Genomic DNA, 57,671 nt, shown 5'->3' with positions numbered 1-57,671 from the left:
CCAACGCCAGTAATCCTTCTTCGGCAGCCAGATTGGTGACTTGTTTCGCTTGACCTGCATATTCATCTTTAAGCACACAGCCGATCAACAGACCTTCGCCACGCACTTGGCTAAATACAGGATATTTGGCATTAATCGCTTCAATGCCTGCCACAAACTGCTGATGACGCGCTTTCACGCCTTCAAGCACTTCTGGTGTATTAATAAAGCCAAACACTGCATTGGCAACCGCACAAGCCAGTGGATTACCACCGTAAGTTGTGCCATGTGAACCCACAGTCAGCACTTTTGCCAAAGCATCAGTCGTCAGCATGGCACCAATCGGGAAACCACCGCCCAACGCTTTGGCTGTGGTCAACACATCAGGAACAACTTCGGTATTCATATAAGCATACAGCGCACCTGTACGACCCACACCTGTTTGTACTTCATCAAAAATCAACAAGGCATTGTGACGATCACACAATTCACGCAAGCCTTTTAAGAATTCAGCATCGGCAGGTAACACACCGCCTTCACCCTGAATTGGCTCAACAATCACCGCACACGTTTTGTCATTAATCACCGCAGCAGCCGCATCTAAATCGTTATAAGCAACGTGCTGAATACCTTCTGGCAATGGTGCAAAATCTTGTGAATATTTCGGTTGACCGCCTGCAGTCACGGTAAATAAAGTACGACCATGAAAGGCATTGTTAAACGCCACAATCTGGTTTTTGCCTTCAACACCGCTGTCATTGCCATATTTGCGTGCCAGTTTCAGTGCAGCTTCGTTGGCTTCCGCGCCTGAATTGGCAAAAAAGACTTTTTCTGCAAACGTTGAATCGGTCAGTTGTTTGGCTAAACGTAAAACAGGCTCGTTGGTATAACCATTACCAATATGCCAAAGCTTTTGTGCTTGTTCAGTCAATGCATGTACCGCAACAGGATGGGCATGCCCCAATGCATTGACCGCGATTCCCCCAGCAAAATCAATATATTCTTTACCTTGCTGATCCCAGACACGTGAACCTTCGCCACGCACCAAAATAAAATTGGCAGGTGCAAATACAGGCACCATCCACTGGTTAAAGTCATTACGGGTAATCGTCATTGGCTGATTCATATTAACCTCTAATTCATTGAAAAATAGCCAATTTCATTTTATGCACCAAGCAAGCCACGGCAGCACTGTGTCGCGTTTGTTCTATGTGGGACTAAACCACTTAGCACCCTGTTCATAGAGGTCTGACGGCAAGTTCACCTGCCATCAGATGATGCATAGGGGGAAATTTTCACCCCTATTCAAACTGAGTCCATTTCCAGTTTGCGCCACTTGGGCACAATCTGCATTAAATTATTTTCCTGGGTAAATCCCGCGTTCTTTACGTGCCATCAGGATGCGTTCACACGCCAAAATGTAGGCAGACGTCCGCAAATTGCAGCTCTTTTCTTGTGCCTTGTTCCAGACATCGGCAACTGCATCACGCATGATGGTATCGAGACGCTGATTAATTTCCGTTTCACTCCAGAAGAAGCTCGACATGTCCTGTACCCACTCGAAGTAACTCACGGTCACACCGCCTGCATTACAAATCACGTCTGGCACCACAATAATCCCACGGCGATGCAAAATATCATCCGCTTCTGGGTAGGTTGGGCCATTGGCACCTTCTAAAACCAAACGTGCCTGTAATTTTTCTGCACGTTCTGCGGTGATTTGACCTTCGAGTGCCGCAGGAATCAGGATTTCTGCCTGAACATCCCAAAATGCGTCTGCTTCAATTTCAGTCGCATCGGCAAATCCTGCCACGCCACCATGCTGCTGCACATGCTGTTGTAAAGCTTGAGTATTTAAACCTACTTCATTGAAAATGGTGCCCGTGTGGTCTTGTACGCACACTACTTTGGCACCTGTTTCAGCAAACAAAATCGCGGCTTCACTGCCGACATTACCAAAGCCTTGGACAGCAACACGGCTGTCTGCAACAGATAAACCAATTTTCTGTGCAATCTGACAACCCGTGATAAACACACCACGACCTGTGGCTTTGACACGACCCAAAGAACCACCCAAATGCACAGGTTTACCTGTCACCACACCTGTCACGGTATGCCCCTGTTCAATCGAATAGGTGTCCATGACCCATGCCATCACACGCGGATTGGTGCCGACATCGGGTGCTGGAATATCTTTTTGAGGCCCAATAATATGGCTGATCTCACTGGTATAACGGCGAGTCAAACGCTCAAGCTCGGCATCTGACAACTGACGTGGATCAACGCGAATACCGCCTTTTGCGCCACCAAATGGCAAATTCAGTACCGCAGTTTTAATGGTCATCCATGCCGACAACGCCATCACTTCATTGAGATCGACATTGGGATGGAAACGAATCCCGCCCTTACCTGGGCCGCGAGACAAGTTGTGCTGTACCCGATAGCCTTCAAAATGACGAATCGACCCGTCATCCATCACCACAGGTACATCCACAATCAGCGCACGCTTTGGATTTTTTAAGGTATCAATATATTTGGTGAGGTCGCCCAGATATGGTTTCACCCGTTCAATCTGTGCGAGATAGGTCATCCATGCGCTGTTATTTTCTTGTGCATAGGAGAGATGAGTCTCCACTGCAAAATCCTGTTTATTGTGGTTTGCTTCAGCTTTAAGCTGTTCCGAAATCATATTTCCCACGTGTATTTACTCGCTACCGTTGCGTTTCGCTTTATAAGAGCGCATCAAAATGACGCTCTTTACATCCTGTACATGTATAAACTTGTATATACAAGTCGAAATATAAATCAGTTTTTTTTAAAAAAATAGAGAAAGGGCTAAAATTTTTAGAAAAATTTAATAAGATATTATTTTATAAAAATATTTTTTATGATCAATTTCATTATACTGTCATTTTTTAGGCAAAAAACGCTGTTTTTAGATGCACTAAAATGGCTCATTTATCGATTTTTTAAGGTATTTTTTTAGTGCAGACCCAAAATCACTTGTACAACTTTACTCATTTTCTAGACAAGTTAATAACGCGTGGTTGGGGTAAATTTACCTTTCAAATAATAACGGCTGCCTGGGTAAATCAGGCGGGCGCTCGACACGATATGCTCCCCTGTCCAAGTCCGACGCTTCAGCAAAAGACATGGCTCGGTTTTACTGATTTCTAGCCATTTGCATTCTTTGGCATTGGCTAAAATCGCTTCCACAATGTGTTCGCCCTGACTAATCGGCACACGTTTTACCAGATAATCATTCGGGGTGATTTGGGTAAAATCCTGCTGAATATAATTGGGAATCAGCGCAGCATTGACCAAGCGATCTTCGAGTTGCACAGGAATATCATTTTCAAAATGAATCAAAATTGAATGATAGAGTTTCTGCCCAATCGCGACCTGCATTTGCAGACATTGTTCTTTATTCGCCCGAATCTGTTCCAATAAAATAATCTCGGAACGATGGCGATGGTTACGGCTTTCAATCTCTTTAGCGATATTGTCAATTTGGAATAACGCAGCTTCGTTTTGTCGCTCTGCCACAAATGAGCCCACGCCCTGAATACGGGTCAAAAAGCGCTGTTCAGTCAGTTCACGTAAGGCGCGGTTAATGGTCATGCGGCTACAGCCGAGCTGCTTGACCAATTCCATTTCCGAGGGAATTTTATAGTTGGCAGGCCAAATTCCGTCTTGGATTTTTTTAATAATCAGTTGTTTGACTTGTTCATACAACGGCAACGGGCTGTCGTGCAATGGCGATAACTCTGCTTGCTGCTGTGGGTGAGAAACACGGTTAGTCATGATCAACTCGAACAAAATCAATAAATAATAAAATGCGTCGGCACGAGCCAACAAAATGAATTCATTTACCCAAGAGCGGGTAAAAGTTTTACTAAAATAGCATAAATCATCAGCAGCATTGCCAGTTTTGAAAACTGTTTAAGCAATACAAATTACTTTAGAAGTTTAATTATAAATTCCATTATTTCAATAAACTCATAATAGGCTCTTATCATTGAAATCAAATATTTGGAGCTCATCACTACTTTTGTTTCGGCAAAAGTAGCCAAAACCACCTTGCGGAGCAATGCTCCTCACCGCAAAACTCGTCAGTAATTATCAATAATCAAATTTGTCGCAGAAACAATTATTTGTTAATTTCATCATGCCTCAAACAGTTGCGGATGACATTTTCGCACATCATACGTTTCCATAAATTCGAAAATAGATTCTAAGCAATAACTGAATTCGCTAGCTTTCATCAATTCTTGTCTTTATTTAAGCTGCTGCATACCTGAAATGGTCGGCATCACCTCGCGCATCAGACTTAAAAACTGTCTTAACCGTGCAGGATAATAACGTGCCCAAGGGTAGACCAAATACACAGGCAAAGGCGCTGCCTGCCACTCAGGCAAGATATTGACCAGTGTTCCATCTGCCAGCGCATCCGCTGCTAGCCAACTAGAAATCACGGCAATACCCAAGCCTTGCAATGCGGCATTTTTCAGGACAAATAAACTGTCTGTGCTGAGTCGCGATTGGATCGGCACACGTTGCATTTCTTGGGTTATCTGGTTATTTAACTGAATTTCATGCCGATAATAAGTACTAAGCTCTAACCAAGGAAATGACTGTAAATCTTCAATATTTTGAATCTCAGGGAATCGTGCTAACAGTTCAGGGCTTGCCACCATAATGCGTGGCACTTCCGCCAGTAAAATTGCCACCGTATTTGGGTCAGGTTCAAAACCGACATGAATGGCACAGTCGATATGATCGGCTAAAAAATCAGGGGCAGCATCGCTGAGTCGCCATTCGATGTTCAATGCAGGAGAGCGCTTTAAAAAATCCAAAACAGGCAGTAACAATTGTTGTTGTCCAAAAGCATGTGGGGCACGGACTCGTAGCAAACCGACAGCTTCATCCGCCACCTGTTTCAGCTCATCTTCCAGATTTAACCAGTCATCAATCAGGTTTTTGGCATGCTGATAGCAGCGCTCGCCATCATCGGTGAGTTTGGTGGCATGCGTGGTTCGAAGTAGCAATTTTGCCCCAAGCAACTGCTCAAGGGTACTTAAACGCCGACTGACCGTTGCCTGTGACACTTCAAGCTGACGTGCCGCCCCTGACAGTGAACCTACCTCAACAATCCGAATCAGGGTATGTAGCAATTCCAGTCGATCTATACGCTCAAGAGATTTCATCTGCATTCTGGTTATACGTTGGACGTATAACTATTTTACCATGACACCTGCTACCACGATTCTACCATTTGTCCAAAAATAGCCATCTGTTCCTGCCCCGATAAGAGATTGCCGTTATGACGACTGCTGCCCCCACCCGATCCGTTTCGCCCTTATTGGTATTTATGCTGGCAACAGGTGCTGGTATTGCTGTGGCGTGCCTGTATTATTCCCAACCCATTTTGCCTTTATTTGCCAGTGATTTACATGTCGTGGTCGGGGATTTGGGGCTGATTCCAATGCTGACTCAAATCGGCTATGCCTTGGGAATTTTCTTTCTGATTCCACTCGGAGATCGTTACGACCGTCGTGTGCTGATTCTGGTCAAAAGCCTGTTGCTGATTGTGTCTTTACTGGTGCTGAGCCTAAGTCAGGGACTCTATAGCGTGCTGCTGTTTAGTCTGGTGGTCGGCATTACCGCAACCCTAGCACAGGACATCGTTCCGACAGCGGCAATTCTCGCACCTGCGGGGCAACAAGGTAAATTTGTCGGCACTGTGATGACAGGACTGTTATTGGGGATTTTATTGTCGAGAACTGTGAGTGGTGTAATTGCCGAATATTGGGGCTGGCGTGCCATGTACCAACTGGCAGCCATCAGTGTCTTTGTGGTGGCAATCGGTTTATGGTGGGTATTGCCACGCTTTCAGCCGCATGCACAGCTCGGCTACTTTGCCTTACTTGGTTCAATGCGACATTTGTGGCAACAGTATCCTGCTTTACGCCGCGCGGCACTGGCTCAAGGTCTGCTCTCGGTTGCTTTTAGTGCTTTTTGGTCAACCCTTGCAATCATGCTCGCGGAGCATTATCACTTGGGTAGTGCAGCAGCAGGCGGTTTTGGAATTGCAGGTGCGGCAGGCGCTTTGGCTGCACCGATTGCAGGGTCATTGTCTGACCGTTATGGCTCGCATCGGGTAACACAACTGGGTGCAGCTTTGGTGATGCTGTCATTTGCGGCGATGTGGATGTTACCAATGCTGTCCGTACATGCCCAACTGCTGTTGATTGCGATAGCTGCAATTGGCTTTGATTTAGGATTACAAGCCAGTTTGGTGGCGCATCAAACGCTGGTGTATAGCCTAGAACCGACTGCGCGCGGACGTTTAAATGCAGTGCTGTTTACAGGCGTATTCACAGGCATGGCCTCAGGTTCATGGCTCGGCAGCAAAGCATACGCGATGGCAGGTTGGCAAGCGGTGGTGACGCTGGCGGCAATAATGGGGTTGATCAGTTTAGGCATTCGCTGGATCGAAGGTCACCGCTTACAACGAGTCGAACGCCTCTCCACTCAATCCTGATAATGTAAATGCCCTTCAGTCAGATGAAGCTGTGGGGCATTGAGTTGTTCCAGTTCTTCCCAATGATGGGTGATGTACAGCATCGGAATCGCCAGTTCTTGTTGAATGGTATTTAAAAAACTTAGTAACTGCTGGCGAAGTTCCAGATCCAAACCCGTGGTCGGTTCATCCAGTAGCAATAAATCGGGCGATGATAACAGCGCCCGTGCAATCGCCACGCGTTGGGCTTCACCGCCTGAAAGCTGATGGGCTTTGCGCTTTAATAGCGGCACCAAACCCAGTAATTCCACAATATAAGCACTGGAAAATTTCGGTGTTGCGGATTTTTTCCAGCGCTGGGCATAAGCAATATTTTGCAAAACATTGAGATGTGGAAACAGGCAGGCTTGCTGAAAAATAAAGGCAATATTGCGCCGATGCACAGGCACATTTACACCCTGCTGACTGTCCAAAAGTACGTGCTGATTGAGTTGGATTTTACCCTGCTGTGGTTGTAGTAAGCCTGCAAGGCATTTAAAAAAACTGGATTTTCCTGCACCCGATGCCCCAACAATGCCCAATATAGGCGCTTGGGTTAGCAGATCAATCTGCAAACAGAAATCGGCTTGGCGATACTCAAACTGACAGTTTAGCATTTACATCCGCCCCAAACGTTGTTGATATTTTTGCAAAATCAAATGATTGGCAATCAGTGCCGTAAATGCCAAAGCCACCGACAGCATCACCAGACGCAGTGCCATCTGTTCACCATCGGGTTGTTGTAGCAGCGAATAAATCGCAATCGGTACGGTACGAGTTTCATCGGGGATATTTCCGACAAAGGTAATCGTCGCGCCGAACTCACCCAAACTGCGGCTAAAACATAAAATGCTGCCAATGATCATGCCCGGAATCGCCATCGGTAAACTGATGCTATAAAACACCTGCCACGGATTGGCGCCTAGACTGGCCGCCACATGTTCAAGCCGCTGATCAATCAACTGAAACGACAACTTGATCGGCTGTACCATGAGGGGAAACGCCACTACCATCGAGGCCAGTACCGCACCTTTCCAATTAAACGCCAACTGAATGCCAAGCTGCTGCAAGCTGTGCCCAATCCAGCCCTGATTACCAAACAGCACCAACAAGCCATAACCCAACACCACGGGCGGCAACACCATCGGCAACTGTAAACAGGCTTCGAGTAAGAATTTCAGCCGAAACTGGAGATGCACCAGACTCCACGCCACAGCTATCGCAAAGGGTAAACACAGCAAGGTTGCACACAATGCGACTTTGGCGGATAGTGCCAAAGCACTGAGTTCTTCAGGGGAAAGCATGCAGCACCTGATCAGCGATTAATGCTAAAGCCATAATGTTTAAAAATCGCCAAGGCTTGTACACTATGGCTCATAAAACGATAAAACTGTTGTGCTTCAGGGTTTTGCTCACCGACTTTGGTCAGTGCTATAGGGTAAATCACGGCATCGTGTGAGTTATCAGGGAGCACTCCAATAATTTTGACCTTTTGACTCACCAAAGCATCGGTTTTATAGACAATCCCGACATCGCACTCGCCCCGTTCCACAAAGGTCAGCGCAGCACGGACATCATCCGTTCCAACAATTCGACCCTGCAAACTGTTGAGCCAGTTCAGCTTGATCAGACTTTGTTTGGCATATTTCCCGACAGGGACGGACTCCATTTGCCCTGTACACAACTTGCCTGAAAAGGCTTGAGCAAAGGCAAAATGACTGTTGGTCTGAACCTTAATCTTCAGGTTTTTCGGGCTAATCAGTACGATTTGATTTCGCAGCAAAGGCTTGACGTATTGAGGACTGACTTCCTGTTTTTGCAATAGATATTTCATCCAGTCCTGATCGGCTGAAAAGAAGATATCACTCGGCGCACCCGCTACAATTTGCTTGGCGAGCGTGGAGGATGCTGCATACACGGGAACCACTTTGGTCTTCGGATATTGTTTCTGATACAGAGTCGCAATCTCGGTCACCGCATTGGTCAGGCTGGCTGCGGCATAGACTTTGACTTCCCCTGCCTGCACACATAGCGCTGTGAATGTGCCTGCAACGAGCAGACTGAGTTGAGAAATAACGCGCATGTTCATCATCCTAATCCAAATAAAGTCCGTTCAATACAGTGCCCGCCCTCAGCACCGTATCGGCAGGTACACGTAGCAAGAAATTACTATCGAATAAATTGCTGAGCATGTGTGACTGTTGTTTTTTCAGGGCTGTGACTTGGACTTGCCCTTGCTCGACCTGAGCCGACATTCTTAAAAAGCGCTCACGGCGATCAGACTTGAGCTCGTGTTGCAGCACAGCACTGACCCATGCAGGACTGACGCTTTGCCCGAGCAAACTACGTAACAAACTGCTGACATAAACTTGCAGCGCCACATAGACTGCGGCAGGATTCCCCGGTAAGCCGAGCAAGTAACACGTATGTTCAGTTAATTGAGCACAGGCAAAAAACATCGGTTTACCCGGTTTTTGCTTGACCTTCCAGAACACTTGCTCAAAACCCAATTTCAGTGCCACAGGTCGGACAAAATCGTAGTCGCCAACCGATACGCCGCCTGTAGTCATGATCAGATCAAAACGCGATTGCAAATCCTGTAGCAGCTCGGTCAGTGCGGTTTCCTGATCGGCGACCAAAAAAAATTCTGCATCTAAGTGCTGTTGCTGACACCATGCTTTGAGCATCGGGGTATTGGCATCGAAAATTTTGCCCTGCTGTAATTCATCAACATGGCTAGCGACCTCATCCCCCGTTACTACCACCGCAATTTTGGCTTGGCGATAAACCGAAACGTGTTGCACCCCTGCCATACACAGTGCAGCAATCGCCCCGACACCCAAAGACTGCCCTTGCGTGGCAAGCACTTGCCCTGCCTGTACTTCTTCGCCTGCATCGCGAATATCGGCATGTTCAGCCAAATCTTCGGTGAGTTCGATCTGCTGTTCCACGTGGAGTCGCACAATTTCCTGACGCGCCACTGTAGTTGTGCCCTCGGGAATTTTGCCGCCCGTGAAAATCCGTACCGCTTGCCCTGCTTTAAGGATGACGTCACTGACTTGTCCTGCACGAATTTCACCGATGACCTGAAAATTTTGTCCTGCATCTATCGGGTGCTGCACGGCTGCCAACGCATAGCCATCGACTGCGCTTTGCGAAAAAATTGGCAAGTCGACAGGCGCATGCACTTCCTCGGCCAAAACACGCTGTAAAGCTTGCTCGACAGGCACACGCTCATGCGCTAGCGGTTTCACAGTTTGTGCAATCAGTGCCAAAGCCTGATCAATCGAAATCAGTCCATGTTCTGCACCACAGCCACTCATTGGTAGCCCCCTGCATGCGGAATATTTTGTTGGACATCAAACAAATGTACCAAGGCAGGGACTATTGCAGTCAGTGATTCACTCGCGCCGCCACGACTGCCTGGTAGGGTAATCACCAGACTGGTGTCGATATAGCCCGCAACACCACGCGACAAAGCTGCATACGGCGTGCGTTTTTGTCCAAAGCTACGCGCCGCTTCCATTAGCCCCGGAATTTCACGTTGCAATAACGGCTGCAAGGTTTCAACAGTGAGATCTTTCGGGCCTAAACCTGTACCACCCACCGTCACAATCAGCGGATAGTGATTTTTTTGCTGTTCGATCAGTGCCAGTAAAGCCGCAGGATCATCGGAAATCACCTGATAGGCAATCTCACTAAAATTGGCTTCTTCAAGCATCTGCATGACACTTTGCCCCGCAGTATCAGGCTTTTTGCCTGCGGCAACCGTATCCGATAGCACAATCACCGAGGCTTTTAAGCTGCGCTTGAGCTGACGGACAAAATGCGATTTCCCACCTTTTTTCTTGAGCAGTCGGCACTGATCCATCTGCAAATCTTCAGGTTCACAGTGCGGTTTCAGCATGTCATACAGGGTCAATGCCGCAAGACTGGCAGCCGTTAAGGCTTCCATTTCCACTCCAGTTGGCCCGATGGTTTCCACGGTGGCCACAATAGTCACTGCTGCTTCATGCAGTTCAAATTCAACATCGGCACGATAAATCGGCAGTGGATGACACAGCGGAATCAGTTCATCCGTCCGCTTGGCAGCCAAAATCCCTGCAATGCGTGCCGTTTTCAGCGCATCGCCTTTTTCGGTATTGCCCTGTCGCAAGAGTTCAATGCAATGCGGCGGCGCAGACAGCACCGCTTGGGCTTCTGCAATCCGATAACTCTCTGCTTTCATGGCCACGTTTTTCATGCTGATGTTTCTCAAATAATTCAATTAATAATGTGAATGCTGATGTTTGTGCGTATGTTTATGTGTTTGTTGATGATCTGAATGTGCCTGTTCCTCGGCACTATAGTCTTTACGAATACAACAACCTGTCACGAACTGGCTTGTACCATCGCTATAAAATTCTTCTTTCCAAACAGGCACTTCATGTTTAACACGCTCGACGGCTTCCTCACAAGCCGCAAATGCTTCACGGCGATGCTCGGCATAAGCCAGCGCAATAATCGCTTTTCCACCAATGCCCAGTTTGCCGATCCGATGCACCACCCGCACATACTGCACTGCATATTTGGCTTGGACTTCCTGTTCAATTTGCCGAATCATTTTTTCTGCCAAAGGCGCATAAGCGGTATAACACAGCGCATCGACCGAACGTCCTTCATGGTGATTGCGCACCACGCCGACAAAACTGCCAATCCCACCACATTCAGGGAAATCTTCAATCGGGGCAAAACAGTCGAGGCTTAAATCCTGATCCTGAATTCGTGCAAAATCCATGCTTAACCTCCTGCAACAGGTGACAATAGCACCAAGGTACATGCTGTATTTAAGGCATCCTGACGTGACACCAAACTGTCCCCGATGGCGCAGGCACATTGCTGAATTGCAGATTGTGCTTGGGGATGCTGCTGCTCCAGTTGACTGAGCACGGCCGCAATCGCCACAGGCGCATCGAACTCAAGTCGAAGATCACTAGGCAGCCAGCGCGTCACTGCGCCAAAACCTTCAATCTGCACGGAAATTTTTTGCATGTTAGCCTCCAAGCATATGCATACTGATTTTGCGAGGGGAATGTTGGGTGGCCTGTATGGCATGAAAGCCCGCAGCTTTGTGCCAAATATAAGTTCCAATCCGCTGTTGTAACTGTTCACGTGCCACATCGGAATGTGCAGCCAAAGCCTGAATCTCGGACTTGAGCGCGATGCCTTGCGGTGCAAACAGGCAGTTAAATAACTCGCCCTGAGCGGTCAGGCGAATACGGTCACACTGCCCACAAAAGGCGTGGCTAATGGTGGAAATAATGCCCACATCATAGCTTTGGTCTAAGCGGTAAATGCGTGCAGGCGAATGGTCTTGCGGCAAGGCTTCAATCTGATACTGCCCAGCCAGTTGCTGCAAAATTTGTTGCTCGGTGACCACCTGCTGACGTTGCCACTGTGCATCACCATCGAGCGGCATATATTCAATAAAACGTAGCGGTAATTGCTGCTGTTTGGCCCATGCCACAAGCGGCAAAATTTGTGAATCATTGATGCCTTGCATCAGTACCGTATTAATTTTGAGGGATAGCCCTGCCTGCTGTGCCGCAGCAATACCTGATAGAACAGGCGCAAGCTCTCGTTGAGTCAGTTGCTGAAAAAGAACTGGATCAAGACTGTCCAGACTGATATTTAGATCATCCAGACCTGCCTGTTTCAGGGCTTGTGCGTATTTGGGCAAATAATGCCCGTTGCTGGTCATGGCAATGCGCTTGAGACCCAATGCACGAAGTGATTGTAATTGTTCAATAAAATGCACCACGCCCTGACGCATTAGCGGTTCACCGCCTGTTATGCGCAGGCTGTCGATGCCGCGTTCCACCATAAACTGGCAAAAGGCATACAGGGCTTCAAAGCTGAGTAAGCTGTGTTTGTCCATCCATTCAGGATGTTCAGGCATGCAATACAGACACTTGAAATTGCAGCGATCCGTCACTGAAATTCTCAGTTTACGTTTTTGACGACCAAACTGGTCAATCCATGAACTGGCGGACTGCATCATGCACGAACCACTCCAAACCTGAAGAAGAAAAATGCACCTGCCACACGGTTCAGGTGCACATTTTATGAGCTTTATTGAAGCAAGAAATATTCCAACTTTGCACTAAATCAACACATTCAACTGTTTGTATTGTTGTAATTCATCGAAGGAGTTAATGCTGTGAAAAATCAGTGCATGTTTTCGGAACTTCACCGCTTGTGCATGCATCAATTTGAAGCATTTTTTAAGACTTAACTCGCCTTGCTCAATCTGAGCGCTCAAAGTGGGCAAGCTGCTGCGTTTCAATAAGCAAAATGGATAGAGTGCCGCACCATTGATTTCGACATAAGCCACCTCAGCTTCAGGGTGCTGCTGCAAACTTTGATGCAGTTTTTTCAAAACCGATTTCGGCAAATAGGTCACGTCACACGGCACAAATAGCACATAGTCGGCTGAAACATGTCGCCATGCACTTTTCATTCCAATCAGCGGCCCAAGAAAGCCTGTTTCATCGTCCTGAAAACTACGAATGTTCGGCACCATATGCTGATAAATCCGATGATCACGGTTACTGCTAATCCACTGCTGTTGGGTTTTTCCCCGAAAATGTTGTGAGATTTTTAAGAGTTGTATTTGTTTATCGAAACACTGCAAAAGCTTGTTTAAGCCTTGCATGCGGCGGGCCTGACCGCCCGCTAAAATGACCAAATCTGTAACGGGATGGTTTGCATCAGTCATGGGCAAGCTCCTGTTGGCACGATTTAATTAAGCCACGAATTTCAGGGAGACAGGAACCACAATTACCGCCTGCTTTTAAGCACGCTGTCACCTGTTTTTCGTGGGTGATGTTTTGGGTTTTTATTGTTTCAAGAATGCGATTTTTTCCAACTTTAAAACAGCTACACACCAGTGGACCTTCACTGCTGCCTGCATTCATCGGTGCGGCTGCCAGTAAGGCTTTACGATGTGTCGCACTTAAGCGCTCACGCTTAAATAGGCTGGCAATCCATGCCCGATCAGGCAAGAATGCTTTGTCTGCAATGTATAAACATGCTACCAAACGGTTGTCTTTAAGCACCACGATATGACACAACTGCTGGCTTTGATCTTTAAGGTCTAACCATTCCAGACTGTCATCATCAAATGCCAACAACGCCTTAATATTACTGGTGACGGTATTAAAATTTTGCCGTCCTGCCAGTTCATACTGCGCGGCATATGGCGTGGTGATTTTATTCCACCAGCTCACAGACTGAATTGAGTCACGCACCTGTGGCAAATATTCTTCACGAATAAAACACACACCCTGCCAGCGACTATGAAACGGCTGCATCATTACAGGGGTATGTTTAAACTCAGGCTCACCCGAAATAGCATCCACCACAGGATTAACCACTTTGCCAATCCGCGCATCAGAGGCAAATTGCTCTGTCCAGTGAATTGGTGCAAAAATCTGCCCACGGCGCACGCCTTGCGAGAACTGCGCTCGCAGCACACACTTGCCCCACGTTGAAAACACTTCCACCAGACCCTGTTCAGAAATGCCGTATTTCAAGGCATCTTGCGGGTGAATTTCACAATAAGCTTCGGCGCGGTGATTGGCCAAGGCAGGCGCTAAACCTGTACGGGTCATGGTGTGCCACTGATCGCGAATCCGTCCCGTATTCAAAATCAGTGGATAATCCCCATTCACCGCATTCACAGGCGCAACGGGTGCAGTTGCCACAAATTTGGCTTTACCCGATGCAAAACTGAACTGACCCTGTGCAAACAGGCGCTCACAGGCTTGCGTTTGTGGCTGTTGCCATACAGGCCATTGAATCGGTTGCAGTTGTTGATACTCTTCGGCACTAATGTCACTCAGTCCTGCCAAGTTAAAATAACGGAAAGTCTTGCACTGCTCACGCCCTGCTACATCACTGTTTTGGTAGGCAGAAAGTCGGGCATGCTCAAGGAAAATCTCATGCGAAGACTGAAAATCGAAACCTGAAAAGCCCATTTTCTTTGCGACTTGCGCTACTGCCCACCAGTCAGCTTTGGCTTGAGCAGGCGCACCCAAAAATGCACGCTGACGTGAAATACGGCGCTCGGAATTGGTCACTGTGCCGTCTTTTTCACCCCACCCTAACGCAGGCAATAAAATATCGGCATATTGCGTGGTGTCCGTGTCTTGGCAAATATCCGACACCACCACAAATTCACATTTTTCCAAAGCACGTTTGACTTGATCGGCATTCGGCAAACTAACCACAGGATTGGTCGCCATAATCCACAAGGCTTTGATTTTGCCCTGCTCCACCGCTTCAAATAAATCCACGGCTTTTAAACCCGCTTTGCTGGCAATGTTTGGGCTTTGCCAAAATGCTTGTACCAGTTGCTGATGCTCAGCGTTATCGACATCCAAATGTGCAGCCAACATATTCGCCAAGCCACCAACTTCACGCCCACCCATGGCATTCGGCTGCCCTGTCATGGAAAATGGCGCTGCGCCTGTACGCCCGATTTTCCCTGTCAGCAAATGACAATTAATAATAGAATTAGCTTTGTTAACGCCTTGCGAGGACTGGTTCACGCCCATCGAGAACAGGCTCATCACCTGTGAAGTCTGTGCAAATTTCTCAAAAAATAGCTGTAATTTGTCCAGTTGAATGCCTGTCCGCTGTGCCAGATCGACCAAGTCAGTTTCGCCCTGACTGGCGTCTAAAGCCGCATTCAGATCGTCGGTATAGCGCTCAACAAAACTGATGTCGGCATAACCATTTTGATATAAATATTGCAATAAACCATTGAATAGTGTGACATCTTGCCCCGGTAAAATCGGCAAATGTAAATCCGCCTGTTCACAGGTTGCAGTAAAACGCGGGTCGATCACCACCACAAACAGATCACGTTCAGCTTTGGCCTGCATGATGCGTTGATACAGCACAGGGTGACACCATGCGGTATTCGAGCCGACCAGCACCACCATTTTAGTCTGTTCAAAATCGACATAACTGGCAGGCACAAGGTCTTCACCAAAACTGCGTTTGTGCGCTGCCACCGCAGAGGACATGCACAGACGTGAATTGGTGTCGATATTGGCAGTGCCCAAGTAGCCTTTAACGAATTTATTCACCACATAGTAGTCTTCGGTCAGCAATTGTCCTGAGACATAAAACGCAACGCTGTCTGCCCCATACTGATCAATACTGTCCTGAAAACGCTCGGCAATCTGGCTCAAGGCGGCATCCCAACTGCTACGGCGGCGGGCAGCTTTACGCCCCTGCATTGGCTCAAGTACACGGGTTTCCATGCCCAGTGTATCGGCCAAATGACTGCCTTTGATGCACAGACGACCAAAATTGGACGGATGCTGTGCATCGCCACGCACGGCAATCTGTGCCCCATGTGCCGTTTGAGTCACACTGACCTCAACCCCACAGCCCACGCCACAATACGGACATGTGCTTGCAGTAGTGACTGTGCTGTCGGTGTGGCGAGTCTGTTCCACCATTGGAATGCTGTTCATACCTTGTTCCACGCTGCCGAATTCAACTTCTATAGGCTTCTTTCATCAATCCCTTTTTTCTCTCTATGGGAGAAATATAAAGAGGGTGTAAATAGCGATGAAAGAAGCTTTATGTTTTAACGATTAACTTGCTTGTTTTAATGCAAAATCTTTACCAAAAAGCAGTTTATTTCTAAACGGATGAATTGGGGTCTGATCTGCAATCAGTTCGGCATACCACACGCCATCTTCAGTGTCGCCAAACAGCACCGCACCGACGACTTTGTTGTCCTGAATAATGATACGTTTATAAATCTGACGTTTATCGTCATGTAATACGATTTCTTCAAAGGCATCTTCAGGGGCAAAGTTGCCTGCGGAAAACACGTCACAACCACTGACTTTCAGCTGTGTTGGCACAGGCTGTGCGGCAAACGTCAGGCTGCCATGTTCTGCCAAATGCGATGCACAAATAAAGGCTTGTCCCCAAAGTGGTTCAACCAGTCCGAAAGTACTGCCACGATGCTCGATACATTCACCAACTGCATAAATGCTCGGGTCAAAAGTTTGCATGGTGTCATTCACCAACACGCCACGGTTGCAGCGTAAACCTGCTTGTTGAGCCAAGGCAATATTCGGGCGAATCCCCACAGCGAACACCACAAGATCAGCAGGAATAATCGTGCCATCTTGCAATTCGACTTGGGTGACTTGACCGTGTTCATTGCCCGCCAAACGCTGGGTAAATGCCGAAGTGATGACGCGAATGCCTTTTTCTTCAATACTCTGTTTCAGCATGTCACTGGCACAGGCATCTAGTTGACGTTCCATAATGTGCGAGGTCAAATGCAGCACAGTCACGTTCATGCCACGGCGTTTTAAACCATACGCTGCTTCAAGACCGAGCAGACCACCGCCAATCACCACCGCATGATGTTTATTTTGACTGGTTTCGATCATCTGATTGACATCGTAAATATCACGGAAGCTCAACACGCCTTGTAAATCTTTGCCTTCAACAGGGGGAATAAACGGCTTCGAGCCTGTCGCTAAAATCAGGCGATCATAGCTCACCACCTCGCCTTTTTGCGTAGTCACGGTTTTGTGATTACGGTCAATTTCCACCGCAGGATCATCGGCAATAAAACGGATATTTTTTTCGGCATACCATGCAGGCGGATGCAGCATGATGTCTTCGATTTTTTTGTCGCCCGACAACACTGGCGAGAGCATGATGCGGTTATAGTTGCCCCACGGCTCCTCACCAATCACGGTAATTTCGTAGCGTTCAGGCTCCATATCCAGTAAGTCTTCCAAACAACGCATGCCTGCCAAACCATTGCCCACCAACACCAAAGCCTGTTTCTCGACTTGCTGACCATTGCTAGTCAAATAGGTTTTCATCGGCTGGCTACATACCCAGACCCGACCATCTTCAACCTTGCTCGGATACACTGCCAAATGTTGGGTGCTGTCTTCAAGGCAACGCCCTGTCGCCAAGCTAAAATGCTGTTTATACAACGGTGATGCCACCACGCGTTCACCCTGAATATCCCCCAAGATGCCGCGCGCCATGACATTGGCTTGGCTAAACGGGTCACGTGCGCTCAAGGCATACACGCGCGCTTCATCGCCCACACGAAACAGCGCAATTGGCTGACCTGCGATTAAAGCCCCCACGCCTGTATTTGCAGTCACATCGTCAAGGTCGCAGATTTCAATCCAGTCCATTTCTTGCATTTGCTGATTGGTCATCTCTGTTCTCCTTAAACCTGTGCTTCAACCATCGCGATGCGGTCTTGATCGCGTTCTGCTGTTTTCAATGGACGAATCTGCCCACGCTCTTGAGTAAATTGAATATGTGGATCACGTTGTTCATCGGCATTGATGAAGGTTTTGAAGCGTTTACGAACCGTTGGATCTTCCACAGCAGTGCGCCATTCATCCTGATAAGTACCGATCACATGCGCCATACGGCGTTCCAGTTCTTCTGCCAAGCCGAGTGAATCTTCCACGATCACCGCTTTGAGATAATCCAAGCCACCTTCCATGTTGTCACGCCATACACTGGTACGTTGTAAACGGTCAGCTGTTTGAATGTAGAACATGAAGAAACGGTCGATATAACGCACCAAAGTTTCAGTATCTAAATCAGATGCCAACAATTCAGCATGGCGTGGTTTCATGCCGCCGTTACCGCAGACATACAAGTTCCAACCTTTTTCAGTGGCAATCACGCCGACATCTTTGCCTTGTGCTTCGGCACATTCACGGGTACAGCCAGACACTGCCATTTTCAGTTTGTGCGGTGAACGTAAACCCTTGTAGCGGTTTTCCAGTTGAATCGCCAAACCGACTGAATCATCTACACCATAACGGCACCATGTGCTACCAACACAAGATTTTACGGTACGTAATGATTTGCCGTAGGCATGTCCAGACTCAAAACCTGCGGCGATTAGTTCTTCCCAAATTAACGGTAATTCATGTAACTGCGCCCCGAACATATCGACACGCTGACCGCCTGTAATTTTGGTGTAAAGGTTGTATTTTTTAGCGATCTGCCCCACAGCAATCAAACCATCTGGAGTGACTTCACCACCTGCCATACGCGGTACAACTGAGTAAGAGCCATCTTTTTGGATGTTGCCCAAGTAGTAGTCGTTGCTGTCCTGCAAGCCTGCATGGCTTGGTTTCAACACAAAGTCATTCCAGCAAGACGCTAAAATGTTGGCAGTAGTCGGTTTACAAATGTCACAACCCAAACCTTGTCCGAATTGTTGAATCAAGGCATCGAAGGTTTTGATTTCATGCACGCGTACCAAGTGATACAGCTCTTGACGTGAATAAGCAAAGTGCTCGCAAATGTGGTTATTCACGGTTACGCCTTGGCGTTGCAACTCCGCTTTCAAGACTTGAGTCACCAATGGCGCACAGCCACCACACGCGGTTGCTGCTTTGGTGCATTTTTTCAAAGCGCCAAGTGAAGTTGCACCATCACCAATCGCTTGGCAAATGTCGGCTTTGGAAACGTTGTTACATGAACAGATGGTTGCGCTATCTGGCAGCAAGTCCACACCGCTGCCACCTGCCTTGGCTGCACCTTGGCTAAAGCCAGGCATGATCAAGCTTTCTGGTTGTTCAGGCAGGGGCAAAGCGTTGAGCATCATTTGCAGCAATTCGCTGTACTCGGTTGCATCACCGACCAACACTGCACCCAAAACTTTAGTTTTGGCTTGATCCACCACCAATTTTTTATAGATCAAGGCATCTTCGTCAGCATAGAAATAGCTAACGGCATTCGGGGTCATGGCATGCGCATCACCGACTGAAGCAACATCAACCCCCATCAGTTTGAGTTTGGTGCTCATGTCCGCACCTGCAAACAATGCGGTGTCTTGTTGTTGGACATGTTTCGCTGCAATACGCGCCATATCATAGCCCGGTGCAACCAGACCAAAGATTTTGTTCTGCCACAGCGCACATTCACCAATCGCGTAAATGTGGTCATCTGAGGTTTGGCAATAGTCGTTAATCACGATCCCGCCGCGCTCACCCACCGCCAAACCGCTGCTGCGTGCCAGTTCATCACGCGGGCGAATCCCTGCCGAGAACAACACAATGTCAGTTTCAAGATGTGAGCCATCCGCAAATTTCATTACATGTACAGAATGTTCACCATCTTCAATGGCTTGGGTGGCTTTTTGGGTATGCACTTGCACACCCAAGTTTTCGATTTTACGGCGCAGCACTTTACCGCCCAAATCATCAATTTGGACTGCCATCAAACGTGGTGCAAACTCCACTACATGAGTTTGCAGGTTGAGGTCACGCAGTGCTTTTGCTGCTTCAAGACCGAGTAAGCCACCGCCAATTACCACACCCGATTTAGCATTCAAACTCGCTGCACGAATCGCATCAAGGTCTTCAATGGTACGGTACACAAAGCAGTTTTGACGCTCATTGCCCGGAATTGGCGGAACAAAGGCATAAGAACCTGTCGCTAAAATCAGTTTGTCATAGCCGATGATTTGACCTGTTGCCGTGGTCACAGTCTGGTTATGACGGTCGATTGCAATGGCTTTGGTATTGAGATGTAAATCAATGCCATAAGCATCTGCAAAGTCTGCACGTGCAAGCGATAAATCTTTGGCACTGCGTCCAGAGAAGTATTCGGTCAAATGTACGCGGTCATACGCTAAACGTGGTTCTTCAGCAATAATGGTGATTTCGAGGTCGTCATTGTTATGTTCGAGGACACTTTCAATAAATTTGTGCCCAACCATTCCATGACCAATCATAACGAGTTTCATCATCGGCATCCTTAAAGTGATTTCTTGGGAGATTTGGATTAAACAGCTTCGTTGCGTTCAAGTAGCGCTTTTTCGAAGAGCTTTTTCTCACGGGCTTTGTGTTCTGGTGAGAAGCGGATGAACAACACCACACAACCAATCACCACCACCATAATGCCAAGGCTCAGTAAGCAAGTTTGTAGGTCAGGCATGCTCTTGAAGATAAAGCCTGCTGCCACTGCACCCACGTTACCGCCTGCCCCGATAATCCCCGCAACACCACCCAATGCTTTACGGTCAATGAATGGCACCAGCGCATAAGTCGCACCACAAGCCATGTGTGTGAATAAACCGAATAACGTCATGCTCAAGATTGCCATAACAGGCGTATTCATTTGCGAGAACAACATCAAGAACAGACCTTCGCCCAAAATCATCACAAATAAAATTTCAGTACGTGCATCTAGACCGCGTTTTAGTGCCACTTTGTCAGAGATAATCCCACCAAATGCACGAGCAAACAGCGCGAGTAAACCAAAGATCCCCGCAGCCATACCTGCTTCTTTAAGACCGAAGTTAAATTTTTGTACGTAGTACATAGTCACTACGTTGTGCATGAAAATTTCGATCCCGAAGCATGCTGCATAGCTAACAAATAGAATCCAAACACGGTAGTTACGAGACGCTTCTTTAATAATCGCCCAACCGCCTTTTTTACCGCCTTCAACTTCAATGCCTTGTTCACGAAGTTGTTTATAGTTGCCTGCTGGGCAGTCTTGGGTAAATTTCCAGTATAAGCAGCCCACGATGAGCATCATAAAACCGGGAACGATCAATGCTGCACGCCAGCCCATGCTTTGCTCAACGCCATACATCACGATTGCAGACAATAGCAACGGCATGAGGGCTTGAGTTGCACCACCACCCGCATTTCCCCAACCTGCCGCAGCAGCATTGGCAGTTCCCACCACGTTTGGTGCAAACATGACACTGGTGTGGTATTGCGTGATGACGAAGCTTGCGCCAATTGCACCAATCAACAGGCGGAAGAACAGGAATGATTCATAGCTGTTGGCTGCGGCAACCCCAAATACAGGAATGCTGCCTAAAAATAACAATGCGGTATAAGTTTTGCGTGGACCATATTTGTCACACAATGGACCAACGATGAGACGAACCAAAATGGTAATCGCCACTGCGGCAATGTTAATGTTAGCAATTTGGTCTTTAGTGAGATGGAATTCACCTGAAATCACTGGCATGAGTGGTGCGCAGGCAAACCAAGCGAAGAAACAAACAAAGAATGCCAGCCAGCTCATGTGGAAAGCGCGCATTGCAGGTGTAGAAAAACTAAATAGGCTTATTTTTGTAGCTTTTTGATCATCTAAATTGGTAGACATGGCCAATCCTCGCACTGATACGTTAATTACGTTCCTACTACAGCAAACCCCATGCAGCAGCAGAATTCATCAGAACGGACATCGTTGGCCGTTATATTTGGTATATAAGGTGATCGCCTTTGATCTGCTTTGAATAATGCAAAGTACATGCCAACTCTAAAAATAAATTATTTTTTATCAACTTAGTTAAAAAATGACCATTTTCTTAACTTTCTCATACTGCGCTGTTTTTGCACAATCTCTAAAATTGAGCCAAAACTGCACTAAATTTAGGCAATTTAAATCAAATTGCACAACAGTAGCATCGATCACTTTGATGCACTGTTCAATTTACTCTTTTGTTTTTTCGGTTTTTTTCAAAAATATTCGACTAAAGCCGTAGAACAGCCCTGCATATATTGCAACAGATGCTGTGATTTAGATGCTTTACGTGGCACTCATTTTGCTTTGCAATAGAAAGTGAAGCCACCTTAACCTTGAGCCAGCCACTATGTTGACCTCCAAACTCAAAATCGCCTTGATTGACGATGACGAATCGCGTGCTAGCTATTTACAGCAGTGCCTGACTGAACATGATTTTGAGGTCGTGGCTTGTGTGCTCATTCAGGAGATTGCCCCACACGATTTACAAGAACTGCATGCCGATGTGATTTTACTAGATATGGATCATCCACAACGTGACATTATTGAAGCATTTGTGAACCATTTCAATTTGCCCACTGTGCTGTTTACCAAAAATAATAACCGTGACACGATTAAACAAGCGATTCAGGCAGGCGTCACTGCTTATATTGTCGATGGGGTTGATCCTGCTCGTCTAGATAGCGTGCTTGAAATTGCCATTGAGCAATATAAAAAGCATCAGCAGCTTGAAAGTGATCTAAAAGAAACTAAACTACGCTTAGCAGATCGCAAAGACATTGAAAAAGCAAAAACCATGATAATGCAATTACAACAACTTTCAGAAGAAGAAGCATTTCGCCTATTACGTAAAAATGCCATGAATGCTCGGGTTTCCATGGGGGATTTGGCGCGTCAGCTGATTCAAGCTCAGCAACTGCTCAATCAGACTTTCAAGGATTAATGATATGAAGAATGAAAAGACTCAGCTGAATATTGGCTATATTCCACTACTTGATGCAGTTGCCATTTTATGGGCTAAACATAAAGGTTTTTTTGAACGGGTTGGGCTTGATGTCACTTTGGTCAAAGAAGCCTCATGGGCAAGTTTACGAGATCGTTTGGCGTTTGGCATTTTAGATGGGGCGCACTGTCTCTCTGCAATGTTGCCCGCTTCTCAGGCAGGCACAGATCAAGTCGGAATTCCCTTTAAAACCGCACTGGTACTCAGTCAAAACTCAGCATTTATCAGTTTAAGTCAAAAACTGTGTCATGAACTCGAGATTCATAGCACTGATTCAGCCGTGCAGACTGCTGAAAAGCTGGTGTCAGGCTTTAACCATAAGCCGATTCGTCTGGCACAGGTCTTCGGACATTCGCTCCACCATTATTGTTTAAGAGAATGGTTAGCGCTTGCTGACAATACACTTGCCAAAAAAATTAAATTACTGACGCTGCCACCGCCTTATATGGTTGAAGCCATTTCTAATGGTTTAATCGATGGCTTTTGTGTGGGTGAACCTTGGAATACCCAAGGCGAAGTCTTGGGTAAAAGCCAAATTGTTGCTTCAGGTCTCGACGTTGTGCCCAGTGTGGCAGATAAAGTCTTGGCGGTAACCGAAGAATGGGCAAAACGCCACCCTGAAACATTATTGACTTTAGGAACTGCATTGCGTTTGGCACAGCAAGATATCGAGCAACTCAAGGATTTTTCTGAACTGTGGCAAATGCTGATTCACTATGAAATTGTGCAATTTTCTTGTTCACCCGACACGCATGTTGAACGGTACCATGCCATTGTCAACATTATTAAAAATTATGTTACCCACTCGGCTGCACCGAAACTTTCCGATTTTGTTTGGCTGACCAATCAAATGAATCAATGGGATCAGTTAGGACTCACCGAAACTGAAGTACAACAGATTAGTCAGGCCTGTATCATTTAGAGCGCTGTCTTGCTGCAATCTTAGGAGTAGAGGTAGGCAGATGCAGATGATGATTGCGGCTGAGCTTGTGCTCGTCTTAGGCTGGGTTTCAGCAAACCATGCTTGAGCAATCTGGCGCGAATAATATTTCGGCTAACCCCCAATAGCTGTGCGGTGTGCATTTGGTTTTGATGACAGTAAGCATAAGCTGCTTGGGTAATTTCAGCCTCTAGCTGTTCATCCAGATGCTCTAAGCCTTGTTCAAACCAGTGTAACAACACTTGCTGCAACGTCGATGTATTGGGCATTATTTGCAGCAATCCTGCAACTGATTGCCCACATTCATGCAATTGCAAATCCTGCGGCTGAATCACACCGTGCTGACACAGCAGTACAGCCCGATGAATGGCATTTTCCAGTTCACGAATATTGCCCGGCCAAGGATAAGTCAACATCGCGTTCTGTGCCGACTGACTCAGCCTGATTGATGCAGCATTCAACTGCTGGCGATATTCCTGAATAAAGTGCTGTGCCAAAGGCAAAATATCGCCCTGACGCTGACGAAGGGGCTTGAGCTGTACATGGGCAACATTGAGCCGATAATATAAATCTTCACGAAATTTGCCAGTCGCGACCGCCTGTTGCAGATCGACATTGGTTGCGGCAATCACCCGTAAATTGACCCGTCGGGTTTGCCGTGAACCCAAGCGTATCACCTGATTTTCCTGCAAGACCCGCAGTAATTTAACCTGTATTGCCAAAGACAAATCACCAATTTCATCGAGAAAAATCGTGCCACCATGTGCCGCTTCAAACCACCCTGCACGGGCTTCATGCGCTCCTGTAAATGCGCCTTTTTCATGCCCAAACAATTCACTTTCCACCAGTGTTTCCGAAAATGCACCACAGTTCAAGGCAATAAATGGCTGATCACGACGCTCACTCAACTGATGAATTTGCCGTGCAATCAACTCCTTACCTGTACCTGTTTCGCCCGTAATCAGTACACTTGCCTGACTTGGGGCAATCGCTTGTAAATAATCTAGCAATTGCTGCGACTGCGGATCTTCAAACACCATGGCACTTGCCCGTGGCGAATGCTGTAATTCACGAAAATGAGGATGTTTGACAACAGTCATGGTAACTCCAAGCAGATACAGGACAATCAAGCTGTTAATTTAAGGGGGCAGATCAATCCCATCCAATCATAATTTTTTGAATATTTATTCTTTTTACAGATAACGGGGTGTTGCTCTGACAACATTGGCAACATGTAGCCAAACAATTGTCTAAAAAATAAACTTGCCTGCGGATTTAAAGCCCATTATTGTAAAGCGAGCATTAAGGATATTCTACTTGGATCTATGGAATTAAATGATGTCGATCAACCTGCCCGATTTTTCTGCATTAATAAACCCTGAAATACAGCAGCATACACAACAATTGGCAGATGCCTTTGCTGAAACTGCGGTACAGCGTGATCGTGACGCTGGCTCACCACTGGCACAGCGCCAACTGATTCGTGACAGTGGCTTACTGGGACTGTCGATCCCGAAAAACTTAGGCGGTTTAGACGGCAACTGGTTCGATGTTATGAACAGTATACGAATTTTGGCACAAGTAGATAACTCACTGGCACATGTCTTTGGTTTTCATCATTTATTACTGGCAACTGTACGGCTCTTTTCCCGCGCTGAGCAGTGGCAAAACTGGTTTCAGCAAACCACAGCTCAGCAACTGTTTTGGGGCAATACCTTAAACCCACTCGACAAACGCACTGTGGTGCATCAGCAAGACGGGATTTATTTATTTTCAGGGCAAAAAAGCTTTTGCTCAGGGGCAATCGACTCCAATATGTTGGTGGCATCGGGCATTGATCAGGGTACAGGAAAGCTGCTGATCGCAGCGATTCCAACAACACGCGAAGGGATTGAGCTGCATCATGACTGGGACAATATCGGGCAGCGCCAAACCGACAGTGGCAGTGCTACTTTCCGCCATGTAAGGGTTGAGCAAGATGAATTACTGCTTGAACCCGGTCCACTCAGTACACCATTTGCCTGTCTGCGCCCTTTGATCGCTCAACTGACCTTTGTGAATATGTTTTTGGGTGTTGCTGAAGGAGCTTTTGCTGAAGCCAAACACTATACCCAAGAGCAAAGCCGTGCATGGTTTTTGTCAGGGGTGGAACGTGCTGACCAAGACCCATATATTTTGCGGCATTATGGTGAATTCTGGTTAGAACTAGAATCGGTACGCGCCTTAAATCAGCAGGCAATTTTACAGTTACAACAGGCATGGCAGATCGGTGAAGCCTTGACCGCCGAGCAGCGTGGCAAAGTCGCGATTGCAGTTGCCACCGCCAAAGTCGCGGCAAGTCGGGTCAGTCTGGATATCAGCAATCGTATGTTTGAAGTCACAGGCGCACGCGCCACTCAGGCAGCACTGCGTCTGGATCGTTTCTGGCGCAATGTCCGCACGCAAACCTTGCATGACCCTGTGGATTATAAAGTCAAAGAATTGGGTGAATGGGCGCTGAACGCCCAGTTTCCTGAGCCGAGTTTTTATAGTTAATGCCTGATGGATAAAGTTCGCATCATGCAAAACAGGATCAGCCATTGGCTGATCCTTGTCGTTTATGACTGCTTACTGCCACCACCAATTTGCCAGACATAAACTGGCTCTGTGCCATTGACGGTATAATCTCCAACAATTCGCTGTTTATAAATCAGTGGGTTATGTGATGCTGCGGTGCGAGCATTGCGCCAGAAGCGATCCAGACTTTTTTCACGACTGGTGGCAGACGCCCCCAAGGCATTAAACAGGTCACTGGTCAGTTGCAGTACTAACGGCGCAATCGCCACCTGCCCCTGTGCGGACTCCAGTTCCGCCGCAATATTGGTCTGCTGCTCCAAGGCATCACGCTGATCGGCATGGGCAAAATGTGCTTCATAAGCACGCTGTGCAGCTTCTGCGGCACGAATGGCGGTGGCTTCTGCGGCATAAGCTTGTGCCGATGCCTGTCCAATCACTTGCAAGACTTGCGCGTCCTGATCGACCCGATCAGCATTGCCATGACTATAAACACGGGTACGTGCCTTGACCTGACGACTAAACTCAGCCACTGCGGCATGGGCAGTACCTGCCAAGACACTGAGCAAGACCAGTTGATAGAACGCAGTTTGATATTTAAAGCGGCTGTCAAAATCAATAATGTTTTCCGCATCAACCTCCACTTCATGCAAAGTGGCTGTGCCGCTGCCTGTGGTACGTTGCCCAAAACCATCCCAGTCATCTTCGATTTTGACATTAGGATGTGAAGTCCGCACGGCAGCAATCACGTTTTGATTGGTGGCATCAATCTGGGCAAACAGGTCAAACCAGTCGGCAAAAATACTGCCCGTGCTGTAGTATTTTTTGCCGCTGACCGTCCAGCGTCCCGCATCATCCTGATATAAATGGGTAATCACCTCACCGATTTTGACATCGCCCACTTCTGTCCATGCGTTGCCAACCAGTTCACCTGCGACAAAACGTTCAAACCAGTGCGCTTGACTGTGGTCACGGTGTGCATTGAGTCGGTCTTCGACAAAGGCAAAATGCCCACGCAGTGCCTGTGGAAGGTTAGAATCGGCACTCGCCAATTCAATCAGCAACTGAAAAAGCTGCGGTACGGAAGCACCCGCACCACCATACTGTACAGGCACCCGCACTGCACCAAAGCCTGCCTGTTTCAGCCATTGAATCGGTTCATAGGGTAGTTCACGTTGCTGTTCGCGTTGTAAGGCAGTATCGGCAATTTTCTGGAAAATTGGGCGAAAACGCTGTGCCAGTAGCTCATAATCGCTACCTAGCGACAAATCTTGTTGTAATGCAGTTAAACTGGTCATGGTCTTATACTCATTTTATGGGTTTAACTGTAGCATTGCAGATGTTATGCCAACTTTAATTTGTTGATTTTATTTATATTTTAATTTAATCCTTTGCTGATTGGACAACGTCTTGCTGAATCACTGTTGCCAGAGCAACACTTGGATCATGCCAGTCAAACCATTCAAACGGTCATATCGGGGAGAATGATGGTCAAAAACTTGCGTCATCTGGACTTTAACCTGCTTAAAGCCATGGATATTTTACTGGAAGAGCGCAGCGTAACCCGCGCCGCGGAACGCTTGTTTATTACCCAGCCTGCCATGAGCAGTATTTTGGCACGTCTGCGTGAAAGTTTTGATGATCCGCTGTTTGTCCGTTCGCAGCGCGGCATTGTGCCGACCCCGCGTGCATTGGAACTAATTTGCCCGATCAAACAGATTTTGGGGCAAATTGATCTGCTGCTACAACCACTAGAGTTTAACCCTGCCACAGTGGATTTTACCGTGCGCATCGCCGCAACCGACTATGCCCATCAGGTGATTTTGGTGCCCTTTTTGGCAGCGCTCAAACAGCAAGCCCCGCATGTGCAGATTGCACTGTTGCCATCGACCGATAAAGAACCACAACGTCTGGAACAGGGTGAAATTGATCTGGCACTGTCTACACCTGAACATAGTTGCGGCAGTGAGTTGCATCATTTGCATCTGTTCGATGAATACTATGTCAGTGTAATGCGTTTGGGACATCCTGCCTTGCAACAACCGCTGACTTTAGATGCTTTTTGCGAGCTGGATCATGCCTTGGTGTCCTTTCAGGGCAGCTTTTCAGGCATTACCGATCAGAAATTACAACAACTAGGACGGCAGCGCCACGTTACCCTGTCCGTGTCGAGTTTCTTGCTATTGCCTGAGATTTTGCAAAATAGTGATCTGGTGGCGACTGTGCCAAAACGTCTGGTATGTAAACGTCAAGATTTAGCGATTGTGCAACCCCCACTGGAGATTCCAAGTTTTAGTAAAGTTGCCTTGTGGCATGAACGCACTGAACACGACCCGCGTTATCGCTGGTTGCGTCAGTTAATGCTGAAAACCTGTCAGCATGAGGAGCAGTTTGCAAATAACTGTGCGCTGTACAATCCATTGGTTACAACATAAAAAAGCCAGCTCAAGGCTGACTTTTTGAGAGAATTTGTATTTAGATTGCGTTTTATCTCAAACCTAAATCAATTAATAACGCTCTAACCAATGTGCATACGGCGCAGGCAATACCCACGTTGGTTTTTCCAGTTGCAATGCTTTAGCTGCTTGCAGTGGATAATGTGGATTCGCCAAGAAGGCACGGCCAATCATCACCAAATCCATTTGCTGCTGTTCCACCAAACGGTTCGCGACTTCAGGTTTATCCATTCCCCATGAAGAGGCAACAGGCAAATTGGCTTCACGGCGTACACGCTCAGAAATGGGTGCTAAAAATGCAGGCTCAGCCCAAGGCACTTTGGCTTTAGGCGTATTAAAACCAATACTGACATTGAGTAAATCTAGCCCATCCTCACGCCATTGTTTAACCAGTTCAATTGACTCGCTCAGGGTTTCCTCATCATGCCCATCGTACTCAATCACGCCAAAACGTGCGGTTAATGGTAAACGCTCAGGCCAAACTGCACGGACTGCGCTAAAGGTTTCACGTAAGAAGCGGCTACGTCCTGCAAAATCCCCACCATACTGGTCTTGGCGGAAATTGGCGTGTTTCGAGAAGAAACTTTGTGCCAAATAACCATGTGCAAAGTGCAGCTCTAACCATTCAAACCCTGCCTGCTCTGCACGACGAGCTGTCGCAACAAAGTCTGCCTGAACCCGTTGAATATCTTCAAGGCTCATTTCCTGTGGGACACGTGGCAGGTTTTCACCATATGCTACGGCTGAAGCACCAATCGGCTGCCAGCCACGCGGATCACCTTCGGCAATATGATCATCGCCTTCCCACGGGAGGTTGGCACTGGCTTTACGCCCCGCATGGGCAATCTGAATGCCTGGTACTGCCCCAGCCGCTTTAATCGCTTGGGCAATCTGTGCCAGACCTTCAATATGTTCATCGCTCCACAATCCCAAACAAGCGGGGGTAATCCGCCCTTCAGGTGAAACCCCTGTCGCTTCAACAATCACCAGACCCGCGCCACCGCGGGCAATACTGGTGTAGTGCGCCAAATGCCAGTCGGTCACTTTGCCCTCAACCGCACTGTACTGACACATCGGTGGCACAGCTATACGGTTGCGTAAAGTCACATCTTTAAGTTGAAAGGGCGTAAATAATGCTGTCATTCTGACCTCTAAGTTCACTAAAATTCTGCTTATCATCCATCTGGATGACCTGTTTTCCTGAAAAATTACGATGTTTCAGTGCCTGTAACTGCTGTGGCAATTCAGCAAAACGGGCCTGTAATAATGGCACTTCCGCCTGTAATTCACCTGTCGCGATTGCCATGAAAATCTGTTCACCCACTTGAGTTAACGCTTGCCACTGGGCCAATGTTCCATGCTGATGCAATGCACCCAATGCAACTTCATGCAAAGAGATTGCGCGACCAAAAGGGCTACATATCCACGTCGCCACACGTCCCTGAATACAGAGTAAATGTCCATTTGCCAGCACTGCATCAGATAATGCTTCTGCATGTTGAGAACCGACCATATCCAGTACTGCATAAAACTTTTTAGATAAATGCAAACTTTGATCTGCCTGTACAGGATCCGCAATACAACGCGTCGCCCCCAAGCCATGTAGGCGTTGCCAGTGGCGTGGGTGACAGCTTGCGGTGACCTGAAACCCACGCTGCGCGGCAAACTGAACCAAGAAATGTCCAACAGAACCACCTGCTCCTGCAATCAGAATCTCAGCATCGGTTTGAACAGGAATTTTACCAATGGCTTGCCATGCCGTCAGTGCAGGACAGGGTATGGCTGCCGCCTGCGACCAAGACAATTCATCAGGCAGTTTCAATAAAGCATAGGCTTTAACAGGCGTATATTCGGCAAAACTACCCTGTGCCTGTAGATTTTGATGATAAGCAACACGACATCCCAAAAGAGCCACATCGACCTGTGTACCTACTGCCACGACCACACCCGCGCCATCTACACCAACCACTTGCCCTTGCTGCGAGGATAAAACTTTCCAGTCCACAGGGTTTAAACCGATTGCATAATTCTTAATCAGGACTTCATCATCAGCCAGATCAGGCAATGCCTGTTGCTTTAAGACCAAATCTAGCGGCTGCTCTGAACCTGTAGACACCCATGCCCGATACGATGCAGGCAGTTGAGCTTGCTGTGTTTTCATCTTGATATTCTCAAAGGATGAATGACCTGTTCGTATAGTACGGCAGGTCATTTTTATCGGTTAATGTGCTGTCTGATCTGCAACAGCCTGTAAGGTCAACTCAGCCACTTTTTCTGAAGACTGTGGGTTTTGCCCTGTTACTAAACGTCCATCACGCACTGCATGCTCCTGAAAATCTGGGCCTTTTTCATAGATTGCACCGAGTGAGCGCAAGCGGTCTTCCAGTAAAAATGGCACAGTTTTATCTAAACCAGCAGCAACTTCTTCGGTGTTGCTAAAGGCGCTGACATGGCGACCTTTCACCACAGCCTGACCTGTACTGTCTTTGACATTGATTAAACCGACAGGGCCATGACATACGGCTGCCAAAACTTTACCTTGTTGCCATGCACTTGAAAGTAACTTTGCCAAGGGCTGACTGGTTGGTAAATCCCACATTGTGCCATGCCCACCTGGTAGGAAAATCGCATCGTAGCTTTGAGCTGAAAGCTGATCAATTTTTAAAGAAGATTTGACTTTGGCAATCGCCACAGGGTCTTTTAAGAAACGCTCGACACTGGCAGGATTTTTACCCGCTGCCTGCTCTGAATTTGGATCGACAGGAATCTGCCCACCTTGGATTGAGGCAATATCCACCTCAACATTATGATCTTTAAATGCATAATAAGGCGTGGTCAGTTCTTCTAACCACACCCCTGTTGGGTGGTGAGATGTTCCCATAGTGGCTTGTGAAGTCACGATCATTAAGATTTTGATGCTAGTTGCAGCCATGTTGTTGTTCCTGTTTTTTAAATTGTTAAAAAAGAGATTGCCTAGCATGGAGCTAGGCAATTTGACTTAGGCGCTGGTTTTGGCTTGACGGACGGCAGTCACCAAACCGTCTAACCAGTCCTGATGACCATTGATCATCGGGTTGGGTTTGGCTTGGGCCAGTTCTTTGGCAGGCTGACCGTTCTGGGTTTCTTGAGTCAAAATCCGTACTCGACCACCGTCTAGGTCTTCAATGAGCCATGCGTGGTGTACATCCAGACGTTCGGCTGTACCGACATCGCCTGCCCAACCATGCCATGCAATACGTGCAGGCTCACCTGCCTGTGGTGCAACCAGTTCCACGACTTGAGCATCGACTGGGAAACCAAAAGTTTTAAAGAAAAACACCATCTCTGCTTGCAGTTGCTCTGCACCTTCAGACAGTTTCACATCCGAAGAATTGGCATAGTAGCTTGGCCAAACATCAGCATTCACCAGATATGGCCACACTTCTGCGGCGCTTAAACCTTTGACAATCACTTCATTAGAACAAAAGTTATCGGTTTCACCTGGGAGATAGCCCTCAGGCCAAACAATCGAATTCATCATTTCAGTATCTCGTTGCTGCACAGTCGATGCTGTGTGATTGATCTTGCAACCATCATACGAGCGGTTTATTCATAAAAATAATCTTAATTTTTTATCTCATTCATAGATTGAATTAATATCTGAATCAGACATAAAAAAAGCGCATCCGAAAATGCGCTGCCAGTTGCTCCATTGTTTTTAAAGCTTTTGCATCCATGTTGATGCTGCTGACTTTATTTTTATTTTCAAGATCATCAGTCTTCGATCTTTTTCTATTTAAGCAACATCTTTTTCTTTTTCCTGTTGCTGTTTTTGCTCCAGTTCTCGTACCAACGGTAATACACGTTGCCCAAAGTATTCCACTTCCTCAATAAAGTGCAGGAAGCCTGCCAAAATCAGATCCACCCCTGCTGCTTTATATGCCACGATACGTTCTGCGATTTGCTCAGGCGTGCCGATCAGGTTAGTTTTAAAGCCATCGTTGTATTGCACCAAATCTTCAAGACTGGATTTTGCCCAGTTGCCCTCGCCTTCGGGGCTGGCTGCACCTGCCTGACGCGTGGCATCAGCAAAGGCATTTACCGCATCGGGATTGGCTTTGGCAATAATCTCTTGCAGAACGGCTTGCGCTTCTTCTTCGGTATCTCGCGCAATAATAAAGGCGTTTAAACCGACTTTCACCTGATGCTGATTTTGCTTGGCTTTACTACGCAAATCCTCGATCTGTTCACGAATGCCTGCAACGGTATTGCCATTGGCAAAATACCAGTCCGACACACGCGATGCCATATCCCGCGCGGCGCGTGATGTCCCGCCTTGGAAAATTTCAGGGTGCGGCTGCTGCAACGGTTTTGGCTTTAAGGTGTAATCTTTGAACTGATAATACTTGCCATCAAACGAGAAATTATCCGTGGTCCAAATGCCTTTGAGACTGCGAATAAACTCTTCCGAACGTGCATAACGCTGGTCATGCTCTGGCCATTCTTCACCAATCGCATCAAACTCACCTTTGAACCAACCGCTCACCACATTAATCGCAATTCGCCCTTGAGTCAGTTGATCAATGGTCGCCAACTGTTTGGCTGCCAGAGCAGGTTTCCACGGTCCTGGTAAAATGGCGGCAATCACTTTGAGCTTTTCAGTCGCAGCCAAAATCGCATGGCTAAATGCCACCGACTCATGCTGATACTCCGCCCCATAACCCGCAGTAAAGCGGATTTGCGACAGCGCATAGCTAAAGCCATTTTGCTCAGCAGTTTGTGCCAGTTTCTTGTTGTAATCGATGTTCCATTCGGTACGCTGTTCGATATTACTGACCACCAAGCCACCACTGACATTGGGAACCCAGTAAGCAAATTCGAGCTGTTGTTGTGATTGCGCCATATTTTTATTCTCCTTGGACCATAGATGTGGTTTAAGCCACATCTGCCTTGACTGAGGTTTTCGCCGTTTTATGCTGTAAGCGAGATTCTGCGGCTTGTAAATCAGGTACGGCTGCCGAAGGTAGAACTTCTTCTTGTTCAATTTGGCGGTTGATACCAAGGTTTTGATTGGCCTGTGCAGTTTTGGCTTTGACCACTTCCGCACGCTGACCTTTGGCAGGCGCCCACTCTAAAATTGGCAAGGCACGCGCAACTGCTAAGGTAATACGGTCACGCAAGGCTGCACTTTGAATGGTATATTCAGGCGTGAAATCGCGATCTGTGGCATACACGCCGATTGGTAAGGTTTGCGCTTGGAAGAAACTGAACAATGGACGTAACTGGTGTTCAAGTACCAAGGCATGACGGTCGCTACCGCCTGAAGCCGCCAACAAGACAGGCACATCCACCAAAGCGGTTTGTTCTACAAAATCAAAGAAATGCTTAAATAGCCCTGTAAATGATGCACGGTAAACAGGAGTCCCGACAATCAGTGCATCGGCTGCTTCTACCGCTGCCAAGTCGTCTTGCACACGCTGCGGCAATTGATGGCGGTAAATCGCCCCACCCAAAAGCTGCCCGATTTCACTGAATTTAATAAAATGCACATTGATCGGGGTTGCCTGACCTAGTTCACGAATGATTTCTTCAACCAGTGCTTCGGTTTTGGACGGATGATTTAATCCACCAGAAACAGCAACGATATTCAGTGGTTTTACCGCATTTAGAATTGTGGACATGAGAATATAAACCTAAATTAAAATATAAATCTGATGAGGTTTATTTATCCATATTTTCTTATGCAGGGTAAAATAATAAAAACAGGCAAATTTATCGTTTTTTGAGATATATTCAGCATCGATAAGCTTTGCATGAAAATCGAAATGAGCGATTTAAAAATAAAAAAGAGGGATTAATTTCCCTCTGATTGATTCACCGCAGTTTAATATTTAACTCCACGCATGACGTGGCAATTCCACTCCATTTAAATAATAATTTCCAACCAGATGCAGCTTCCAGCGCACAGGATCATGCAAGGTATGCGTGCGTGCATTGCGCCAGTGGCGATCAAGATTCAACTCGGACAAGGTCGAGCGTGTGCCTGACAATTCAAACAGTTTATTGGTCGCCAGTAACGCAATTTCGGTGGTCAGAACTTTAGCTTCCGCGACCAATAAAGTCGCTTCGGCAACATGCGCTTCGGTGGTGTCGGCAATCGCTGCATCAATCGCATCACCAGCCAAGTCCAACACCGCTTCGGCAGCCCGCAGTCTGATTTTCAGATCACCAATATTGGCAATGGTGTAAGGATCGTCTGTGGCTTTTCCTAAGCCCGAATCAATCCACGGACGACTGTGCTGACGCACATACTGAATGGTTTCTTGAATCGCCCCACGGGCAATGCCTGCATCGACTGCTGCCTGTATAAACTGGGAAATTGCTCCCGCAGGTGTAGGACGCTCAAAGGCTTGATAAACAGGAATCACGTATTCTTCACGGGCAAAGACATTTTGCAAACGAACTGTGCCACTGGCTGTCGTCCGTTGCCCAAACCCCGACCAGTCATTGATAATTTCAACCCCTGTGGTATCGCGTGGCACAATCGCAGCAAAACTGCGCCCTTGTGCATCGACAGCGACAATCGGAATCCAGTGCGCCAGTAAAGCCCCTGTCGCAAAGAATTTTTCACCATTAATTTCATAACCTTGCTCGGTTTTATGAATTTTGGTGGTCAGATCAGCCACGGTTTTACTGCCTTTTTCCGAAAAAGCATTGCCCAGACGGATGCCTTTTAAAATCAGCTCGAAAAAGAATTTTTGCTGTTCAGGCGTTGCATCCAAACGCAAATGCTCGACAAATGCCCAGTGATTCTGTGCAATTTGCCCCAAAGAAGAATCGACACTGGAAATAATTTTCACCACTTCGGCCAAGGTGCGGTATTTGACCTGTGCGCCGCCAAAGGCTTTGGGAATGTTGATTGCCCATAAACCACTTTGCGAATATTTCTGGATTTCCTGCAAAGGCAAACGGCGTTCCTGATCACGCAGGGAAGCTTCTTTGGCAAATTCCTGCGCCAGTTCACGGGCGATGGCGATCGCTTCCGCATCGGAACGAATCACATGCGCATCTTGCTGATGTTCAAAAAATTTGAGCGGAATTGCGGTCTGCGATGCAAAGCTGATTTGGTTCAATGTGGTCATGCTGTTGTACTCTTTTTATGCTGAGATGACCTTAACTTAGCACTGTTTTTTCTGTGGTTTTATAGATAAAAATGCTTTGCTTATTCGAAATAAACACATGATTTTTCAGCAATAAAAAAGGCTGTATCACACAGCCGATTTTATCTTTTCAAACGCTCATCATGACTCAATCTGCGACTTGCGTCCCCAAATAACCTTGTGGAGTTTTATTTTCAACAATCGCATCGACATCGTGTTTGGTCGGTTCAAATTTGATCAGGAAGCCAATCACAATAATCGGTACAATCGCAAAAATCGACACCAGTAAAAATACATCAGTTTTATAGTTTGCCATCCAGATCGGCAACACAAACAGCGCAATTGCCTGTGCCACGCCTGTTACAGCACGGTTAAAGCCCACACCGACACCGCGGATTGATGCAGGATAAGCCATGGTCGGATAGACCATCATTTGAGCACCTGGACCAAACCCTTCAGCAAATAACCACAGCCCGAGCATGAAAATTGCGCCATATAAGAAGAAGCTATTACTTGGATCCCCAATCGCGGACAGTGCCACCAAGGCAATGAACTGTAAGGCAAAGCCTGCCAACAATACATGGCGAGAACTAAAGCGACTCGCCACAAACACCCCGAGCAAACCACCCGTAAAGGCAAACACCAGATTTAAACCCAAGGTGGTGGTAATGGTGGTTAAGGTATCGGTATGGAAAAAACGGGTTAAAATGGACGGCAAGAAAAAGGCAATCGTGGTGTACTGAAAAGCCACCGCAATATGAATCACAATCGCCACAATAGTACGCGGCAAATAGGTTTTATTAAACAGCACCGCAAAGCCTTCTTGGGTATGTTTTTGCTCGAATTTTTCAACACGATCGACCACCGCCACCGCATTAATCTGATAAGACTCACGCAAAATTTTCACTGCGCCTTTTAAATCGCCCTGATTCGCCAACCAAATCGGTGATTCGGTCAGGTATTTGCCCCGAATAAAAATGATCAATAATGCAGGTACCGCACCGAAAATCAGCGAGCCACGCCATAACCAGTTGGCATGTTCAGGCGGCAATAAGAAATACAGCGCTAGTACCAAAGCAAAACACACTGTCGATGCGGCATACCACATCGGGCACCATGCGGCTAAACGTGCAGCTTTGTTGCTTGAACCATTAAATTTTGAAAATTCAGACAGATAAGACATCGCTACAGGCAAATCAATCCCGACACTAATCCCCATGACAAAACGCGCAGCAATCAGCACCCAAACATTTGGGGCAAAACCCGCCACAATCGCGGCAATCACAAACAGCACCATGTCTGCCATAAATACCCGATAACGCCCGATTTTATCGGTCAGCCAACCGCCAATCAGGTTACCAACGATCGTGCCACAGACGATTGCCGAAGCCACCACGCCTGTCATCACAGGGGTTAGTGAAAACTCGGCAATCACCTGTTCTATCCCGAAAGATAAGGTGGTCAGGTCATATGCATCAATAAATACCCCAATCAAAGCCAGCCAAATCACTTTATTGGTCTTGCCTTGCCCTGCCAGTTTTGAAATGAGTTTCGACACATCATCAGGTGCTTGAATTTTATATTGCTGATCGTGCGTTAAATCTTGAGCTGTCATGGAGCTCGTCCTTTCGCCAACTAGAATCTGACCACGGTATATAAAAACAAAGTGCCTGAAAAATAATCTGTTGTGATTTATAAATCCATTATTGCTAATTATCATTTTCTGCTATGTATCGCGATTTTTATGCAGATAGTTTTTAAATAAAAAAGGGAATAAATAATTATTCCCTTGGTATTTTTAAAATATCAATGCTAATTTTAAAATCAGCAATTATGGATTAACTGGCTTGAGCAATCGGATTTTTTTCACCGACCCGATAACTTGCGCCACGATGGTTTTCAGGCAAATGTGCCCCTTGCCCAAACAGTTTTTCCCGCAATGTCCCTTGTGCATATTCGGTCTGATACACACCACGTTTTTGCAGCTCAGGCACAATAAATTCCACCACATCACTAAAAGTCTGATGCGCCAAAATATAAGCCAAGTTAAAGCCATCTACATCGGTTTCTGTGACCCATTCCTGCAAGGCATCTGCCACGGTTTCAGCCGAACCCACCAACACAGGGCCATTGCCCCCGACACTGTTCCAGTTGGCGATTTCCTCAATGGTCCAGACACGGTTCGGGTCGGCATTCACATAAGCATCTAGCATCGACTGAATCGCATTGGTCTGAATATATTCCACCTGATCGGTGGGCTGATATTGGGAAAAATCCACACCCGACCAGCCCGAAACCAAAGTCAATGCGCCATCATAACTGCCATAAGATTGATATTCTTTAAACTTCTGTTGGGCTTTGGCATCGCTACTATCGGTAACGATTGAAAGCAAGGTATAGATTTTCACCGAATACGGATCACGCCCTTGTTCCACCAGTTTGGCACGAATACCCTGCACCACTTTTTTAGCAGCGATTTTGGACGGCGCAGCAATAAACACACATTCAGCATTTTGACTGGCAAACTGTTGCCCACGGCTTGAAGCCCCTGCCTGATACAACACAGGGGTACGCTGCGGTGATGGCTCACAAATATGAATCCCGGGCACAGTAAAATATTTGCCCTGATGCTGAATCGGATGTACTTTGCGATGATCGGCAAAAATACCACGCTGCTTGTCGCGCAGTACCGCATCCTGTTCCCATGAACCTTCCCAAAGTTTATACAGCACTTCCAGATATTCATCGGCAATATCATAACGATCATCATGATTTTGCTGGGTTTTTAATCCCAAATTTTTCGAACCACTTTCCAGATAAGAGGTCACGATATTCCAGCCAACGCGTCCTTTGGTGAGGTGATCAAGCGTACTTAAACGACGCGCAAAGGGATAAGGATGTTCAAATGAAATCGAGGTCGTCACCCCAAAACCCAAATGCTGCGTGACCGCAGCCATCGCAGGTACAATCTGGAGCGGATCATTGACAGGCACTTGCACCGCACCCGTGAGTGCATGCTCAGCACTATGATGATAAACATCATAAATGCCTAAAACATCTGCAATAAAAATCCCGTCAAAATAACCACGCTCTAGGATTTTGGCCAAATCCATCCAGTATTCCAAGTCTTTATATTCTGTCGAACGATCTTGTGGATGTCGCCATAAACCAGGCGATTGATGGGCAATACAGTTCATTTCAAAGGCATTAAAACTGATTCTTTTCGACATGTTGGCAACTCAAATTTTTATCTTTAGAGCCATCTTAAAATAAAAAAAATCACCAATTTATAACAATAACTTGGCTGCTTAGCAGATTTGCTGTTAATGAAATAATCTGCTGTGGTTATCTGTTTTTGGTGATAGATCAAACAATTGTCCAGAACACTTCATTTTAATTGAGGCATAAAAAAACCTCGACATCCTGTCGAGGTTTTTTCGTATTTGCGCCCTAGGGTTAACTCCTGTCATCCCTCACGATCCTGATGCGAGAACTTATTATTGTTGTTTGATGTTCTGGAACTTCCTGTTCCTGATGAGTTCATCATAGCAAATTCAGCATTGCTGCCTATTGGCAAATGTCCTGAATCCTTGTCAGCAAATGCTTACATCAAAAAATAAAAAGAGCAGCGATTCGGCTGCTCTTTAAAATACAACTACTCTTAACTGGCTTTGGACAATGCCTGATCCTGACTGACATCCCCAATACGCCATTGATACGGTGGCAGAGTGCCATTGACACTAAAATCACCGACAATTCGATCTTTAAACACCCGTGGATTATGTGAAGACAGCGTTCGGACATTACGCCAGAAACGATCCAGTGCATGACGCTGATCTGATGCCGATGCACCCAAGGCATCAAACAGTACCGTTGAGGCATTTAAAATCAGTTGGGTAATCACTGTTTGCGACTGTGCAGTTTCTAACTCAGCCAGTGCATTTTGCTGTTCCTCATATTCAGCATTGTCTTGTAAGGCTGCCAAATAAGTGCGCTGCAAACTTTGCGCGACTTTTTCAACGATTGCCCCTGCACTATAGGCGGCGCCACGCACCTGCCCAACCACCTGTAAAATTTGTGGATCATTGCGTACAAACTGGCTGTTGGCATGGGTATAGTTACGGTTGCGCTGCGCTACCGCATAGGACAATTCATAGCTGGCAGCATGTCCAAGCCCTGTAATAATCGCCAATTGCACCAGTTGGTAATACGCTGCTGAATATTTAAAGCGGCTAGACTCAACCAAAATTTCCTCAGCATCAATGAGCACATCATTAAAAATCGTTGTGCCACTAGCCGTGAGTTTTTGCCCAAAACCATTCCAGTCATCTTGTATGGCAACCCCTTCTTGATGACGTTGCACTAATACCGCTGCCGATTCTCCTGACAAATCCTGAATACCAACATCAATCCAGTCTGCATATAAACTACCTGTGGTGTAATACTTTTGGCCTTTTAAACGAATCTGGCCTTGTGGATCACGATAAATATGGGTTTGAAACTGATCACGGCCTTCTTTTCCACCTTCAGACCATGCGCTACCAACGGTTTCACCCGCAGCAATCCGTTTAAGCCAGCGAGCTTTAAATGCAGGATCTTTGGAAATTAAGACATCTTCGGTAAAGCCAAAGTGAACACGAAGCGCTTGTGGCAAGTTTGAATCGGCTTGAGCAAGCTCAACCAGCAGAGCGAATAATTCAGGAATGCTAGCATCAAAACCACCAAAGGCTTTCGGCAAACGCAATCGGGTAAAACCGCTGTCTTTAAGCCACTGCAATTGTTCATAAGGCAAAATTCGCTGCTGCTCGCGCTGTAACGTACCTGCCTGAATTTTGGCAAACACAGGGCGAAAATGTTGTGCCAGTTCGTCATAACGTGCGGATGGGCCTTGCCCCCATGCTGCATAGATTTGTGATTCAGAAAAAGCTTGGGCATGCTGAATTGTTGGATTAGTCATGGCATTACTCAAAAATCAATATGCCTTTACCTTAAAATAAATCGTCTGCTGTCATCAGATGTTGTTTTGCTATGGTTAGCACAATTTTAGATAATCTCCACACACTCAACAGCAGGGTTTTACTCTTTTTAAATATTTAATTTTAATGAAATTTTATCCATTACAGCCACTCAAACTCAAACAATGACGCAAAAAAACACCCTGCATGTGCAGGGTATTTTTCTTCATCTTACAACTTAGAATGGAACACGTTTATATTGACGGTATTCTGGTTTCCAGAAATTTTTCTCAATATTTTCCATGAGCAATTCATCACTAATCACAGGAGCTACGCCTGCATCCATTGCTGCTTTTGCGACTTTAAAGGCAATCACACGTGACACTTTTTGAATGTCATCAATTTCAGGCAACAAGTCTGCATTTGGATCTTGCAACATTGGTGAACAGTCTGCCAAAGCATTGCTCGATGCCATCAGCATGCTGTCGGTGACACGAGTTGCACCTGCTGCAATCACCCCCAAACCAATACCCGGGAAAATGTATGAGTTGTTGCACTGACAAATGTTATACAACTTGCCTTGATAATTTACAGGTGCAAACGGGCTACCTGTGGCAATCAAAGCTTTCCCGTCTGTCCAGTTCAAGACATCGGCAGGTACAGCTTCGACACGCGAGGTTGGATTCGACAATGGCAACACAATCGGACGTTCACAGTTTGCAGCCAAAGTCCGAATAATTTCTTCGGTAAATAAACCTGGTTGACCCGATACCCCAATCAACACGGTTGGTTTGGCGTGTTTTACCACATCAAGCAATGAAATCATTTCATCGGCTTGTGCCCAGCTTGCAACGGCTTCAGGTTGTTGTGCTAATTTACGTTGGAAGTCTAGCAAGTTCGGCTGATTTTCAGTGATTAAACCGAAACGATCGACCATAAACACTTGCTTGCGCGCTTCAGCATCACTCAAGCCTTCTGCCACCATTTGCGCTACAATCTGCTCAGCAATACCACAACCTGCTGAACCTGCACCCAAGAAAGCAATACGCTGATCTTTTAACTGCTTGCCTGCCGCACGACTCGCTGCAATCAAACTACCCACCGATACCGCAGCCGTTCCCTGAATATCATCATTGAAACAGCAGATTGCATCACGGTATTTGTTCAGCAAAGGCATCGCATTTTTCTGTGCAAAATCTTCAAACTGAATCAAGGCTTTTGGCCAGCGACGGCGAATACCGTGAATCACCTCATCCACAAAGTTATAGTATTCATCACCGCTAATACGCGGTTGACGCCAGCCCATATAAATCGGGTCATTCAGCAACTGTTGGTTGTTGGTACCGACATCAATGGTAATTGGCAACGTATAGGCAGGACTGATCCCACCACACGCGGTGTACAGTGATAATTTTCCGATTGGAATACCCATACCGCCAATACCTTGGTCACCAAGACCCAAAATACGTTCGCCATCGGTGATCACAATCACTTTGACATTTTTACGATTCACGTTTTGCAAAATGTCGTCAATGTGTTCACGGTCAGGATAAGAAATAAATACCCCACGATGACGGCGGTAAATATCAGAGAACTGTTGGCAAGCTTCACCAACCGTTGGTGTATAAATAATCGGCATCATTTCCGCCAAATGATCTTCAATTAGGCGGAAAAACAGGGTTTCGTTGGTGTCTTGGATATTCCGTAAATAAATGTGCTTATTGATCGCATCGTGGAATGCAGAGTACTGTTGATATGAGCGTTGGCTTTGTTCTTCAATAGTTTCAATCACATGGGGAATTAAACCATGCAGGTTAAAACGAGTCCGTTCGTCTTCGCTAAATGCAGAACCTTTGTTCAATAAAGGCAATTCTAATAAGGTATTTCCAGCATAAGGGATGTAAAGTGGGTGCTTTTTTTGCGTAGCAGAGGTCATGTTTAGTCTCATCTTTGACTAAAACCGCACGATTGTGAAGTTTAGCTTTTCAAAATACCTGAATAGCTTAAGCCTTTTTTGACAAAAAAGGGTATTTAGCAAATTTATAATGGTATGAGACTTATTTCGAGATTTAATTATTCTGACTAATCTGGTTGGTCTTGTGTAATTTTTAAGGATTCTTGCAGAATATTCTCGACATTCTGCAAGAAAAAAGGAGGGGTTTCCAACTGCTACTTTACGCTTTCTTTTTAGAAAAACGTGCAAATTTACGATTAAAGTTGGCCACACGCCCTTCATTGCTGGCTTGGCGGACTTCGCCTGTATAAAACGGATGTGAAGCACTAGAAATATCCAAAGTCACATATGGGTAAACTTGTCCTTGATACTCTCGAGTTTGACTTGGTTTTAAGGTTGAACCAATTAAAAAATAGCTGTCTGCATTGGTATCGTGAAATAAAACTTGTTGATAATCAGGATGAATTTGTTTTCTCATAACATGCTCCAATATAATTACGTTATAACATAACAATATTCTATCCGATTTTTTTCATCTTCGTCAAAAAATCCGTGTGCTCATGCACAAAATCGACAGAAATAGTCTTTCCCTAGAACGTACAAAATTTGCTATATTTAGCGTTTTTCCGCGACATTTTTCTAACCATTATGAATACGGCAATCCAAGCAGCTCTTGATCATGCAGTTCAGTCCCTCAAGCAACAGGGTGTTCTTCCATCTGAATGGAACAACAACAGTACCTTAACGCGAACCAAAGATCGAAGCCACGGCGATTTTGCCTCAAATGTTGCCATGACTGCTGCGAAAGCTGCAGGTTTAAAACCGCGTGATCTTGCGGAACAAATCTTGGCAAATTTGCCTGAAGTTGCCGATATCAGTAAAGCTGAAATCGCAGGTCCAGGATTCATTAACTTCTTCTTAAATGCAGATCAGCGTTTTGCTGTTCTTGATCAGATTCAACAACAAAACCAAGCGTTTGGTCGCACGCAAAGCAATGCTGGACAACGTATCCAAGTCGAATTTGTCTCTGCGAATCCAACCTCTAGCCTACATGTTGGTCATGGTCGTGGTGCAGCTTATGGTATGACCGTTGCGAATTTACTTGAAGCGACTGGCGCTGTGGTTGACCGTGAATACTACGTCAACGACGCAGGTCGTCAAATGGATATTTTGGCGACTTCAACCTATTTACGTTATTTAGAATTAAAAGGGCAAACTTTAGTTTTCCCAAAAAATGCTTACCAAGGCGACTATGTTAAAGAAATCGCGCAAAGCATTATTGATCAAGATGGCGATGCACATGTCCGCCCTGTGGCAGATGTCTATAAAGATGTGCCTGAAGATGTGCAATATGCCGATGCGCTTGATGCTGATGGCAATAAAGTCGTTGTTTCAGGTGATAAAGAAAAACATATCGATGGTTTGATTGCCAATTCACAACAACTCCTTGGTGAGGGCTATCGCGTTTTCCATCAAGCTGCACTGAAAGCCATCTTAGAAGACATTAAAGATGACCTTGGCGAGTTCGGTGTGACCTTCAACCAATGGTTCAGCGAAGCGAGTCTGATTGAAAAAATTGATGAAGCGTTGGCCACCCTTGAACAACGTGGTTTCTTGTACGAACAAGACGGTAACATCTGGTTCAAATCGACTGAATTTGGCGACGAAAAAGACCGTGTAGTGAAACGTCGTAATGGTCAAACCACTTACTTTGCTTCAGACATCGCTTACCATCTCAACAAATTACAACGTGGTTATACCCATATTGTCGATATTTGGGGTTCAGACCACCACGGTTATATTGCCCGCGTAAAAGCAGCGATTGATGCGATGGGTTATGACTCAAGCAAACTGACTGTGCTTTTGGTTCAGTTCGTCAGCTTGTGGCGTGGCGGTGAGATGGTACAAATGTCATCTCGTTCAGGTCAGTTCGTAACTTTACGTGAACTGCGTGAAGAAGTGGGCAACGATGCAGCACGTTTCTATTACGTGATGCGTAAGAGCGAACAACACATTGACTTTGACCTTGACCTTGCGGTTTCACAAAGTAAAGACAACGCGGTGTATTACATCCAATACGCACATGCCCGTATCTGCCGTATGCTTGAAAAAGCCAAAGATACAGGTCTTGCATTTGATGCAGTAGCGGCACGCCAGTTTGCTGAACAATTAAGCCTTGATGCTGAAACTGAAATCTTGGCAAAACTGGCAGCTTACCCAGACATTATTAACCGTGCAGCCAATGCCTATGAACCACACCAAGTCGGTAACTACTTGAAAGAACTTGCAGCACTGTTCCATGGTTGGTACAACGAACACAAAGTACTGAGCGATGACGCTGCCTTAACTCAAGCACGCTTATTACTTTCAGTAAACGTACAACAAGTTTTGCGTAATGGTTTAGAATTACTTGGTGTATCTGCACCAACAGCGATGTAAGTTAAGAGGGTTCCTACGTGTGGGGTAAAACACAACGTGGCGTTTCTGAACGCCCTAAACAGCCAAAACAGGCATTCATTCCAAAATGGTTCGGTACTCTAATCTTGATTTTAGTGGTACTGAGTGCTGCACTGGCATTAATGTTGTGGAAGCCGTGGGCACCCGTACAACCACGTAGTGATGTGACGGCAGGACAATCTCAGGATGAAACCAATAAAGACTACCGTTTTTATGACCAGTTACCCAAACAACAGGTAACGCCTATTCCTGAACAGGCAGTCCCTGCCACAGCATCCAAAGAAGTCGGTGTGATTGTCGAAGCACCTGCTCAGCCAAGTGCAGAAATCAGTAGCGCTTCTGATAGCAGTTCCACTGCACAAACCAGCTATATCTTACAGATTAAAAGTTTTAATGATCCCGATAGTGCCGATGCCAAACGTTCAGAAATTTTAATGAACAAACTTCCTGCCGATGTTGTGATTAGCACAGAGAAAGGTAAAACATGGTATCGCGTGATTTCAGGGCCATTTAGCACAGAAAGTGAAGCCATTGCTGCGCAGCAAAATCTGCAAAATAGTGGCATCGATTCGATTATCGTCAAACACTAAAACATCAAACAAAAAAGCGATCAACTGATCGCTTTTTTTAGCGCAAAAAACTTCAATTTTGGGGCAAGGAAAAAAATCAGATTGCCCAACAAAATACAGATAACCCCCAAAACTGCACTAATACTCCAGTGATAGTTTTCCCAAAAAGTCGAAATGCTTAATGCCACCAAAGGAAAAAGCAAGGTACTATAAGCCGCCTGCCCTGCACCAATTCGCCCAACTAAAATAAAATAAGCGCTAAAGCCAATCACTGAGCCAAAAATCGCCAAATAACCTACAGCCAAACTAAATTGCCAATTCCATACAGCAGGTAAAAACTGCATGCCTGTTAGCGCTGCAAATAATCCCATCCAGATCGCACCATAGCTCATGGCATAAGCATTGGTACTCAAGACATCTAGTCCTCGTTTCTGATGACGTGTGCTAATCATATTTCCCAAAGAAAAACCATAGGTTCCAAGCATACACAAACCAATGCCAAGCAAAGTAGTTCCCTGCAAATGCGTACTGCTTAAGTCTTGCCAAAACAATAAAAACATACCAAGAAAACCTAAAATTACCGCAGGAAAAAACTGAGGTACAATTTTCTGAGCAAAGAACACACGACTATTCAATGTATTAAACAGAACTGCTATTGAAAAAATAACCGACTCTAAACCACTGTTAATATAGACAATTGCATGATAAAAACATAAAAAATTCAGTCCAAAAACACAGAGTCCCTGTGCAGCACAAAACCCATGATCACGTAAAGACAGAGGACGTAAACGGCGAGTAATCAATAAACCGAACATTAAGCAACTTGCTGCAATCAAAAAACGCCAAAACACCGCAACGACAGGATCAACCACATTTGATTGAGCTGTAATGGCAATCCATGTTGTTCCCCAAATCAAGACCACTATCGCATATAAAACCAAATTCACCTGTATGCTCCTTTTTTTATCGATAAAAAGTATGCGATACAGCACAATTTAAAACTTGTATAAACTGATGATCAACTTGCACAAACTTGTGGTTTTTTTAGAAAATCTGCAAGACTGTTTAAAAAACAGCTAGACTATATTGTCCATGATGTCACGACATGATCACGCAGATGACCTATCAGACCCTTGAACAGCTCCAGCAGCATAAAGCACAGTTGCTTGACCATGCACAACTCGGCTCAGGCATGCAATTGGCATCTTGGTACAACCAACATGATCGGGTCAGTGTAAAAAGCAATCATCACACCTTAAGCCTTTATATTCGAGAAGGCTATGAATGTTATCAACGGCAGGGTATTAAATGGCGCAATGGCGGCGGCCCAGATCATTTTTGTTTAATGCCACAGCAGCAGGAATCGGAATGGGATATTCGTGGTGAACTGAGTTTTGTGCATTTGTATTATACTGATCAACACCTACGAGATCTGGCGGCAAAGGTCTGGGATAAAGAGCCAAATACCATTCAGTTAGATGAAAAGACCTTTGCAGTTGACCCACACATTACTTTGTTATATCGGCATTTTTTATTGAACTGTGACTGGAAAGAATCTGAAAATTTGCTGCAACTATCCACAACCGCAACCTTGCTACTGAATCATGTACTTCGCAATTACAGCAATATTGTTTGGAATATGCCGCAAATTAAAGGTGGGCTAGCACCTGCTCAATTGCGCTCACTGTTGGCATGGATTGAAGCCCATTTGCATTTGCCACTGACGATTTCAGATCTGGCTGCACAAACCCATTTGAGTGACTACCATTTTGCCCACATGTTTCGGCATTCAATGCAACAAGCACCACATCAGTATATTTTACAACAACGCCTGATGCGTGCTCATCGATTGGTGCAGTCCTCAACACTGAGTCTGACTGAAATTGCTTTACAATGTGGCTTTAGCTCAGCCAGTCACTTTAGTAACCGCTTTAAGCAGCATTTTGGCTGTACACCTTCCCAGTTAAGACATTATTGATGTTGCAATTTATAACATTCATCCAATGCCAAAGCGTAATACTCCAAGCCTTCTTGTGCAGCTTGAAAGGCTTTTGCCTGTAAATCTGGTTTACCTTCACATAACAGTTTAATCAATTCCATCGCTTCATAAGGATGAATATCATCATAATGAGCATGCGCACGTAGCCATGCCAATGAACGTTTGTCAATTTGTATATCAGACTGACTTTGATAGTTCTGAATGCCTTTATAAACGCTTAATGACCAGTCACCTGTCGCCCACTCAATCGCCAAATTGGTTGCAGCAAGACTTTCAGGCAAACTACCACGATAATTAATGCTCCACAAAAAGTGGTTGACTGCATTCATTGCAGGAGGTGGCGTAATCTGATCCAGTTCTTCAAGGGTCACCCCAAAACCACGTGCCCAGTCGCGATACCAAACCAAATGGCGCTCTTCAACTTTCAAATTTTGAATTAACCAATCCCGACTCTCAACCACGCCAGCTTCATTAAACTGTGTTGCCTTTGCCAAAGCCAAAGCCATATAAGAGGGAAACTGTGCCACTAAGGGATAGAAATTTAATAATGCGCCACGAAAACAACGAATGTTCAGCTTACCTGTGGCCATACCAATAAACAGGGGATGCTGACTAACGCGCTCTTTTGCAGGAATAAGATCATCCCAAAATTTCTGCGCCCACTCACTATGTGGTGTAATTTCAAGGACTGAGCCTTTCTTCAGGACTGTCATAACATACTTCCTTCAATTTTTTGACTCATGCGAATGACGAAGATTTCTTTATTTTTAATACAATATCAAGTCTGAATAATCAATCAGATTTTCAGCGAAACTGTTTTTTTTGATTTGGCGTTTTACTGCCAATAAAAGATAGGCTTTCAATGAGTTATGAAATTGGTATTCAGATGATTTTATTGAGTCCTCATGCCAACTGTTTCTGTTCTGTTTCAAGCACGAGTAAAATTTCATTCACATCCTGAAAATTTTTTACATTTTAAATTTATGTAAAAATGATGTATAAAACAACGTGACGGGCTTAAAATACAAAGGCTTATCTTTTAAAAATTTCCACACAAAAATAAATGTATCTATATGTTGAAGGCTATAGGGTTGTCTATTTATACAACATATAAATATCTGAAAATTATATATTTTCAATAGTGAGATTGGGTTATGCGGTTACAAGGCTCAAATATACTTAGCCGAAAACAAGTCGATTTATTAAAAAAAACCCGATTAAATTTTGTGTGGTTTCCTAAAGATTTCGAGCGCGTCTACCAAGAACAATACCGACAAGAAGCTGCCTACGAATTTCGCTATCGTGGCATGATTATTTTTATTTTATATCTCTATTTATCCTTTGGTATTTATCAAGTCTTACCTAAAGATCATGTGTGGGCGTGGCTATCCTATTATAGTTGGGTTGGCGTGATTGTCCTTGCTGCATGGGTGATTTCTTTTGTCAAAAAACTCACCCCTTGGTTTGATCACTATGTATGTCTAGGTTCAGCACTCTCTGTTGCGATTAGTTTTATCTTGGTCAACAGTTTAGAAGGCGTCAAAAATACTGCTTTACTGCATACCGCGATGATGTATGCCGTGATTATTATTTATGGATTTGTTGGATTACGTTTCTATACCGCCTTAATCGCAGGTTGGGGAGGTGGTTTACTCGGTCTACTGGTCAGTAAACACTTAAATGCAGATATTGACTGGACACTCCTGAACCGTACCTATACGTTTAGCAGTTTTTTAGGTATGTCCTTGGCCTATTTTACTGATCGGCAGCACCGTGAAAATTTTCTACAAAATTGCATTATTGAACATAGCCATTTAGAGCTGGTACAGCAAGCTCAACAACTTTCCAAACTGTCACAACTTGATGCATTAACAGGTTTGGCCAATCGCCGCTATTTAGATGAAGTCTTGGAAAATGAATGGCATCGGGCAATTCGCTATAGCAGCCCGCTAACCATTATGATGATCGATATTGATTATTTTAAACTGTATAACGATGCACTTGGACATGTACAAGGCGATGAATGTTTAAAGCGCATTGCACTTCTTTTAAGCACCGTTACAGCTGAAAATAGTGACACTTTAGTCGTGCGTTATGGTGGAGAAGAATTCTTGCTACTGTTTCCCCGAACCAATGCGGAAGAAGCTCAGCAGCAAGCTGAACGTCTCATTAAAGAAACACATCAACTGGCAATTCCGCATCCATCGAGTTTTATCGCCCCTTATGTCACTTTAAGTATTGGTGTTGCCACCATGATTCCTCAAGCCGATGAGCGGATTTCCGAGTTTATTATTTCGGCTGACCATGCCCTGTATCTGGCAAAACGTAAAGGGCGCGATCAATATCAAATCACAGACAATCAACCTATGATTGCTAGAGCCATAGGTGAATAGCATTTTGCTCTAGATGGATTCATTCAGTTGCAAAAATTGCTTTTCAGACAACACCAAAATGCCATGTTGTCGTAAGAGTGCGGTGGTCACACCTACTCCTTCAAGCCGTATCCCTGAAAATGAGCCATCATAAATAAATTGACTGCCACAAGATGGACTGTTTTCTTTTAAAATAGCATGTGTTGCCCCATATTGCTGAGCGATTGCCAATGTAGCGTAAGCCCCTTGAAGATATTGCTCAGTCACATCCCGCCCTGATTGCTCAATCACTTTTGCCGTGCCTGCTAAAACACAATCACCATCTCCCCCAACAATTTCTGCGGCTAAGCGTGGTATGGGTAAGCCCGCTAATATCTCAGGACACACCGCAATTGCTTTATTTTGTTGAATGAGTTGCTGAGCCTTACGATGTAGGCAATCTGTTCCATCATATCTTACAGGTCGCCCCGCCAAACATGCGCTGACTAAAATCATCATTCAAGACATCTAAAGGGAAAAATTAAGCATCGCATCTGTGCATGCAAAAGCTCCAACGCTATTGATAATGCCCATCCGTTTCCTGCGCACGCTGAAATGCGTCACGCTGCTGGATACGGGCGAGAAATGCACGGATATGTGGAATATCCAGTTGAGTCCGTTTTGAAATAGCCTGTAAAGGAAAACTCATTTGAATATCCGCAAATGAAAATGCGCCTGCAAAATACTCATGTTCAGTCAAATACGATTCAATATAAGCCACATGATCTTTGAGTCTTGGCTGTAAAAAGCCTGCTTTTACCCCTTCACATACTTTTTTGGCAATTGGACGAATCAAAAATGGGACTCTTGAGGGTACATTGCTCATTACCAGTTGAAATACCAACAAGGGCATCAATGAACCTTCAGCATAATGCATCCAGTATAAATACTGATAAGCATCATCTTGAATTTCAGGATTCGGCTTAAATAAACCTGCTTGGTCATAACGCTGTTGCAATACATCTAAGATGACGGCAGATTCGGCAAGTACTTGCTGTTCATCTTGCAAGACAGGTGATTTACCCAAAGGATGAATGGCTTTGAGTTCCTCTGGCGCTGAAAGATTGGGCTGTCGTTTATAAAAACGAATCTGATAATGCAGTTGTAATTCTTCTAATGCCCATAAAATACGAAAGGCGCGTGAATACTGCAAATAGTGCAATACGATCATCCAGTAGATCTCCCGATTTGATGGTGTAATTACTTCATCCTAGCAGATCGACTTGAAATAATAAGTACTTTTTTATGACGCGGTATGTCTTGCAATACAACTACAACTTAAATGCCGATCTCAGTCCTGTTACAATAGCAATTATCATATTTCGATAAATTCCTGAATTTTTATAAGGCTTTTGCTGCATGGAATCTCAAAATCCCACCACGTACCAAGCATTACAACCCCAATATCGCTTACTGGTGCTTTTGGTCTCGATTGGTTTTTTCATGCAAGCCCTTGACACGACCATTGTCAACACTGCCCTGCCTGCGATGGCACAGCACTTAAAAGAAAATCCTCTGCATATGCATGGGGTTGTCGTGGCTTATGTGCTGTCCGTTGCCAGTTGTATTCCCATGAGTGGCTGGTTAGCCGATCGTTTTGGATTACGCTCAGTTTATTTGAGTGCAATTATCATTTTTACCTTAGCATCCTTAGGTTGTGGTCTATCGAACTCATTTGAACAACTGGTGGTTTTTCGGGTTCTGCAAGGAATTGGCGGAGCATTGCTGCTTCCTGTAGGACGACTATCTTTACTCAAAATTGTTCCTCGCGAACAATTTGTATCGGCGATGAGTCTAATGAGTCTTGCAGGGCTGATCGGCCCTTTAATTGGACCAACACTCGGCGGTTGGCTGGTTGAGGTCGCGAGTTGGCACTGGATTTTCTTAATTAATATTCCAATGGGTATCCTTGGTATTCTTGTAACCTTGAAGGCATTACCCAATATTGTAGAAAGCAAAGTCAAACGCTTTGACCGTTCAGGCGTAATCCTGCTGATTGTTGCAATGGTGGGTCTGACATTAGGTATTGATTCTTTTTCAATTGAAGGTTCATCACATCAGAGTGCCTATCTACTATTGATTGCGGGGCTCGCGGCAAGTATTTTATACGCTCATCATGCACATACCCATCAAAATGCATTATTTCGTAGTGACTTGTTTAGACATCAATTTTATGCCATTGGGGTATTAGGTAATTTCTTTGCCCGTTTTGCAGGCAATGCCATTCCCTTTTTACTCCCTTTACTGTTGCAAGTCGTATTTAAATTCGAACCCTTTGAAACAGGGCTAATGATGATTCCTCTCGTACTCGGCTCACTATTCTCTAAGCCAATTGTGCGCCCTTTACTACAACGTCTGGGTTACCGCAATGTGTTAATTCTCAATACTATTGCAGTCGGACTTTGTGTCATGAGCTTTACCTTAACCTCAGCAACCACACCTGAATGGCTGCGTGCATTGCATTTCTTTATTTTTGGGACACTCAACTCGATTCAGTTTGTTTCAATGAATACATACACGCTAAAAGACTTACCTTCACAACATGCCAGTAGCGGCAACAGCTTCTTATCGATGATCATGATGCTCTCTATGAGTATCGGGATTGCATTGACAGGAACACTGATCAATTTTTATCAAGATACAAGTTTTCATTTACAGCTTGCTCAAGCCTTCGATGCCACCCTACTCACACTCGGTGCAATGAATGTGATCACCATGCTGATTTTCTGGCGAATTCCCAAACAAAATCTCTCATAAGTTTAAATAGGTTTTCTGCTGCAGTTTTCTTAAAATAGAGCTTCAATCTTACCGATCTGTTGGATCATGAAAGCTGCTCGCAAAAGTTACTTGCACCTTGTCCGAACCTTAACTGCAACCGTTATCGTTTTATTGCTATGCTTCATTAGCCTCATTCTCTTTCAAAATCAGCCTGCAGAAGCACAAGATCATCCTGTACAAGGCTTTGATGTTTCTCATCATCAAGGCAATATTGACTGGAAAAAAATTTCACCGCACAAGTATCAATTTGTGTATTTAAAAGCCACCGAAGGCGGTGATTATCAAGATCCGAGTTTTCAACAAAACTGGTTAAAAGCACGTGAGCAAGGCTTACATGTGGGTGCGTATCATTATTATCGTTTATGCCGTGAGGCAAAGATTCAGGCTGCCAATTTTATTGCCACAGTACCCAATAAAGCTGATGCCCTAGCGCCTGTGATTGATTTGGAATACGATGCCAATTGCATTCAAAATTCAAATCAAGAACAGCTCCTGAAACAGATTCAGACCATGCAGAAAATCTTGCATCAGCATTATGGTAAAGCACCCATTATTTATACCTCAAAGACCTTTTATCATATTGTGCTGATGGGACACATCCCACATACCGCGCTTTGGATTCGCGATTATGATGAGGCTTATCCAAAACTTAAAGATCAGCGCGGCTGGATGTTTTGGCAATACACTCAAAAAGGACATATCAATGGAATTAGCCAACCTGTCGATCTGAATGCCTATGCAGGTTCAGCCGAACAATGGCAAAGCTATTTACGTTATTTAGGAATTATTCATCATTAAACAGCGCAAAATCATTCACATCGACATGGATGCCTTTTATGCTTCAGTTGAATTACGTGAACGCCCTGACTTAGTCGATGTCCCTGTGGTTGTCGCATCACATCATCCACGTGCGGTCATCACAACTGCGTCCTACCCTGCACGACGTTTTGGTTTACGCTCTGCCATGTCGATGGCACAAGCCCGTAAACTTTGCCCACATGTGGTAGTACTTGAGCCACGCTTTGAACTCTATCGAGAGGTATCTGCTCAAATTCAGAATATTTTTCAGCAATATACCGACCTCATCGAACCTTTATCTTTAGATGAAGCCTATTTAGATGTCACTGAAAATAAGCAAGGTCTGGCATCAGCAACTGCTGTGGCTCAAGCCATTCAACAGCAAATCTGGCAACACACTCAGCTTACTGCATCGGCAGGGGTAGCACCCAATAAATTTCTTGCCAAAATCGCATCGGACTGGCATAAACCCAATGGACTCTGTGTGATTAAACCGCAACAAGTTCAAGATTTTATTGATGATCTACCCTTAAAAAAAATCCCTGGGGTGGGTAAAGTCACTCAAGCCAAGCTCGAACAATTACAGCTTTACACACTCGGTGATTTACAAAAAATTGAATTGCACGTTTTACAGCAGCACTTTGGAAAATATGGACAACAATTACATCTATATGCTCAAGGAATTGATGAACGTCCAGTGGAAGCCAGTCGAGTCCGTCAGCAAATTTCTAAAGAAATTACCTTTGACCAAGATCTTTATCTCAGCGAATGCCAAACCACATGGGTAACATTGGCTGTAAAAGTCTGGGCTAGCTTAGAGAAACGTCAGCTCAGTGCCTTTGGTGTAACCATCAAACTTAAACAAGCTGATTTTCATGTGCTGCAACACAGTAAACGATTTCAAAGCCCATTAGAGAATTTGGTGCAGCTACAGCAAGCGATTACTTTATTAATGACTGAGCTGAATATTTCCCCTCAATTGCGCTTCCGTTTGGTTGGAGTCGGCGTTTATCAACTCATCGATACCGAACAGAAAAATCAATTGTCACTGTGGTAATTAATTAAAATAATTCTCATTTACAAAAAATATATGCCTTAGACTCTCGCAAGCTAAGCATTTTTCGATTAAGCTATGTCCGCTTACATTTATCCATGAAGCTATTGCACGGTTAAAACTAATCCATGGTTTTAACCAGCCGTCCCTGTAATACATCGGATTAATCATCATGCGCATTGCAGGGCGCTCCGACTGTTAGGCATGGACTCCTTCTGAATGACCTCAAGTTCTTCTTCTCTACATATCACACAAGAAAAACGAGCTCGCAAAGCTGCTTTGAGTAGCTTTATTGGCGCAGTTGTGGATTGGTATGACTTTTTACTCTATGGCATTGTTGCTGCGTTAGTATTTAAACAACAATTTTTTCCAAATATTGACCCGACTATGGGAACGTTAGCAGCGTTTGCCACTTTTGGTGTTGGTTTCTTATTTCGCCCATTAGGCGGTATTGTTTTCGGGCATTTTGGCGACAAACTCGGTCGTAAAAAAATGCTGTTCCTCACTGTCTTTCTCATGGGTGGAGCAACCGTATTCATCGGATTATTACCCACTTTCGCACAAATTGGTTGGTGGGCACCTGTTTTACTCGTCACATTGCGTGCCATTCAAGGCTTTGCTGTCGGTGGAGAATGGGGTGGTGCAGCACTCATGGCTGTAGAAAATGCCCCTAAAAACAAGAAAGCCTTTTATAGTAGTGGTGTTCAAATCGGATATGGTGTGGGCTTAATGCTCGCATCGGGCTGCGTATCTCTGATTACTTTATGTATTGGTGAAGATGGCTTCCGTGACTGGGGATGGCGTATTCCATTTCTTGCCAGTGTTATCTTAGTTGCTTTTGCAGTATGGGTTCGTTCAGATCAAGAAGAGTCTACCGAATTTAAACAGCAGCAACACAAACCTAAGCTTCAGGAAAAGAAATCACGTTTTCCGATTATTGAAGCGGTTAAGCATAACCCAAAAGGTTTTTTCTACATCATTGCATTACGTCTAGCTGAATTGCTTTCAATGTATTTAGTCACAACCTTCGCCCTGAACTATTCAACCGAAAAATTGCATATGTCTTCGCAATTATTTTTGAATATTTCTTTAATGGTCGGTGCAATTAGCTGTGTCAGTATTCCATTTTTTGCCATGATTGCAGACCGTTTTGGCCGCCGCCGCATGTGTATTATGGGTGGTTTAATTGGTGCAGGCGCTGCATTTCCATTCTTCTTGGCATTGCAAAGTGGATCCGTTTTTTGGTTAGTGATTTTATCTATTTTACTTGCCAATCTAGCCCATGACATGGTGGTCAGCGTCCATCAGCCGATCTTTACCGAATTATTCGGTGCAGAATACCGCTATAGTGGTGCAGGTGTCGGCTATCAACTTGCCAGTATTATTGGCGGTGGTTTTACGCCATTTATTGCAACAGGACTCATCTTCCTTGCACATGGACACTGGATTTTCGTTGCGATCTATTTAACTGTGGGCTGCTTACTCACTTCAATTGTTGCAGCACGCATGAAAGGTCAAGTATCATCAAAAACTGTCAATTCTCCCCTTGTAGATTAAACTTATGGCTGTTGAACGTTTACATGTAAGCTCACGTTTTTGTGAAGTCGCAATTTCAGGTAACTTGGTCCATCTTGCGGGGCAACTTGCAGATGATACGAGCCAAGATATTCGCTCACAAACCCAGCAAACCCTTGCCAATATTGATCGCTTTTTAGCTGATGCAGGAACAGATAAGACTCAAATTTTATCTGTGATTATTTTCTTAAAAGATATTGAACAAGACTATGCTGCAATGAATGAAGTTTGGGATGCATGGGTTATACAAGGTCATGCACCTGCACGCACCTGTGTCGAATCTAAACTGTATGCTCCAGAAGTTTTGGTTGAAATGACAGTAACAGCTGTTAAACCATAAGCCTTCAAACTGGCATTTGCCTACGCAAATGCCATTGTTTTTTCTTGAATATTCAAATCACGCGATAATTTCTTCAAATCGGGTACGCCTGCATAACGCAGCACTCGATAACCAGCCATTTCCAACAAAGCATCTTCATAACGATCATCACGATGCTGTGTAAACATTGAGCCACCAAGAGAAATAATTGCCACAACTTGAAACTGTGAATTTAAAATGACAAAGTCAGCTGTCATATTATTAAACTTTGCTCGTGTATGTGAATACTTACTTGTTAACAGTGCACTATAAGCAACATTTGATAAAATAATATGTTGTGGTAAGAGCTGATTCAGTCGTTGATAAATGATTTGTTCGTTATAGTTGAGCAGAGCTCGTTGTTTTAAAGCACTATCATAATGCTGATCTGTACGTTTTTGATAACGAACGACAAATATAACTAAAATCAATACGCTTAAGATACTCAGAGAAATAAGTTCTATCATTTCACACATTCCTTATAATTATCTGATTTATTGATCAGGTGCAAATCCTTTGCAAATCCTTTATTCATCCTAAAATTATCGCTGCACTTTACAAGACAATGCCATTGACAATTTATACATTTTATAATGGAGAATTATAGGCTATATCGTCAACCTTACGAATACCTACCTAATCTATAGCATGAACTTAGATTTTTTGGTTATTTGTAGCTAAAGAATCATATTTAATTGTAAATTTTAGACTTATTTTTTAAAAACACATACAAAAACTTAATTTTCCTCGAATAAAAAACACCCCCTGATTTGTGAATCAGAGGGTGTTTTA

The 57,671-nt window shown here is 45.2% G+C and carries 50 protein-coding genes (1 of these 50 running past the window's edge); 14 read left to right on the top strand and 36 right to left on the bottom strand.

Annotated features, from left to right (window positions below; all coding sequences use genetic code 11):
• The 4 genes from LVY74_RS14005 to LVY74_RS13990 all read right to left on the bottom strand — a co-directional run.
• A protein-coding gene (locus LVY74_RS14005; protein ID WP_237815562.1) for an aspartate aminotransferase family protein crosses the window boundary here: on the bottom strand, positions 1-1,105 show its 5' portion. The gene continues 110 nt to the left of window position 1, outside the view; only the first 1,105 of its 1,215 coding nucleotides appear in the window; the start codon lies at positions 1,103-1,105; its stop codon lies beyond the left edge, outside the window.
• 231 nt (positions 1,106-1,336) lie between these two features.
• The gene (locus tag LVY74_RS14000; protein WP_442862803.1) at positions 1,337-2,569 is read right to left on the bottom strand and encodes a Glu/Leu/Phe/Val family dehydrogenase; all 1,233 of its coding nucleotides are present in this window, start codon (positions 2,567-2,569) and stop codon (positions 1,337-1,339) included.
• A 443-nt stretch (positions 2,570-3,012) separates the two neighbouring features.
• Positions 3,013-3,783, bottom strand: coding sequence for a histidine utilization repressor (gene hutC, locus LVY74_RS13995; protein WP_237815561.1), 771 nt, complete (start codon positions 3,781-3,783; stop codon positions 3,013-3,015).
• Between the two features lie 473 nt (positions 3,784-4,256).
• The gene (locus LVY74_RS13990) at positions 4,257-5,192 is read right to left on the bottom strand and encodes a LysR family transcriptional regulator (RefSeq protein ID WP_237815560.1); all 936 of its coding nucleotides are present in this window, start codon (positions 5,190-5,192) and stop codon (positions 4,257-4,259) included.
• Positions 5,193-5,302: 110 nt separating this feature from the next.
• On the opposite strand from LVY74_RS13990, the gene LVY74_RS13985 reads away from it, so the two are divergent.
• Positions 5,303-6,523, top strand: a complete 1,221-nt coding sequence (locus tag LVY74_RS13985; RefSeq protein ID WP_237815559.1) for an MFS transporter — start codon at positions 5,303-5,305, stop codon at positions 6,521-6,523.
• On the opposite strand, the gene LVY74_RS13980 is transcribed toward LVY74_RS13985, so the two are convergent.
• The 13 genes from LVY74_RS13980 to LVY74_RS13920 all read right to left on the bottom strand — a co-directional run bounded on the left by LVY74_RS13980 (position 6,514) and on the right by LVY74_RS13920 (position 21,739).
• Positions 6,514-7,158: an ATP-binding cassette domain-containing protein gene (locus LVY74_RS13980; RefSeq protein WP_237815558.1), complete on the bottom strand. Its 645-nt coding sequence runs from the start codon at positions 7,156-7,158 to the stop codon at positions 6,514-6,516. The two genes, LVY74_RS13985 and LVY74_RS13980, sit on opposite strands and share 10 nt — an antisense overlap.
• Positions 7,159-7,845 carry a molybdate ABC transporter permease subunit gene (modB, locus tag LVY74_RS13975; RefSeq protein WP_237815557.1) on the bottom strand — a complete coding sequence of 229 codons (687 nt, stop codon included), beginning with the start codon at positions 7,843-7,845 and terminating at the stop codon, positions 7,159-7,161.
• Positions 7,846-7,856: 11 nt separating this feature from the next.
• Positions 7,857-8,624 carry a molybdate ABC transporter substrate-binding protein gene (gene modA, locus LVY74_RS13970; protein WP_237815556.1) on the bottom strand — a complete coding sequence of 256 codons (768 nt, stop codon included), beginning with the start codon at positions 8,622-8,624 and terminating at the stop codon, positions 7,857-7,859.
• A gap of 10 nt (positions 8,625-8,634) precedes the next feature.
• The gene (locus LVY74_RS13965) at positions 8,635-9,864 is read right to left on the bottom strand and encodes a molybdopterin molybdotransferase MoeA (RefSeq protein WP_237815555.1); all 1,230 of its coding nucleotides are present in this window, start codon (positions 9,862-9,864) and stop codon (positions 8,635-8,637) included.
• Entirely contained in the window at positions 9,861-10,784 is a 924-nt protein-coding gene (moaCB, locus tag LVY74_RS13960) for a bifunctional molybdenum cofactor biosynthesis protein MoaC/MoaB (protein WP_237815554.1), read from the bottom strand. Before moaCB ends, LVY74_RS13965 begins: the two co-directional genes overlap by 4 nt.
• Before the next feature lie 24 nt (positions 10,785-10,808).
• On the bottom strand, positions 10,809-11,318 hold the full coding sequence (locus tag LVY74_RS13955) for a molybdenum cofactor biosynthesis protein MoaE (protein WP_237815553.1): 510 nt from the start codon (positions 11,316-11,318) through the stop codon (positions 10,809-10,811).
• A 2-nt stretch (positions 11,319-11,320) separates the two neighbouring features.
• Positions 11,321-11,572, bottom strand: coding sequence for a MoaD/ThiS family protein (locus tag LVY74_RS13950; RefSeq protein ID WP_111894013.1), 252 nt, complete (start codon positions 11,570-11,572; stop codon positions 11,321-11,323).
• Position 11,573: 1 nt separating this feature from the next.
• Complete coding sequence (gene moaA / locus LVY74_RS13945; protein ID WP_237815552.1) at positions 11,574-12,581, bottom strand: GTP 3',8-cyclase MoaA; 1,008 nt, start codon at positions 12,579-12,581, stop codon at positions 11,574-11,576.
• 102 nt (positions 12,582-12,683) lie between these two features.
• Positions 12,684-13,298: an NTP transferase domain-containing protein gene (locus LVY74_RS13940; protein ID WP_111894017.1), complete on the bottom strand. Its 615-nt coding sequence runs from the start codon at positions 13,296-13,298 to the stop codon at positions 12,684-12,686.
• The gene (locus LVY74_RS13935; RefSeq protein WP_237815551.1) at positions 13,291-16,068 is read right to left on the bottom strand and encodes a nitrate reductase; all 2,778 of its coding nucleotides are present in this window, start codon (positions 16,066-16,068) and stop codon (positions 13,291-13,293) included. Before LVY74_RS13935 ends, LVY74_RS13940 begins: the two co-directional genes overlap by 8 nt.
• Positions 16,069-16,191: 123 nt before the next feature.
• On the bottom strand, positions 16,192-17,802 hold the full coding sequence (nirD, locus tag LVY74_RS13930; protein WP_237815550.1) for a nitrite reductase small subunit NirD: 1,611 nt from the start codon (positions 17,800-17,802) through the stop codon (positions 16,192-16,194).
• Between the two features lie 11 nt (positions 17,803-17,813).
• A complete protein-coding gene (gene nirB / locus LVY74_RS13925) occupies positions 17,814-20,360 on the bottom strand; it encodes a nitrite reductase large subunit NirB (RefSeq protein ID WP_237815607.1) in 2,547 nt (848 codons plus the stop codon).
• Between the two features lie 38 nt (positions 20,361-20,398).
• Positions 20,399-21,739: an MFS transporter gene (locus tag LVY74_RS13920; RefSeq protein WP_442862801.1), complete on the bottom strand. Its 1,341-nt coding sequence runs from the start codon at positions 21,737-21,739 to the stop codon at positions 20,399-20,401.
• 490 nt (positions 21,740-22,229) lie between these two features.
• Here LVY74_RS13920 and LVY74_RS13915 point away from each other — a divergent pair, with 490 nt between their 5' ends.
• A complete protein-coding gene (locus LVY74_RS13915; RefSeq protein WP_237815548.1) occupies positions 22,230-22,823 on the top strand; it encodes an ANTAR domain-containing response regulator in 594 nt (197 codons plus the stop codon).
• A gap of 4 nt (positions 22,824-22,827) precedes the next feature.
• Complete coding sequence (locus LVY74_RS13910) at positions 22,828-23,805, top strand: ABC transporter substrate-binding protein (RefSeq protein WP_237815547.1); 978 nt, start codon at positions 22,828-22,830, stop codon at positions 23,803-23,805.
• 20 nt (positions 23,806-23,825) lie between these two features.
• On the opposite strand, the gene LVY74_RS13905 is transcribed toward LVY74_RS13910, so the two are convergent.
• A complete protein-coding gene (locus LVY74_RS13905) occupies positions 23,826-24,923 on the bottom strand; it encodes a sigma-54 interaction domain-containing protein (protein WP_237815546.1) in 1,098 nt (365 codons plus the stop codon).
• A gap of 238 nt (positions 24,924-25,161) precedes the next feature.
• Here LVY74_RS13905 and LVY74_RS13900 point away from each other — a divergent pair, with 238 nt between their 5' ends.
• Complete coding sequence (locus LVY74_RS13900; protein WP_237815606.1) at positions 25,162-26,358, top strand: acyl-CoA dehydrogenase family protein; 1,197 nt, start codon at positions 25,162-25,164, stop codon at positions 26,356-26,358.
• A gap of 62 nt (positions 26,359-26,420) precedes the next feature.
• Here the strand turns inward: LVY74_RS13900 and LVY74_RS13895 are convergent, their stop codons facing one another.
• Positions 26,421-27,674, bottom strand: a complete 1,254-nt coding sequence (locus tag LVY74_RS13895; RefSeq protein WP_237815545.1) for an acyl-CoA dehydrogenase family protein — start codon at positions 27,672-27,674, stop codon at positions 26,421-26,423.
• Between the two features lie 93 nt (positions 27,675-27,767).
• Here LVY74_RS13895 and LVY74_RS13890 point away from each other — a divergent pair, with 93 nt between their 5' ends.
• Complete coding sequence (locus tag LVY74_RS13890) at positions 27,768-28,811, top strand: LysR family transcriptional regulator (RefSeq protein WP_237815544.1); 1,044 nt, start codon at positions 27,768-27,770, stop codon at positions 28,809-28,811.
• 72 nt (positions 28,812-28,883) lie between these two features.
• On the opposite strand, the gene LVY74_RS13885 is transcribed toward LVY74_RS13890, so the two are convergent.
• The 12 genes from LVY74_RS13885 to LVY74_RS13830 form a co-directional block, all read right to left on the bottom strand.
• Positions 28,884-29,975, bottom strand: a complete 1,092-nt coding sequence (locus tag LVY74_RS13885) for an NADH:flavin oxidoreductase/NADH oxidase (protein WP_237815543.1) — start codon at positions 29,973-29,975, stop codon at positions 28,884-28,886.
• Positions 29,944-30,993, bottom strand: a complete 1,050-nt coding sequence (locus LVY74_RS13880; RefSeq protein WP_237815542.1) for an alcohol dehydrogenase catalytic domain-containing protein — start codon at positions 30,991-30,993, stop codon at positions 29,944-29,946. Before LVY74_RS13880 ends, LVY74_RS13885 begins: the two co-directional genes overlap by 32 nt.
• Positions 30,994-31,053: 60 nt before the next feature.
• Positions 31,054-31,764: a type 1 glutamine amidotransferase domain-containing protein gene (locus tag LVY74_RS13875; protein ID WP_237815541.1), complete on the bottom strand. Its 711-nt coding sequence runs from the start codon at positions 31,762-31,764 to the stop codon at positions 31,054-31,056.
• A 66-nt stretch (positions 31,765-31,830) separates the two neighbouring features.
• Positions 31,831-32,352: an SRPBCC domain-containing protein gene (locus LVY74_RS13870; protein WP_237815540.1), complete on the bottom strand. Its 522-nt coding sequence runs from the start codon at positions 32,350-32,352 to the stop codon at positions 31,831-31,833.
• Between the two features lie 255 nt (positions 32,353-32,607).
• Positions 32,608-33,714 (bottom strand): dimethylsulfone monooxygenase SfnG, encoded by a 1,107-nt coding sequence (gene sfnG, locus LVY74_RS13865; RefSeq protein ID WP_237815539.1) that lies wholly within the window; start codon positions 33,712-33,714, stop codon positions 32,608-32,610.
• A 31-nt stretch (positions 33,715-33,745) separates the two neighbouring features.
• Positions 33,746-34,492, bottom strand: a complete 747-nt coding sequence (msuE, locus tag LVY74_RS13860; RefSeq protein WP_237815538.1) for an FMN reductase — start codon at positions 34,490-34,492, stop codon at positions 33,746-33,748.
• A gap of 210 nt (positions 34,493-34,702) precedes the next feature.
• On the bottom strand, positions 34,703-35,953 hold the full coding sequence (locus tag LVY74_RS13855) for an SfnB family sulfur acquisition oxidoreductase (RefSeq protein ID WP_237815537.1): 1,251 nt from the start codon (positions 35,951-35,953) through the stop codon (positions 34,703-34,705).
• 166 nt (positions 35,954-36,119) lie between these two features.
• Positions 36,120-37,586 (bottom strand): MFS transporter, encoded by a 1,467-nt coding sequence (locus tag LVY74_RS13850; protein ID WP_237815536.1) that lies wholly within the window; start codon positions 37,584-37,586, stop codon positions 36,120-36,122.
• A 223-nt stretch (positions 37,587-37,809) separates the two neighbouring features.
• Complete coding sequence (locus LVY74_RS13845; RefSeq protein WP_237815535.1) at positions 37,810-39,201, bottom strand: LLM class flavin-dependent oxidoreductase; 1,392 nt, start codon at positions 39,199-39,201, stop codon at positions 37,810-37,812.
• A 431-nt stretch (positions 39,202-39,632) separates the two neighbouring features.
• Positions 39,633-40,928, bottom strand: coding sequence for an acyl-CoA dehydrogenase family protein (locus tag LVY74_RS13840; protein WP_237815534.1), 1,296 nt, complete (start codon positions 40,926-40,928; stop codon positions 39,633-39,635).
• 236 nt (positions 40,929-41,164) lie between these two features.
• Positions 41,165-42,862, bottom strand: coding sequence for an NAD-dependent malic enzyme (locus tag LVY74_RS13835; protein WP_237815533.1), 1,698 nt, complete (start codon positions 42,860-42,862; stop codon positions 41,165-41,167).
• A gap of 238 nt (positions 42,863-43,100) precedes the next feature.
• Positions 43,101-43,358 carry a type B 50S ribosomal protein L31 gene (locus LVY74_RS13830; RefSeq protein WP_151710636.1) on the bottom strand — a complete coding sequence of 86 codons (258 nt, stop codon included), beginning with the start codon at positions 43,356-43,358 and terminating at the stop codon, positions 43,101-43,103.
• Positions 43,359-43,528: 170 nt separating this feature from the next.
• Between LVY74_RS13830 and argS the strand changes: the two genes are divergently transcribed.
• Together argS and LVY74_RS13820 are read left to right on the top strand one after the other, a co-directional pair.
• A complete protein-coding gene (gene argS / locus LVY74_RS13825; protein ID WP_237815532.1) occupies positions 43,529-45,319 on the top strand; it encodes an arginine--tRNA ligase in 1,791 nt (596 codons plus the stop codon).
• Between the two features lie 17 nt (positions 45,320-45,336).
• Positions 45,337-45,927, top strand: a complete 591-nt coding sequence (locus LVY74_RS13820) for an SPOR domain-containing protein (protein WP_151710634.1) — start codon at positions 45,337-45,339, stop codon at positions 45,925-45,927.
• Between the two features lie 20 nt (positions 45,928-45,947).
• On the opposite strand, the gene LVY74_RS13815 is transcribed toward LVY74_RS13820, so the two are convergent.
• Positions 45,948-46,853, bottom strand: coding sequence for a DMT family transporter (locus LVY74_RS13815; protein WP_237815531.1), 906 nt, complete (start codon positions 46,851-46,853; stop codon positions 45,948-45,950).
• A 170-nt stretch (positions 46,854-47,023) separates the two neighbouring features.
• Here LVY74_RS13815 and LVY74_RS13810 point away from each other — a divergent pair, with 170 nt between their 5' ends.
• Complete coding sequence (locus tag LVY74_RS13810) at positions 47,024-47,884, top strand: AraC family transcriptional regulator (RefSeq protein WP_237815605.1); 861 nt, start codon at positions 47,024-47,026, stop codon at positions 47,882-47,884.
• Here LVY74_RS13810 and LVY74_RS13805 read toward each other — a convergent pair.
• Positions 47,878-48,618, bottom strand: a complete 741-nt coding sequence (locus LVY74_RS13805; protein ID WP_237815530.1) for a TenA family transcriptional regulator — start codon at positions 48,616-48,618, stop codon at positions 47,878-47,880. The two genes, LVY74_RS13810 and LVY74_RS13805, sit on opposite strands and share 7 nt — an antisense overlap.
• A 441-nt stretch (positions 48,619-49,059) precedes the next feature.
• On the opposite strand from LVY74_RS13805, the gene LVY74_RS13800 reads away from it, so the two are divergent.
• Positions 49,060-50,298 carry a GGDEF domain-containing protein gene (locus LVY74_RS13800; protein WP_237815529.1) on the top strand — a complete coding sequence of 413 codons (1,239 nt, stop codon included), beginning with the start codon at positions 49,060-49,062 and terminating at the stop codon, positions 50,296-50,298.
• Positions 50,299-50,307: 9 nt separating this feature from the next.
• Here the strand turns inward: LVY74_RS13800 and LVY74_RS13795 are convergent, their stop codons facing one another.
• Entirely contained in the window at positions 50,308-50,772 is a 465-nt protein-coding gene (locus LVY74_RS13795; RefSeq protein WP_237815604.1) for a DUF523 domain-containing protein, read from the bottom strand.
• 61 nt (positions 50,773-50,833) lie between these two features.
• Positions 50,834-51,487, bottom strand: coding sequence for a glutathione S-transferase (locus tag LVY74_RS13790; RefSeq protein ID WP_151710629.1), 654 nt, complete (start codon positions 51,485-51,487; stop codon positions 50,834-50,836).
• A 188-nt stretch (positions 51,488-51,675) separates the two neighbouring features.
• Here LVY74_RS13790 and mdtD point away from each other — a divergent pair, with 188 nt between their 5' ends.
• The 5 genes from mdtD to LVY74_RS13765 all read left to right on the top strand — a co-directional run bounded on the left by mdtD (position 51,676) and on the right by LVY74_RS13765 (position 56,861).
• Positions 51,676-53,073 carry a multidrug transporter subunit MdtD gene (gene mdtD / locus LVY74_RS13785; RefSeq protein ID WP_151710628.1) on the top strand — a complete coding sequence of 466 codons (1,398 nt, stop codon included), beginning with the start codon at positions 51,676-51,678 and terminating at the stop codon, positions 53,071-53,073.
• Between the two features lie 66 nt (positions 53,074-53,139).
• Entirely contained in the window at positions 53,140-53,892 is a 753-nt protein-coding gene (locus LVY74_RS13780) for a glycoside hydrolase family 25 protein (protein WP_151710627.1), read from the top strand.
• Positions 53,893-53,917: 25 nt separating this feature from the next.
• Complete coding sequence (dinB, locus tag LVY74_RS13775) at positions 53,918-54,949, top strand: DNA polymerase IV (protein ID WP_237815528.1); 1,032 nt, start codon at positions 53,918-53,920, stop codon at positions 54,947-54,949.
• A gap of 216 nt (positions 54,950-55,165) precedes the next feature.
• Entirely contained in the window at positions 55,166-56,503 is a 1,338-nt protein-coding gene (gene shiA, locus LVY74_RS13770; RefSeq protein WP_237815527.1) for a shikimate transporter, read from the top strand.
• Between the two features lie 4 nt (positions 56,504-56,507).
• Entirely contained in the window at positions 56,508-56,861 is a 354-nt protein-coding gene (locus LVY74_RS13765; RefSeq protein WP_237815526.1) for a RidA family protein, read from the top strand.
• A 20-nt stretch (positions 56,862-56,881) separates the two neighbouring features.
• Here the strand turns inward: LVY74_RS13765 and LVY74_RS13760 are convergent, their stop codons facing one another.
• Positions 56,882-57,346, bottom strand: coding sequence for a DUF2726 domain-containing protein (locus LVY74_RS13760; RefSeq protein ID WP_237815525.1), 465 nt, complete (start codon positions 57,344-57,346; stop codon positions 56,882-56,884).
• Between the last annotated feature and the right edge of the window lie 325 nt (positions 57,347-57,671).

It is taken from the genome of Acinetobacter sp. ME22, from assembly GCF_022012315.1.
In the GTDB taxonomy this organism is placed as follows: Bacteria; Pseudomonadota; Gammaproteobacteria; order Pseudomonadales; family Moraxellaceae; genus Acinetobacter; species Acinetobacter brisouii_A.
Note: the sequence above shows the minus strand (reverse complement) of the source record. Positions and strands in the feature narration are given on the sequence as shown.

Coding starts and splice junctions, on each gene's coding strand:
- LVY74_RS14000 (WP_442862803.1), bottom strand. CDS start 2,569: ATGACCTATCTCGCACAGATTGAACGGGTGAAACCATATCTGGGCGAC.
- hutC (WP_237815561.1), bottom strand. CDS start 3,783: ATGACTAACCGTGTTTCTCACCCACAGCAGCAAGCAGAGTTATCGCCA.
- LVY74_RS13990 (WP_237815560.1), bottom strand. CDS start 5,192: ATGCAGATGAAATCTCTTGAGCGTATAGATCGACTGGAATTGCTACAT.
- LVY74_RS13985 (WP_237815559.1), top strand. CDS start 5,303: ATGACGACTGCTGCCCCCACCCGATCCGTTTCGCCCTTATTGGTATTT.
- LVY74_RS13980 (WP_237815558.1), bottom strand. CDS start 7,158: ATGCTAAACTGTCAGTTTGAGTATCGCCAAGCCGATTTCTGTTTGCAG.
- modB (WP_237815557.1), bottom strand. CDS start 7,845: ATGCTTTCCCCTGAAGAACTCAGTGCTTTGGCACTATCCGCCAAAGTC.
- modA (WP_237815556.1), bottom strand. CDS start 8,624: ATGCGCGTTATTTCTCAACTCAGTCTGCTCGTTGCAGGCACATTCACA.
- LVY74_RS13965 (WP_237815555.1), bottom strand. CDS start 9,864: ATGAGTGGCTGTGGTGCAGAACATGGACTGATTTCGATTGATCAGGCT.
- moaCB (WP_237815554.1), bottom strand. CDS start 10,784: ATGAAAAACGTGGCCATGAAAGCAGAGAGTTATCGGATTGCAGAAGCC.
- LVY74_RS13955 (WP_237815553.1), bottom strand. CDS start 11,318: ATGGATTTTGCACGAATTCAGGATCAGGATTTAAGCCTCGACTGTTTT.
- LVY74_RS13950 (WP_111894013.1), bottom strand. CDS start 11,572: ATGCAAAAAATTTCCGTGCAGATTGAAGGTTTTGGCGCAGTGACGCGC.
- moaA (WP_237815552.1), bottom strand. CDS start 12,581: ATGATGCAGTCCGCCAGTTCATGGATTGACCAGTTTGGTCGTCAAAAA.
- LVY74_RS13940 (WP_111894017.1), bottom strand. CDS start 13,298: ATGACTGATGCAAACCATCCCGTTACAGATTTGGTCATTTTAGCGGGC.
- LVY74_RS13935 (WP_237815551.1), bottom strand. CDS start 16,068: ATGAACAGCATTCCAATGGTGGAACAGACTCGCCACACCGACAGCACA.
- nirD (WP_237815550.1), bottom strand. CDS start 17,802: ATGACCAATCAGCAAATGCAAGAAATGGACTGGATTGAAATCTGCGAC.
- nirB (WP_237815607.1), bottom strand. CDS start 20,360: ATGAAACTCGTTATGATTGGTCATGGAATGGTTGGGCACAAATTTATT.
- LVY74_RS13920 (WP_442862801.1), bottom strand. CDS start 21,739: ATGTCTACCAATTTAGATGATCAAAAAGCTACAAAAATAAGCCTATTT.
- LVY74_RS13915 (WP_237815548.1), top strand. CDS start 22,230: ATGTTGACCTCCAAACTCAAAATCGCCTTGATTGACGATGACGAATCG.
- LVY74_RS13910 (WP_237815547.1), top strand. CDS start 22,828: ATGAAGAATGAAAAGACTCAGCTGAATATTGGCTATATTCCACTACTT.
- LVY74_RS13905 (WP_237815546.1), bottom strand. CDS start 24,923: ATGACTGTTGTCAAACATCCTCATTTTCGTGAATTACAGCATTCGCCA.
- LVY74_RS13900 (WP_237815606.1), top strand. CDS start 25,162: ATGTCGATCAACCTGCCCGATTTTTCTGCATTAATAAACCCTGAAATA.
- LVY74_RS13895 (WP_237815545.1), bottom strand. CDS start 27,674: ATGACCAGTTTAACTGCATTACAACAAGATTTGTCGCTAGGTAGCGAT.
- LVY74_RS13885 (WP_237815543.1), bottom strand. CDS start 29,975: ATGACAGCATTATTTACGCCCTTTCAACTTAAAGATGTGACTTTACGC.
- LVY74_RS13880 (WP_237815542.1), bottom strand. CDS start 30,993: ATGAAAACACAGCAAGCTCAACTGCCTGCATCGTATCGGGCATGGGTG.
- LVY74_RS13875 (WP_237815541.1), bottom strand. CDS start 31,764: ATGGCTGCAACTAGCATCAAAATCTTAATGATCGTGACTTCACAAGCC.
- LVY74_RS13870 (WP_237815540.1), bottom strand. CDS start 32,352: ATGATGAATTCGATTGTTTGGCCTGAGGGCTATCTCCCAGGTGAAACC.
- sfnG (WP_237815539.1), bottom strand. CDS start 33,714: ATGGCGCAATCACAACAACAGCTCGAATTTGCTTACTGGGTTCCCAAT.
- msuE (WP_237815538.1), bottom strand. CDS start 34,492: ATGTCCACAATTCTAAATGCGGTAAAACCACTGAATATCGTTGCTGTT.
- LVY74_RS13855 (WP_237815537.1), bottom strand. CDS start 35,953: ATGACCACATTGAACCAAATCAGCTTTGCATCGCAGACCGCAATTCCG.
- LVY74_RS13850 (WP_237815536.1), bottom strand. CDS start 37,586: ATGACAGCTCAAGATTTAACGCACGATCAGCAATATAAAATTCAAGCA.
- LVY74_RS13845 (WP_237815535.1), bottom strand. CDS start 39,201: ATGTCGAAAAGAATCAGTTTTAATGCCTTTGAAATGAACTGTATTGCC.
- LVY74_RS13840 (WP_237815534.1), bottom strand. CDS start 40,928: ATGACTAATCCAACAATTCAGCATGCCCAAGCTTTTTCTGAATCACAA.
- LVY74_RS13835 (WP_237815533.1), bottom strand. CDS start 42,862: ATGACCTCTGCTACGCAAAAAAAGCACCCACTTTACATCCCTTATGCT.
- LVY74_RS13830 (WP_151710636.1), bottom strand. CDS start 43,358: ATGAGAAAACAAATTCATCCTGATTATCAACAAGTTTTATTTCACGAT.
- argS (WP_237815532.1), top strand. CDS start 43,529: ATGAATACGGCAATCCAAGCAGCTCTTGATCATGCAGTTCAGTCCCTC.
- LVY74_RS13810 (WP_237815605.1), top strand. CDS start 47,024: ATGACCTATCAGACCCTTGAACAGCTCCAGCAGCATAAAGCACAGTTG.
- LVY74_RS13805 (WP_237815530.1), bottom strand. CDS start 48,618: ATGACAGTCCTGAAGAAAGGCTCAGTCCTTGAAATTACACCACATAGT.
- LVY74_RS13800 (WP_237815529.1), top strand. CDS start 49,060: ATGCGGTTACAAGGCTCAAATATACTTAGCCGAAAACAAGTCGATTTA.
- LVY74_RS13795 (WP_237815604.1), bottom strand. CDS start 50,772: ATGATTTTAGTCAGCGCATGTTTGGCGGGGCGACCTGTAAGATATGAT.
- LVY74_RS13790 (WP_151710629.1), bottom strand. CDS start 51,487: ATGATCGTATTGCACTATTTGCAGTATTCACGCGCCTTTCGTATTTTA.
- mdtD (WP_151710628.1), top strand. CDS start 51,676: ATGGAATCTCAAAATCCCACCACGTACCAAGCATTACAACCCCAATAT.
- LVY74_RS13780 (WP_151710627.1), top strand. CDS start 53,140: ATGAAAGCTGCTCGCAAAAGTTACTTGCACCTTGTCCGAACCTTAACT.
- dinB (WP_237815528.1), top strand. CDS start 53,918: ATGGATGCCTTTTATGCTTCAGTTGAATTACGTGAACGCCCTGACTTA.
- shiA (WP_237815527.1), top strand. CDS start 55,166: ATGACCTCAAGTTCTTCTTCTCTACATATCACACAAGAAAAACGAGCT.
- LVY74_RS13765 (WP_237815526.1), top strand. CDS start 56,508: ATGGCTGTTGAACGTTTACATGTAAGCTCACGTTTTTGTGAAGTCGCA.
- LVY74_RS13760 (WP_237815525.1), bottom strand. CDS start 57,346: ATGATAGAACTTATTTCTCTGAGTATCTTAAGCGTATTGATTTTAGTT.